Raw genomic sequence first — 56,955 nt, 5'->3', positions numbered from 1 at the left:
AGCGGGACCTCGGAGGTGCCGACCAGGTAGAAGTCGTCCTTCTCCAGGTGGTACACGTTCTCCGCGGCCTGGCCGAGGAAGCCGGTGCCCTCCATGGCGCGCGGGCGGACCAGCGCAGGCGTCAGCATCGGGACGAAGCCGGCCTCGGTGGCCTGCGCGATCGCTGCGTTGACGAGGGCGAGCTCCAGCAGCGCGCCGACACCCGTCAGGTAGTAGAAGCGCGAACCGGAGACCTTGGCGCCACGCTCCATGTCGATGGCGCCGAGCTTCTCGCCGAGCTCCAGGTGGTCCTTGGGCTCGAAGCCCTCGGCCCCGAAGTCACGGATCGTGCCGTGTGTCTCCAGGACGACGAAGTCCTCCTCGCCACCGACCGGCACGTCCTCGTGGACGATGTTGCCGAGCTGGAGCATCAGGCTCTTGGCCTCGGCGTCGGCCTCGTCCTGTGCCGCGTCGGCCGCCTTGACTTCGGCCTTCAGCTGCTCGGCCTTCTTGAGGAGCTCGGCACGCTCCTCGGGCGAAGCCTTGGGGATGAGTTTGCCGAGCGATTTCTGCTCGGAGCGGAGTTCGTCGAAGCGGACGCCGGACGACCTGCGCCGCTCGTCGGCGGAGAGAAGGGCGTCGACGAGCGCGACGTCCTCCCCACGGGCGCGCTGGGAGGCGCGAACACGGTCGGGGTCCTCACGGAGCAGGCGAAGGTCAATCACCCCTCCAGGCTACCGGTGTGCGCTTCTCCAGCTCGAACCGATATTGCCAAGCGTGTCACTTTGCCCGAATTGCCTGAATTGGTAATGCTGGAGCGTATTACGTGGCTGGAGTTGATCTCGATCGTCAATGAAAAGAGTTTACTCCCCTGAATGGGGCAGAAGGTGTCGACCGTCTTGACGTATCTGCCTTGTCCGGCAGGGGAGTTGGGCGTCACTTGTCCACAGGCGTTGACGTCTCTCAAAGTTATCCACAGGCTGTGAGGAAGATCTGTGGACGCCGGAAGAGGCCATTCCGAAAGCCGCGCGAGGGCTCATGGATTGCCCGTTCAAACCCACTTCAGACGCTCGTTCGGGTGGGAATTCGCCGTCCAAAGGAGTTGATCAATGGAATTCAGGTGACACGGGGCAATCCGGGCGACCTGCCGGCCTGTGGATGCATCTGAGTCGACTGGAGTGATATGTCGACCATGTCGCAGCGGAGTGTCGACTTGTCCCCAGGTCGAGAACCACCCCTGTGGATAACTCTGTGGATGATGAAAAGCGGGAGATAGCACGGGCGGTTCGGGCGCACCGACACCCGGGCGCACCGACACCCGGGCGCACCGACACCCGGGCGCACCGACACCCGGGACCGTCGGCCCCGTGACCGACAGTCCCGGACCGCCGTCAGCCCCGGCCGTCCAGATTGCGGGCCAGCCAGTCGGAGGCCTCCGTGAACTCCGCGTCCGACGTCCCCGCCCGCAGCGGCCGTACATCCTGCATCGCCACCCCGGCCCGCGGGTACGAGCCGAGGAACCGTACCTTCGGGCAGATCCGCTTCAGCCCCATCAACGCCTCGCCGACCCGGCGGTCCGCGATGTGCCCCTCGGCGTCCACCGCGAAGCAGTAGTTCCCGATGCCGGCCCCGGTCGGCCGCGACTGGATCAGCATCAGGTTCACCCCGCGCACCGCGAACTCCTGAAGCAGTTCGAGCAGCGCACCGGGGTGGTCCTCGCCCAGCCAGATGACCACCGACGTCTTGTCCGCACCCGTCGGCGCCGCCGGCCGGGCGGGGCGGCCCACCAGGACGAAGCGGGTCTGCGCGTTCACCGCGTCATGGATATCGGTCACCAGCGGTTCGAGACCGTAGGTCGCCGCCGCGAACTCACCGGCGAAGGCGGCGTCGTACCGTCCCTCCTGCACCAGCCGGGCACCGTCGGCGTTGGAGGCCGCCGACTCCCATACGGCGTCCGGGAGATGGGCGGCCATCCAGTTGCGCACCTGCGGCTGTGCGGCCGGGTGCGCGGTGACCGATTTGATGTCGGACAGCTTGGTGCCCGGCCGCACCAGCAGCGCGAAGGTGATGGAGAGCAGCACCTCGCGGTAGATCATCAGCGGTTCGCCGGTGGTCAGCTCGTCGAGCGTCGCGTTGATGCCGCCCTCGACGGAGTTCTCGATCGGTACGAGCGCTGCCGCGGCGGCCCCGCTGCGTACCGCGTCCAGAGCCACCGGTACGGAGACCATCGGGACGAGTTCGCGGGTGGCGGCTTCCGGGAGCGTACGGAGGGCGACCTCGGTGAAAGTGCCTTCAGGGCCGAGATATGCGTAGCGCGTGGCGGACATACCGTCACCCTAATGCGCCCCGGTCTCTCAGGACTCCAGTAGCCGCTGACCCACGTATTCGCCGTCCGCCGCACCGCCCGGCACCGCGAACAGGCCGCTGGCCTCGTGCCGGATGAACGGCGACAGGGCATCGCCGCGGTCCAGTTTGCGCTGTACCGGAACGAACCCCCGCAGCGGATCCGCCTGCCAGCAGATGAACAGCAGTCCGGCGTCCGGAGTGCCGTCCGCCGAGATGCCGTCGTGGTACGAGAAGGGGCGCCGCAGCATGGCCGCGCCGCTGTTCTTTTCGGGGGAGGAAATCCGGGCGTGGGCGTTGTCCGGGATCAGGAGCTTGCCGTCGGGGCCCGCCTTGTCGAGGTCCATCGCGGTGGTCTCGGTGCCACCGCTCAGCGGAGCGCCGTCCTCCTTGCCGCGCCCTATGACCTGCTCCTGTCGCTCCACCGGGAGCTTCTCCCAGTCGTCGAGCAGCATCCTGATCCGCCGGACGACCGCATATGAGCCGCCTGCCAGCCAGTCGTACTTCGTATCGTTCCCGGCCGGTACGAAGATGCGCCGGTCGAAGTTGCTCTCGGCGGGCTTCGGGTTACCGGTGCCGTCTATCTGGCCCATCAGATTGCGGGCGGTCATCGGCTGTGCGGTGGCGCCGGGGGATCGGTTGAAGCCGTTCATCTGCCAGCGGGCCCTGGCGGCCGGGGCGGCCTCCTTCTGCACGGCACGCAGCGCGTGGAAGGCGACGAGTGCGTCGTCGGCGCCGATCTGTACCCAGAGGTCACCGTTGGAGCGCTTGGCGTCGATGTGGTCGGAGGAGAACGGCGGCAGGGGGTCGAGTCCCGGTGGCCGGTGGCCGACCAGACTGGTGCGCTCGAAGAAGGTGCGGCCGAAGCCGAAGGTGACGGTCAGCGAGGACGGTCCGGCATCCAGCGCGATCCCGGTGTCATGGGCGCCGCCGTCCGCCGTGCCGCTGTCGGCGGTTTCGCCGGCCATCAGGCGCCGGGCCACGGCCGACCATCGGCGCATCAGGGCAGCTGCTTCCTTCCGTCCCGCACCGGGCGCCAGATCGAAGGCGACGAGATGGCCGCAGGCCTGAAGCGGAGTGGTGATCCCCGATTGATGTTTCCCGTGAAACATCACCTGGGTGGAGCCGACCGCGGTCAGAGCGGTCGGCTCGTCGGTCCGGGTCGCTGCATAGCCGGTCGCGCCGCCCGCCGCACCCAGTACCAGCCCGGTCGCACCGGCCGCGCCCGCGCTGCCGAGCAGCCGCCTCCGGGAGATGGCGCCGCTGCCACGGGCTTTGTCGTCCCCGCTGCCTGCGGAGGTCTTCCTGTTGCTGTTTCCGCTCACGATCCTGCTCAGCCGATCTTCACGTTCTTGTCGATGGTCGTCTGATCGATGTCCGACGTACGCACGGTCACCGCGACCTTCCAGTTGCCCGCCATCGGGATCTGGACGTTGCTCGCGGTCCAGTGGCCCTCGGTGAGCCGGACAGGGACGACGGGGAGCGGGCCGATGTCCTTGGACCCCAGAGTGAAGGCGAGCTTCAGCTCGGGAACGTCCATGGCCTTGCCGTCGACGCTGTCGATCCAGATGTGGAGTTCATTGGTGCCGGTACGGGCGGGGTCGATGTCCATCCGCACCGTTCCCTTGCCGTTCTTGCCGCCTGTGTCGAAGGGCAGCGTCAGATTGACCGGGCCTTCGGCCGCGGGGGCGGCTGCCGCCGTCGAGGTGCGGGCCGCCTCTTCTTCGGTACGTCCAGGCTCGGTCGAGGTCAGTACGGTCGTCACGGCCAACAGGGCCACGGCGACCCCTGCTTCCGCCAGCACCGAACGGCGGAGCCCGGACCGGTCGGGGTCGGCATCGCGGAGCCGCTTCTTCTCGGCGGTGGCCACGGCGGCCCTCTGCCGGGCGAGCTGGGCCGCCCGCGCGGGGTCCTCGGCCACGGCGTCCGATGTGCCCGGGGCCCGGGACTCCTCGACTTCGACTTCGTCCCTGGCGTCGGCCCGGGGCTCCGCTCCTTCGCCGCCGGCTCCGCTCGTGACCAGCCGTGCGGTCCAGCGACGCGAGATCCAGGCGATCCCGACCAGGAGGGCAACGAGCCCCACCTTCACGAGCAGCAGTTGCCCGTACCTGGTGCCGGTGAGTGCGGACCAGGTGCCGACCTGGCGCCAGGACTGGTAGATCCCGGTTGCGCTGAGCACGAGCACGCTGCCGAACGCGATGCGGGAGAAGCGCCGTACGGCTGCGGCTTCGATGTCCGGTGTCCGGTACAGCGCGACCAGCAGGGCCGCCAGCCCGCCCAGCCAGGCCGCGGCGGCCAGCAAGTGCAGCACGTCGACCGGCATGGCGATGCCCGGCTGGATCCCGGTCGAGGCGTGTTCGGCGAGTGCCCAGGTCCCGGCGATCCCGGCGGCGATCACCGTGCCGCCGATGGCCAGCCCGAAGGTGAGGTCCTTCTTCTCGCGCTCGTCCTCGCGCTTCGCGTATGCCCCGAACAGCACGGCGACGAAGAGTGCGGAGGCGCCGAGAAGCAGCAGCCGGGATACGAGTGCTGCCCCGGGCTTGGTGTCGAGCACGGCCTTCAGACCGTCGAGGTCGAAGGCGTCCGCGAGCTTCCCGGAGCCGGTGTACGGATTGCGCAGGAGCAGCATGGCCAGGGTGGCCGCGGTGAGGGTCATCCAGCCGCGTACGACCAGGCGTTGCAGGGGGCGTGCACCCGCCCCGCGCTGCCAGCAGGCCAGTACGAAGGCGGCGCCGCCGGCCAGCAGGATGAAACCGGCGTACGCGGCGTAGCGCGCGATGCCGTAGAGGGTGCCGACGAGGCCGCCCCCGGACTCGTCCGTCGGGAGGGCGACGGTGGTCTTGGAAGGGGCTCCGACGGAGAAGGTGAAGGCGCCCGAGACGGGGTGGCTGTCCGCGGAGACTGCTTGCCAGGCGACGGTGTACGTACCGTCGGGCAGCCCGGTGTGCAGTGAGACGCCGTACTTCACGGTGGAGCCGCTCTGCAGATCACGTGGTGCGGCGCCGGTGTCGGCGCGCTTGCCGCCCGGGTCCAGGACTCTGATGGAGTCGTCGCCCATGGCGACCTGCTCGGAGAAGGTGAGGGTGACTTCCTTGGGAGCGGTGTCGACCACCGCCCCATCCTGCGGATCGCTCCCGGTGAGCGCGGCATGCGCGGACGCGGGGCCCGCGCCGCCCAGCAGCAGGCCGAACACCATGCCGACAAGGGCGGCGAGGAGTGCGGCCGCGGCGAGTGGCCGGCGTGGCGCGTGAGTGGACGGGGACGGTCCGAAGTACGGGGCGGTGGCTGTCATGGCGAGTCGGTCCCTTACTGCTTTTTCGGGTTGTGGGTGGTCTCCTTCACGGGAAGGTCGACCTTTATCGGGTCGGCCTTCTCGAAATGCAGTTCCACGGGCACCTTCTCGCCCTGCTTGGGCTGCTGCTTGAGCTTCATGAACATGATGTGGTTCCCGCCGCGTTCCAGATCCAGCTCGCCGCCCGCAGGCACCTCGAAGGACGTCACCATGCGCATCGTCTGGTTCTTCGTCTCGTGGATCGTGACATCGTCCGAGATCGGGCTGGTGACCGAGGTGAGCCGGTCGGACGTGCCGCCGCTGTTCTTGACGACGAGGAAACCGGCCGCCATGTCGCTGACGGGCTGCGGCATGAACGCGCCGGTCACCTTCAGCTCGGGCTTGCTGTCCGAGGACGAGCACCCCGTCAGCGTCAGTCCGGTGGTGAGGGCGATGACGCCGGCGAGGGTGGTGCGGCGGTTCACGGAGTCTCCCCCTTGATGATCTCGGGGAGGTCCTTGGCGTAGTCGTCGGGCGAGGTGTCCTCGCCGTACACGAGGTACCCCTGGTCGGTCTTCGGGGAGAACGCGATGACCTGGGAGCCGTGCATCGAGACGACCGTGCCGTCCTTCTCCTTCTTCGGCGCGTCGACGCCGATGCCGATCTGGCGCGCGCCCGCCTGGATGGTCGGGAAGTCGCCGGTGAGGCCGATGAAGGACGGGTCCTGGGCCTTGAGCCAGCTGTCGAGCGAGGACGGGGTGTCCCGCTCGGGGTCGGTGGTCACGAAGACGACCTGGAGCTTGTCCTGGTCGGCCTTGGGGAGGGACTTCTTGGCGATGGCGATGTTGCTCATGACGAGCGGGCAGATGTCTGGGCAGTGGGTGTAGCCGAAGTAGATCAGCGTCGGCTTGCCCTTGGTCTGCTCACGGAGGTCGTACTTCTTGCCGTGGGTGTCGGTGAGGACGAGGTCGGGCTTGGTGAACGGCTGGTCGAGTACCGTCGCGGCCTTGGTCTTGGCCTGGACGGACACATCGGCGACGGGCTTCTTCGCGCCGTCGTCGCTGCTGCCGCAGGCGGACAGGGTGAGCGCGGCCGCGGCGACGAACGCCGCGGCCAGCACCGTTTTCTTACGCATGGAGCACTGATTCCTGGTGGGTCGGTGGGGCTGATGGGGCTGTGGGTCAGGCGGTGCGGCGGCGGCCGGCGAGGACGCCGAAGACCACCCCCGCGGCGCCGATGACGATGCCGACGATGCCGAGGACGCGGGCCGTGGTGTCACTGGAGGACTCGTCCGCCGCGGCCGTCGTCTGCTTGTCCGCTGCCTTCGCGGTGGCGCCGGCGGCTGCGCTGTGCTCGTCGGTGGTCGCCGCGGTCAGCTTGAGGACCGGTGCCGGGCTCTCGGGCTCGGCGGCACCGTCCTTCTGCTCCTCGATCCAGCGGACGACTTCCTTGTTGTCGTACGTCTGGATGGCCTTGAACACCAGCTGGTCGGCGTCCTCGGGAAGCTGGCCGATGGAGAGCGGGAACTGCTGGAAGCCGCCCGGGCGGATGCCGCGCTCGTCCTTGTCGCCCTTGGCCGTCCAGGTGACCTTGGAGACGGCCTCGTTGATCTTCTGGCCGTGCATCTCGAGCGGCTTGGCCAGCTTGCTCTTGGTGACCTCGATGTCCCAGCCGGGCACGGCCTGCGGCATGACGGAGGCCAGCGGATGGTCGGTCGGGAAGTTGACCTCGACCTTGGTCGTCGAGGCGTCGTCGCGCTCGTTGGGAACCTTGAAGTTGACGGTGGCGTAACCGCCCTTGGCGGCTTCGCCCTGGGGCTGCACGCTGACGTGCGCGGAGGCCGTACCGGCGAGGATCAGCACGGTGGACGCGGCGATGCCGCCGACGAAGGCGATGCGGGAAACGTTCATGACAGGAATCTCTCCACGGAAGCACGAAGGAAAGGTGGTCCGACGCGCGGGTGCGCGACGACATCGCGACACCTCTACCTCATGTGCGGCGTGCGTATGCCTACTCGCACGGCACCGGGTGGGTGCGTGAGCCGAGTCGTGCGTGCATCGAGTGGAGGGTGTCGCGTCAGGCTGCGAGTGCGTATACGGGTGGCGGCCCGCGCCTGATCACCATGTGCTGCAAGGGGTCCCCGGTGGCCGGGGCCGGGGCGTCGGCCGCGGTACGGGGGGTGCGCGGCCCGGTTGCCGCGCTCCCGGGAAGTCCGGCGCGCAGGGCGTTCACGAGCGCGAGCGCGGCGCGCAGCGCACGCAACCGGGCTCCGGCCGCGACCTGCTGGGCGCCGTGCGCGGAGAGCCGGGCCAGCCGGAACAGGGCGATCTCGCCGCGTCGCAGCAGCCAGCCGGTGGCAACGGCGGCCAGCAGGTGGCCGAGCAGCATGGGCAGGCTGGGCAGCAGACCGGCGAGGGCGGCCGGGTCCGAGCCGGTTGCGGAGGCCGTGTGCTGGTGTCCGCCGGCCGTCACCGACGCCGGGTCGATGCCCGCGGTGGTGACGATGCGGTGCGCTTCGGCGGCGTTCAACTGTGTGGGGCCCAGGCCGCACACGAGGCTTGCCGCGAACCGGATCAGTGAGTCGTCGCCCGCCGCGGTGTCCGTCGAGGTGGTGTGCGTACCCACGCCGAAGAGGATGTGCAGGGCGATCTGTCCGCCGGCCAGCACGGCGGCGATGGACGGCAGTGAGCGCTCGCGTCCGGCGAGCGGCGCCGTCACCGCGAAGATCCCCAGGAATCCGGCGAGCAGGGTCCACCAGGGGACAGCCGCGCAGGAAGCCAGGGAGTGACCTGCCGCGGACAGCGCGACACAGACCGCGGTGAACACCGCGGCCCTCAGGAGCCGCAGACCGGCTCCGGCGCGTGCGACAGGCATAGACATGGCGGGGTCATCATCGCACCGTGCCCCGGGACTCCGTACGGCAGGTCCGGAAGGTCACTTTCCGTCCGATTGGATGCGGGCCGGGGCCGCTGTGACCGGTTTGGACACCGGTCGGGGCCATCCGGCCGGGTCTGGCATACACGGGTGTATGGAGTGCTGGTATCCGCCGAATGAGCGGTCTCACATCCGGTCTGTGCTTACGAACGGTCCTGCGCGGCAATACGTATCGGTATGTCGAGCCGCAGCCAGGAGGCTGGAGCATGAGCATCTGGTGGTCCCTCCATTTGCGGCGCGAGGCTGCGAGTGTTCCGCTCGCCCGTCGTTTCCTGCTGGGCGCGATGGAGACCGCGGGCGTGGATCCGGAGATCTCCTTCGACCTTTCGGTCGCGCTCAGCGAGGCCTGTGCCAACGCTGTTGAGCACGGCGGTGATCACAGGGCCCAGGGTGAACAGAGCATCGGCCGGGATCCGTGGGACGTATGGGACGAGCCGACGGGGGCGGCCTGTGGGCAGTACCGGGTCACCGCTTATCTGGACAGCGAGAAGTGCCGTATCGAAGTTGTCGATTCGGGGCCCGGTTTCCCCGCCCGGTGCACGCTGCGTACTTCCGCGCAGCAGCACGATCCCCAGCTGTACCCGTCGCTCAGTGCGGAGGACGGCCGGGGTCTCTGTCTGATCGAGCAGCTTGCCGATCACGTCCACTTCGGCAACCGTCCCGGCCGTGGCGCCGTGGTGAGTTTCGACAAGGTCCTGAAATGGCGGAAGGGCGCCCTGCTCATGGTGTCCTGAGCGGGGCGCCCTTCGACGCCTGGAGGTCCGTTGCCGGACGTTCCGGATCAGCCCTTGAGCTGAGCCATCCACGCCTCGACCTCGTCGGCCCGGCGCGGCAGCTTGTCGGAGAGGTTCCGGTTGCCGTCCTCGGTGACGAGGATGTCGTCCTCGATCCGGACGCCGATGCCCCGGTACTCCTCGGGGACGGTCAGGTCGTCGGTCTGGAAGTAGAGACCGGGCTCGACCGTGAGGCATACGCCGGGCTCAAGCGTTCCGTTGACGTACGTCTCGGTCCGCGCGGCGGCGCAGTCGTGGACGTCCATGCCGAGCATGTGGCCGGTGCCGTGCAGCGTCCAGCGGCGCTGGAGGCCCAGCTCCAGGACCTTGTCCACGGACAGGTCGCCCAGCAGGCCCCACTCGACGAGCTTCTCGGCGAGCACGTGCTGCGCGGCGTCGTGGAAGTCGCGGTAGTCGGCACCGGGCTTGACGGCTGCGATGCCCGCTTCCTGGGCCTCGTACACGGCGTCATAGATCTTCCGCTGCAGCGGCGTGAACGTGCCGTTGATCGGAAGGGTGCGCGTCACGTCGGCGGTGTAGAGGTCATTGGTCTCCACACCGGCGTCGAGCAGCAGCAACTCGCCGGAGCGCACCGCGCCGTCGTTGCGCACCCAGTGCAGGGTGGTGGCGTGAGGGCCGGCCGCGCAGATCGAGCCGTAGCCGATGTCATTGCCCTCGATGCGGGCGCGCAGGAAGAAGGTGCCCTCGATGTAGCGCTCGCTCGTCGCCTCGGCCTTGTCGAGAACCTTGACGACATCCTCGAAGCCGCGTGCGGTGGCGTCGCAGGCCTTCTGCAGTTCCGCGATCTCGAAGGCGTCCTTGACCAGTCGGGCCTCGGAGAGGAAGACGCGCAGTTCCTCGTCGCGCTCCGCGGTGACCTTGTCGGTCAGCGCGGCCTCGATGCCGGCGTCGTGGCCGCGGACGTTACGGACCGGGCCGGTGGCCTCGACCAGCGCGGCCGGGAGCTCGCGCACGTCCTTCGCCGGAATGCCAAGCAGCTGCTCGGCCTCGGCGAGGGAGTGACGGCGGCCGACCCACAGTTCGCCCTGACCGTCGAGCCAGAACTCGCCGTTCTCGCGGTTGGAGCGCGGCAGCAGGTGGATGGTTGCCTCGTGCCCGTCCTGGGTCGGCTCCAGTACGAGGACGCCGTCCTGGGTCTGGTCGCCGGTGAGGTACGCGTACTCGGTGGAGGCGCGGAAGGCGTACTCGGTGTCATTGGAGCGGGTCTTCAGCTTGCCTGCGGGGATGACCAGACGCTCACCGGGGAAGCGCGCGGAGAGCGCGGCGCGGCGGGCGGCGGTGTGCTCGGCCTGGGCGATGGGTTCGAGGCCGTGCAGCTCGGTATCGGCCCAACCGGACTTCATGTTCGCGGCGAGTTCATCGGAGACGCCCGGGTACAGGCCGTTCTTCCGCTGCTTGACCGTCTCTTCTTCTTCGGTCTCCGGGTTCTCCGGGGTGAGCTCCTCAGCCACGATTTGTCTCTCCTTGATATGACACTGGACCCCGTCCATCGTACGGGCGTACGGAAGGGGGCACAGGGCCGGAAGACCTGTTACACGGCTTGGCCGGGGCGGGTTGCACAGCGCAGTCGGGGCGGGGTGGCCGGCTCAGTCGAAGCGCGCGGCCAGAATGACCACGTCCTCCGTGCTGTCGCCCTGGTCGAGCCCGTTCGGCAGCACGGTCCGCAGCACATGGTCGGCAACGGACCCGGCGTCGTCACGCAGCGCCTTCGGTACGCACGCAGCCGCCGTGTGGAGCCGTGCGAACGCCCGGTCCATCGAGTCGCCGGTGCGGCGCAGCAGCCCGTCGGTGTAGAGGAGTACGGTCTCGCCGGGCGCGGGAGTGATCTCCACACTGGGCGCTTCCCAGCAGGCGAGCATGCCCAGCGGCGCGGAGACCGAGGTCTCGATGAACTCGGTGCGCCGGTCGCCGATCACGAGTGGCGGGGTGTGGCCGGCGCCGGCCAGCAGGATCTTGCGGCGGGCGGGTTCGCAGTAGGCGAACAGGGCGGTTGCCGAACGGGCGGGTTCGGTCAGCCGCAGCAGCAGTTCCAGATCCGAGAGCACGGCTACCGGATCCTCGCCCTCCATCACCGCATACGCCCGCAGACCGGCACGCAGCCTGCCCATGGCGGCCAGGGCGCTCGGGCCGGAGCCGTTCACCGAGCCCACGGCGAGACCGAGCGCACCTTCCGGCAGCGCCAGCGCGTCGTACCAGTCGCCGCCGCCCTGCGGTGCCGTGCGATGGCGTGCGGCCAGCTGTACGCCGGTGACCCGGGGCAGTCGGCTGGGCAGCAGCTCCTCCGTGACGGTGGCGACATCTGCCCTGGCCCGCTCCAACTCCAGCAGCCTGGCCAGATGCTCGCCGGCGTATCCGGCGTAGAGGCTGATGAGATGGCACTGGCGTTCCAGTGGTTCGGCGGGTTCGTCGTACAGCCAGACGGCGGCACCCAGTCTGCCGGTCGCCTCGGCGGTGAGTGGCAGGGCGTGGCTGGCGGCGTATCCGAGCCGGGCGGCGACCTCGCGGCGGCGGGGATCCAGGCTGGTGTCGCCGAGTAGATCGGGGGTGGTCTGCGCGCCTTCGGCGTCCGGGAGCCCTTCCAGGATCCGGCCGTAGGAGGTGGCGCTGCGCGGCACCGTCTCGATGTGCCCGAGCTCGGCATGGGTGAATCCGAGGCCGATGGTGCTTACGGGGCCGCGGTGGTCGGACGGTTCGAAGACGACCAGACCGCGGCGGGCGCCGACCAGGGCGGCTCCGGCGTCCAGCAGTTCGTGCAGCGCATCGTCGAGCGTGCTGGTTCTGGCCAGTCGCTCGGTGAGTTCGTGCAGCGTGGTGAGGTCGGAGACCCAGCCGGCCAGCCGGTCCTGGATGAACGCTCCGGGGGCGGCCGGTACTTCGGACAGAGAACCGGCAGTGTGCGCTGAAACAGGAATCATGGGATCGATTCCAGCCACTTTCGGCAGGTGCGGGGCGCTCATGGCAGTCGGCTTTCCCGCCGGTGCGTTTCGTCGAATAGCATCGCAAACCCCCATGTCATTCTGCGCCGCTATCAGTGCATCCACGTGTACACGTAGCATCCACATGTACACGCACAAGTAAGGCCATGTCCAGCATTGTCCCTGCGGGATCTGTGGTGTCCAAGTGACTCATAAGTTGGCCAAAAAATGCACCCTATGGCGGCTATTTGCGGTCGACTGGGTGTGCTCGACAGGGGGTGTTCTCGGGGTGAAGTCCCAGAGGGAGCGTCATTTCGGGCATGCTGGGTACGTAATCGATGATGACCAGGGGTAGTTCTGATCGCCCCGGAACCTGGCAGCGGGCCCGGACGTCCTCATCTGTGACGGCCACGCCCCCACCCCCGAGTGGCGGGGTTTGCACCTTGGGACGGCAGGCGCGATACGTGCGCTGTTCCTCGCCATGCTTGTGTCCGGCCCGTCTCGCCCCTGCTCGACCCGGCTCAGCGCATGCTCGGTACCGACGACCCACCCGTACCGCAGATTTGAAGAGCGTGTACGCACAGTGAAGTGATGAACGCGCGTTGTGATGCGCGCGTGGTGTGATGTGGACCCTCGGCGTTCAACGGAAAGGAACGAGCGCTCATGCGCGAGATCCTCGGAAGGCGACGCAGGCTCCGGCTCCGGCGCAGGGTAAGGCCCGCCCAACTGGACGCGGTCCTGACCTGTGCCACCGCATGGCAGTGGCCCGTGCTCCCCGGAGTGGGACTCGAGGCGGCCGGTGGTCGCGGTGACCGTGACCGTGGCTGTGCCTGTCCCGATCCCGAGTGCGCCGTACCCGGTGCACACCCCTTCGATCCCGGTCTCCTGGCGGCGACCACCGACGAGCGCATGGTGCGCTGGTGGTGGGCCAACCGGCCCACCGCCCCGATCGTGCTGGCCACCGGCGGACGCGCCCCGTGCGCGTTGAGCCTGCCGGCCGTGGCGGCCGCCCGGGCGCTGGCCGAGCTGGACCGGATGGGCGTGCGGCTCGGCCCCGTGGTGGCGACGCCGACCCGGTGGTCGCTGCTGGTCGCTCCGTACACCCTCGAACGGCTCGGCGAGCTGCTGCACGCCAAGGACCGGGTGCCCAGCTCGCTGCGTTTCCACGGCGAGGGTGGCTATCTCGTCCTTCCGCCGTCCGAGGTGGGGGCAGGGCAGGTGCGCTGGGAACGGGCTCCTTCCCCAATCTCCCGGCCGCGCCCGGACAGGGGGGAGCCTGTCCCCACATCCGCCACGCCGTGGCTGCCGGATGTGGGGGCAGTACTCGACGCACTGGTGGAGGCGAGCAACAGTGCACCGGACGGCGGAAGTCGGCTCGCCTACTGACGAGTGGTCGGCGGGCGGTTGGCGGGTGCGCCGCGCCCCTGTGGGGGCGGAATCCGCGGTCGGCTCACTCGTTCGGAGGTGAGCCGACCTGAGTCCCAGGTGTAAAAAGGGCGTGCGGCACCGGGGTGTTCATATTCCACCGACATTTCTGATGGGCCGTCAGGAAGTCGGGCGAAGCCGACGGACATCGGCAGATGCCGACAGGTGAGGTCGCGTGATTCTCCGCGTGATCGGTATCACGGGCGTGGCAGCGTTCACAGCTTCGGCCCCGCGCCCGTCTTCCCCCGTCTTCTCCCGGCCACTCCATCAGCCCCGGTCTCATGCTGGTCAATGCAAAGTCTGCCGCTGCAAAGTGCGTCTGCGTAGGGATTTCTGCTGGATCTTCCGGAACTCTCTCGAAGCATTCTTCGAAGATTTATTCGAGTGACTCTGTGAAAGGGTATCCATAAGGGTGTTCCGGCTTCTGTCCGAGGCCGGTCACTCCGGCGGAACCGGCGGCGCGTCGGCGCAGGAGGCTCGGCTGCCGGTGGCGGCCCGTTGTCAATCCGGGCTCTGTCGCGCCGGGTTGACGCCGGTGCACAGGTGCTGGGCTGCCGGGGCCCGACGTGGGGGGGCGAGGGCCGGGTTGCGCCGGCGAGGGGATCGTACGCGGGCTCGTGCGCCGCGTCGCGCGCTGTGCGCCGTACCCGGAAATGAGGATGCCCGATCGCTGGCGACGGGGGATGCACCAGCGACCGGGCTTCTAGAACGGTAACAAGAGATCTGCCGTTCGCAAATTCGATCTCGCGTATTAGGACAGCGATTTACCTGTGGGTACGGCGAGTTGTGACATGCATCACCGAACGGGCCCGGGGGTCGTCACTGTCAGCTGAGCGTCACTTGGCGGTTGGTGAGCCCGCCACGGGCCCGCCGCTCCTCGGCGGTGAGCGGCGCGTCCGAGGCGAGCGCCGCCGTCAGCCGCTCCGCGAGCTCGGCCGCGGGCTTCTCGCACTCCGCGGCCCCCATCGCGCTCGGCAGATCCCAGACCGGGACCATCAGCCCGTGCGCCCGGAAGGAGCCGACCAGCCGCGTCCCCTCGCCCAGCGAGGAGGTGCCTGCGGCGTGCAGCCGGGCGAGCGCGTCGAGGAGCTGCTCCTCGGGGTGTGGCATGACCCAGCGCAGGTGGTTCTTCTCCGGGGTCTCGCACCAGTACGCGGCGTCCACGCCGGAGAGCAGGGTCGTCGGGATCGCCGCCTCGTTCGCGCGCTCCAGGGACGCGGACACCTCGGGCGTGGCGTTCTCCGCGTCCGGAACCCAGAACTCGAAGCCGGAGTGGACAACGGGCTCGAACGTCGCATCGGGGTCGAGTACGTCCTGCAGCCGTGGACCGTCGGCCGGTGCGCGCCGGGCGGCCACGGGCGAACCGGGCTCGGCGGCCAGCGCCCGCTGCAGCGTGTCCGCGAGGTCACGGCCGAGGTCACCGGACGGGGTGTCGTTCTGCAGGGCGAGCAGCACCGAGCCGTCGTCGCGGCGGAGCGCCGGCCACGCCATGGGCAGGACGGTCGCGAGAGTCACGGAGGGTACACCCTCGGGCAGCCCGCCCTTCAGCGTCAGCTCGACCGTTGCCGCGGGTACCAGCTCACGCAGGGCGACCCAGTCGCACTCGCCGGCCAGGCCCTCGAAGGGGCGGTGGACGAGCTCGGTCACCGCCTGGGCGGCGGCGCGGCCGTGACACGCCTTGTAGCGGCGGCCCGAACCGCACGGGCAGGGCTCGCGAGCCCCGACCACAGGGATCTCGCCGTCCTTGAGTTGTTGCTTCCCGGCCTTGGTCTGAGGGCGCTTCTTGGCCATGGTGGGCTTTCTCCCGATTGCGACAGTGCGGTCTGGGCCGCGAGCCTAGCGGCCCGTGTCGCGTCCGGGACACATCCGCCTGCGCGCCCGGCGGTACGGGAGTGCGGAACGCCCGCGCGTACGCCTGTCCGTCGACACGTGTGCCGGTACGGGCGCTTGTGTCGCCGCCGTCACCGCGGAGATCCGTACCCGTGCAGGAACGTCAGCCCATGTCGTCGAAGGCGTCCGCGAAGCCCCGCCCGTCGAGCCCCGACACATCCGGCACACCCTGTACTCCGGACATCCGCCCGTGCCCCTCGCTGACGAGGACCCAGACGGTGACCTCGCCGGACGAGCTGTCGCGTACGCCCCACTCCTCGGCGAGCGCGCTGATGATGTTGAGCCCGCGGCCGCCGCGCGCCGTCACCGACGGTGTGGCCGGAATCGGTCGGGTCGGACCGCCTCCGTCCGTCACTTCGACGGTCAGGCCGCCTGTTCTGTCCACGTGCCATGCGGCGCGGATGTCGCCGTCACCCACATCTGTGTGTCGCCCCAGCGGCCTGCCGTGCCGACAGGCATTGCTGAGTAGTTCGGAAAGGATCAATACAGCATCGTCGACGACCGAATCCGGCACCCCGTAGCTGCGCAATTGCTCGCGCATCCGGTGCCGCGCCTGACCCACGCCCGCAGGGCCATGGGGTACGGCCATGCTCGACGACGTGGGCACTTCCTGTGCCACCACCAACGCCACCCCCGAGACCTCCTTTGCCCCACGCCACGGAGTGGATGCCCTCCCGGACTGGACCGGAAACCGGCCAATCGCCTGCCAGTGACGCACTCGTAACGATCGAATACGGTTCGAATGCGCCGGTGTACTCCGTGTAACTGATGTTAAGAGCGTCCCAGTTGTGACAGAACCTGTTTCGGGCGGTTCGTGATGATTGCCTCGACGCCGAGATCGATGCAGAGCTCGACGTCCTCGGGTTCGTTGACCGTCCAGACGTGCGCGCGATGGCCGGCACGGTGCAGCCGCTCGATGTAGCCGGGGTGACTGCGTACGATCCGCATCCCCGGGCCGGCGATCCGCGCCCCGGCCGGCAGTCGCCCGTCACGCAGGCGCGGCGAGACGAACTGCATCAGATAGACGGTGGGCAGGGTGGGGGACGCGGCCTGGATGCGGTACAGGGAGCGTGCCGAGAAGCTCATGATCCGTACCGGCGAAGGGCCTTCGGTCGGCGGGACGTCGAGTTCGAAGCGCTTCAGCAGATGCAGCAGCCGATCCTCGACCTGGCCCGCCCAGCGGGTGGGGTGCTTGGTTTCGATGGCCAGCTGGAGCGGGCGCCCGGCTGCCCGTGTCTCGGCGACCAGTTCGAGCAGTCGCTCCAGAGTCAGCACGGAGGTGAGTTCCCCCGGTACCGGATCCCAGTCCGGGGATTCCGACTCCTCGCGGTCCTTCCAGGAGCCGAAGTCGAGGGCGGCGAGCTCGGAGAGCTCCAGCGTGGAGACGGCGCCGCGGCCGTTGGAGGTGCGATTCACCCGGCGGTCGTGTACGCAGACGAGGTGGCCGTCGGCGGTGAGCCGTACATCGCACTCCAGCGCGTCGGCGCCGTCCTCGATAGCCTTCCGGTATGCGGCCAGGGTGTGCTCGGGGGCGTCGTCGGACGCACCTCGGTGGGCAATGACCTGGATGGAATGGTGCGTGGATTGCTGCCGTGCGTGGGTCACTGCGTCATGGTGTCACCGAGAAGCGACTGCTGCGTACAGCTCGCGGCACGGGCGTCCGCACCTTGCGACGCGGCTGTGGGTACCTCGTACCGGGGGACCGTTTTGCCGGATGTAAAGATTGGTGTGCGGATGCACAGGTCCTGCTTACAGTGGCCTGACGTGCCTTGGGAAAAGCTGTCCAGGGACACGTACGCAGCGGATCTCTTGCCGAAAATGATGTGGAACCGAGGAGTTAAAGAGCTGTGAGCACAGAGAACGAGGGCAACGAGGGCACTGCGGCCGAGGCCGTTCCGTCCGTTCCGTCCGTACCTCCAGTGCCGGCCGATGCTCCTCAGGGGTCACCTGAGAGCACGCCCGACGCCCCGGCGTCCCCGCAGACGCCGGACGCGGCAGCCGCGCAGCAGTCGCCCCAGGCGCAGCAGCCGTACCCCCCGACGGAGGAACCGGCCACCGCGACCACCCCCATGGCTTCCGTGCCGGGTACGCCTCCCCCCGGGCTCCAGTCGGCCGCCGAAGCCAACTGGCCCCCGCCCCCTCCCGCCGTCCCCGCGTACGTGCACCACGGCGCGGACGGTGGCGGCGCCGGTCCGGTCTGGGGTGCCCCGGCCCAGCTCCACTCCCCGGAGGGCCCGCGCAAGCGAGGTATGGGCGGCCTGGTGGCCGCAGTGGCAGCGGCGGCGCTGATCGCGGGCGGTATCGGCGGCGCCTTCGGCTACTGGGCGGCCGACCGGAACGGCTCGACCACGGTCGCGGCGTCGGCCAACCCGCAGGACCTCAAGCGCGATCCCGGCACGGTCGCGGGCGTGGCGGCCAAGGCGCTGCCGAGCGTGGTCACCATCGATGCGCAGAGTGGTGACGGCGAGGGCGGTACGGGCACCGGCTTCGTGTACGACAAGGAAGGCCACATCCTCACCAACAACCACGTGGTGGCCTCCGCGGCGGACAACGGCCAGCTCACGGTGACGTTTTCCAACGGCAAGAAGTACGGCGCCGAGGTGGTCGGCCGGGCGCAGGGCTACGACGTCGCCGTGCTGAAGCTGAAGAACCCGCCGTCGGGGCTCGCTCCGCTGCCCCTCGGCAACTCGGACCAGGTAGCGGTCGGTGATTCGACGATCGCGATCGGCGCCCCGTTCGGCCTGTCCAACACGGTGACCACGGGCATCATCAGCGCCAAGAACCGCCCGGTCGCCTCCGGTGACGGTTCCGGTGGCAGCAACTCGTACATGAGCGCCCTGCAGACCGACGCCTCGATCAACCCGGGCAACTCCGGCGGCCCGCTGCTCGATGCGCGCGGCGCGGTCATCGGCATCAACTCGGCCATCCAGTCGACCGGCAGCAGTGTCGGTCAGACCCAGGCGGGCTCCATCGGCCTCGGCTTCGCAATCCCGATCAACCAGGCGACGAACGTCGCCCAGCAGCTGATCAAGACCGGCCAGCCGGTCTACCCGGTGATCGGCGCCACGGTTGCGATGGACGAGAGGACCGGCGGCGCGGCCATCTCCGACCAGGGCGCCGGCGGTACGGCAGCCGTGGCGAAGGACGGTCCCGCGGACCGGGCGGGCCTTGAGGCGGGCGATGTCATCACGAAGTTCGACGACACCGTGATCGACAGTGGCCCGACCCTGATCGGCGAGATCTGGACCCACAAGCCCGGCGACCGGGTGACACTGACCTACAAGCGCGACGGCAGGACGGCAACGGCCGAAGTCACCCTGGGGGAGCGCAAGGGCGACAGCTGACCGGCTAGGCTGTCCTCGCGTCAACCTCGGTCCATGGGCCGAGGGCGCGGGGTGGGTTGCCCGAGCGGCCTAAGGGAACGGTCTTGAAAACCGTCGTGGCGCGAGTCACCGTGGGTTCAAATCCCACACCCACCGCCACAGGGCGGACAGCGTGCTGATCTGAAGGGGTGCCCCGGTCCAGGGACACCCCTTCGGCGTAGGGCCTGCCTTGCTCTGAACCGCCGCTGTGCCGCTTCGGATCAGCGCGTGTGGACCGGGCGTGGACCACGGCTATCGGTCCACGCCCGGTCCACACGTTGTTGATCTGCGCTTTTACGGGTTCCTTCGGAATGGTCCGGGCTGTCGCTGACCTCCTCCCCCGCATGAGTGTGGGGGATTCCCTCCCTGGCATCCGTGTGTGCCGTGCGCCGACATCATCCGCCTCGACCGATGGCTGACCGGCACCCCACTTCGCGGCCCGCACCTCCCACCTTGAAGCTCTCACGCTCGCGGCGTGACAGCCCGAATCACGCATTCCCCAGCAGAGTCCTGAAGGGCGGAGCACTGCGAATGATCTCAGTAGCACTGTCCTACTGGGCGCCCAGCAGCCCCAGGACCTTGTTGACCGCATCGGCGACCGGCTGGCCGAGCGCTCCGACCGTCGCGGCGATGGTGGCCACGGCGATCAGGGCGCGGTGCCGCTCCTGCGGAGCGCTCGTATCGGAGGTGATCGCAGACAGGGAGTCGTCGACGACCTGCGCGCTCGCGGGCGCGAGCTCACCGCGCAGCTCCTGGAGCAGCCGCACCAGCTCCCCGATCGCCTCCGGCAGAGCCGGGGACTGGTGTTTGACGATGCCCGTGTTGCCCGTACCGCCGTACATATTGACGTTGTCGCCGTGAATGTTGTTGCCGTAGTGGTGGGAGTTGCCGTTGCTCACTTGCTCACCCCCGTGTTGAACAGGCCGCCGTACATGTTCACGTTGTCACCGAAGTGATAGTTCTTCGGATTGACCAGCACACGCTCCACGCGCACCTGGAACTCGGCCTCCGGGTTCTCGATGGCGTTGACGAGGTACCGGACCAGCTGGCGCAGTTGGTCCGGATTGGGCAGCGTCACCAGCGCGCTGGAGGCGCTGGACGTCTCGACGGCCAGCACGTGCTCGGACGGTGCGGCCAAATCCTTCACGAGCCGCACGACCAGGCCGATCGCGATCGCGATGGCGAGGAGCCACAGCGTGTCGGCGGAGTCGCCCGCGCTCTCGTCGTCGAACGACGAGCTCTCGTCGCTCATCTGGAGCAGGATGAACACCACGAACGTGATGCCGAGCCATTTCAGGAAGCTCATGAAGGCTTCCATGCGCTTGGGTCTGAGTTCGAAGGTGTGGACCCGGGTGATGTTGTGCAGCGGATACGCCGCCTCCCCCACCCACAGCAGCCGTCTGCCGACCTTGAGGTCGACGCCGGTTCCGGTCCGGGGCGGCGGTGGCGCGGGCAGTGGGATTCCCGCGGTCCCGGTGTTCTCCATGAGTTCCCCCGTACGTAGTCGGCTCTGCGCATGCGTGGGGACCATTAAGTACGCGCACCCCCCGCCCGATGAGAGACCAAATGCAGCCAATCTCAGCGCCCTGTCACGTCGTCGGGCGTGATGGCGTTCGATGCGCGGGGCCGTCTCGATTCACGGGGTGGTCCCTGAGCCGTTCACGTGGCCCTGGTGAGGCGGGCCGCCGAGGCGATGGTGGCGCGGGCTTCGCGTTCGGTGAGGCCGGTGCGGACGGCGGCGTGGGTGAGGGCGTCCGCCAGGGCGTCGCCGAAGCCGTGTTCGTAGGCGCGGCAGGCTGCCCAGAAGAGCCGTGTGTTGCGCTGACCCTCGCGTGCTGCCAGGACGAACCGGACCAGTCCCCGGCCCTGGTCGGTCCGGGGCGTGGGGTGGTGAGGGCGCGCGGGGGGTGTGAGCAGGTGGAGGAGTGCGCGGGGGCAGGGGGCCGGCGGGAGGTCGGCGGTGCCCGGGGCGAGCCGGTAGGTGCCATGGGCGGTGACCGAGCCCGGGCCCACCAGGTAGCCGCCGGCACCGCGGATGTCGATTCCGGGGGCGAGTCGGCTCGCGGAGTTCGGTACGCAAACGCCGGGCGGGCCGGTCAGCCAGATGTGGCGGCCGCCGCTGGGGGTGAGGACCGTGACGGTCGGAGGGATGGTGAACAGGTGGTGAAGTGCCAGCTGTTGGAGGGAGACGGCGGATTCGTTGCGACCGGTGGCGTCGATGTCCAGGTCGATGCCGATGAGGCGGTGCGGGGGCCGGCCACAGGCGATGCCGTAGCCGGTGGCCCAGGGGGCGGCGGCGAAGAGGGCGCGTACGGCGGCGGGGTCGGTGGTGGCGTCGTGGACGCCGTGTCCGGGAAGACCGCAGGCGCCCCGGCAGGTGACCGGCCGGTCTTCCTTCCGGTGCGGAGAGGGCAGGGCGGGGAGCTTGCCGGCGGAGAGCGGGATGACGGGGAGCCCGCGCTCGGCTGCGGAGAGTGCGTGGGCGAGGGCCAGGGTGGCGGTCTGCCGGTCGGTGATGGCCATGACTCTATTTTCGTACAGGTGTTCGAAGAAGGGAAGAGGAGTGGGGCCTGGAGGGCCGGGTGCCGGAACGCTTCTTCTCTCGGGGGGTGCGGGATCGGGTGGCCCGGACGGGCGGAAGGGGGCGCAGGAGGGGTGTGAGCTGGGGCTCTGGGGGCGCGAGAGGGTTTATCGGGTGTTCCTCATGCCTGCGGGGGAACCGGATCACATGGGTGGTTCGCCGGGGATTCGGTGGGCAACTCTGGTCTCGCGACGTCGTGACCAACACCGGGGCGGTCGGCCAACTGCCTCGGGACAAGCCGTACTTCCGCTTCCTGGAGGAATTGACATGGCAAGCATCCGTACCGCTCGTGCCCTCGCCGCTGTCGCAGCTCTGCCCCTCGCCGCCGTGCTCTTCGGCGGCGTGGCCCAGGCCGACAACGGCGCGTTCGCGAACGACGGATCGAACGCGGCCGTTGCGACGGTCGTCGGCAGCGGCGTCGGTGGCAACAACTCCGGTAATTCGTCCACGTCACAGCAGCAGGCCGTCGGCTCCGGAGCGTCGAACCGGAGCAACTCCGCGCAGGTGAACGGATCGGCGTTCACCGCGATCCACCAGTGCAACGAGAACGTCGTGGTGAACTTCACCAATCTCTGGTGACCCGGGACCGGCCATGGGCCGGTCGGGGGGTCGGTCACGGCTGGTGGAACAGCGGCCTGTGCGAGGGCGCTTCGGTGTCCTTGTGCAGGCCGCTTCGCGTTGCCCGGCGACCGCGTCGGAGCGTCGGCGACCTTGACAGCGAGTACGGATCTGACGGACAGTCAGAAACCCTGATCCGTACGCCCGTGTCCGGGAGGCAGCCGCCGTGCACCTCGCCCAGACGGAGCGTCAGCAACAGCTGCGCGCCGAACTCCGTACGTACTTCGGCAAGGTGATGCCCGGGAGGGGCGCGAGGACGGGGCCCGGGGTCGACGACCCGGCCGAGCAACGCCGACTGCTGCGCCGGATCGGCGCGGACGGGATGCTCGGACTCGGCTGGCCCGTCGAGTACGGCGGCCGGGGGCGCGGCCCCGACGAGCAGTTCGTCTTCTTCGACGAGGCCTACCGGGCAGGGGCGCCCGTTTCGATGGTCACCCTCAACACCGTCGGGCCGACGCTGATGAAATACGGGACCGAGGAGCAGAAGGCGTACTTCCTGCCCAGGATCCTCAGCGGCGACGTCGTGTTCGCCATCGGCTACAGCGAGCCGGAGGCCGGTACGGACCTCGCCGCGCTGCGCACCAGGGCCGTGCGGGAGGGCGACTCCTGGGTGATCGACGGGCAGAAGATCTTCACCAGCAATGCGCAGAACGCCGACTGGATCTGGCTCGCCTGTCGCACGGACCCGGATGCACCCAAGCACCAGGGCATCTCGATCATTCTGGTCCCGACGGACGCCCCGGGGTTCGCCTGGACGCCGATCGAGACCGTGGGCGGGCTGACCACGACATCCACCTACTACGACGCGATACGGGTGCCCGCCACTCATCTGGTCGGTGCGGAGAACGGCGGCTGGGGGCTGATCACCAACCAGCTGAACCATGAACGGGTGGCTCTCGCCGCCATCGGAATGCAGGCCGAGGATTTCTACGAGGCGGCACTCACCTTCGCTCGCACCCCCGACCCGCTGACGGGCCGGCGTCCGGTGGACGAGCCGTGGGTGCGGACCCGGCTGGCCGAGGCGTACGCCCGGCTGGCGGCGACGCGCCTGCTCAACTGGCGGCTGGTGGGGGATGTCGGGGCGGGTTCGCTGGCCCCGGGCGAGGCGAGCGGCGTGAAGTTCGTGGGAACCGAGAGCGCTGTCGAGGTGTATCGGATCTGCCAGGAAATCACGGGCGAGGCCGGGACGATCCGGGGCGGTTCGCCCGGCTCCTTCGGGGACGGGGAGCTGGAGCGGATGAACAGGGCGGCGCAGATCAACACCTTTGGGGGCGGAGTGAGCGAGGTGCAGCGGGAGATCGTCGCGACGATGCGGCTCGGCATGAAGAGGGGCAAGCGGTGACGGGCGCGCGGGAAGGGCGTGGAGAACAGGACGAGTCGGACCAGTTGTACGGGCGACTCAAGGAGTTCGAGGGGCGTGCCGCCGCGACCGCGGGCGTCGGCAAGGACCTCGTCAACGAGCCGATGATCAGGCACTGGTGCGAGGCGATGGGGGACACCAACCCCGTCTACGCGGGGCCGGAGGCAATCGCCCCGCCGACGATGCTGCAGGCGTGGACGATGGGCGGCCTCTCGGGGCACACCGACCGCTCCCAGGCGTACGAGGACCTGTTCGGCCTGCTCGACGGCGCGGGGTACACCTCGGTGGTCGCGACCGACTGCGAGCAGGAATATCTGCGGCCGCTGCGGCCCGGCGACCGGATCACGTTCGACGCGTTGATCGAGTCGGTCTCGGAGCGGAAGACGACCAAGCTGGGGACGGGCTACTTCGTGACGACGCGGATGGACGTCCGCGCGGAAGGGGAGCCCGCCGGGACACACCGCTTCCGGATCCTCAAGTACACACCGGCAGTGGTGAAGCGCGCGGCGCCCCGCGGCGGCCGGAGCCTGCGCCCGAGGCCGGTGATCAACCGGGACAACGCCGGGTTCTGGCAGGGCGTCGCCGAGCACAGGCTGCTGATCCAGCGGTGCGGCGAGTGCGCGACGCTGCGTTTCCCCTGGCTGCCCGGCTGCAACGGGTGCGGTTGCCAGGAATGGGACACGGTCGAGGCGAGCGGCGAGGGCACCGTCTTCAGTCACGTCGTGATGCATCACCCGCCCTTCCCCGCTTTCAGCACCTCCGCGGAGGGCGGGCCGTACGCGGTGGCGCTGATAGAGCTGGCGGAGGGTGTGCGGATGGTCGGCAATGTGGTCGGCGTGCCGTACGACAAGGTGCGGACGGGAATGCCGGTGCGGCTGGAGTTCCTCCGTACGGACCCGGAGTTGGAGCTTCCGGTCTTCCGGGGAAGCGAGGGCTGACATGGACTTCGCACCCACCGAGGAGCAGACCGCGGCACAGGGACTGGCGGCGCAGATCTTCGGGGATCTGTCGACGCACGAGCGCCTGACCGGAGCCGGCACGGGGACGGACGCCGAGCTGTGGAAGGAGCTCTGCGCGGCCGGACTGACCGCAGCCGTGGAGGAGATCGGGCTGCTGGGCCTGGTGCTCCTGCTGGAGGAGCAGGGCCGGACGACGGCGCAGGTGCCGTTCGCGGCGAGCTGTGTGTACGGGCTGGTCGCCGTCGTCGGCCACGGCACGGATGAACAGCGGGAGCGACTGCTGCCTCCGCTGCGGGACGGCACGGCTGTCGCCACCGGGGCGTTCCCGGCTCGCGGTGGGATACGGGCGGACGGCGACGGGCGGCTGAGCGGCAGCATGCCGCACGTGCCGTGGCTGCGGGACGCGGGCCTCGTCCTCGTCGCGGACTCGGACCGGGGGCTGTGGATCGTACGGACCGCTGATCAGGGTGTGGCGACGGAGCCGGTGGAGACCACGGCGCCGTGGTCGGCGGCGCGCCTCGTCCTGGACGGGGCGCCCGGGGAGCGGCTCGGTGGCGCCGGGGCGTACGAGGCGGTGCTGGCCGCGAGCCGGACTGCGTTCGCCGGGTTGCAGGCCGGGGTGTGCGCCGGTTCGCTGGCCAGGGCCGTCGCCCACACGAACACGCGGGAGCAGTTCGGGCGCCCGCTCTCCACCAAGCAGGCGGTGCTGCTGCGCGCCGCCGACGCCCATATGGACACCGAGGCGATACGCGTCACCGCGTACGAGGCGGCCTGGCGGTATGACACGGGACTGCCGTACGGACCGCAGGCGCTGACCGCCGCCTGGTGGGCCTCGGAGGCCGGAAAACGGGTGGTGCACGCCGGGCAGCATCTGCACGGCGGAACGGGCGCGGACCTCGACCATCCCGTACACCGTCACTTCCTCTGGGGCCGTCAGCTCGACGCCTACCTGGGATGCGGCAGCGAAGTACTGCAGGAACTGGGCCAGTCGCTGGTGAAGGAGGGACCGGAGTGAAGGTCGGTGAGGAGCTGGCGCCGCTGGAGATCGCGGTGACCCGCACCCTGATCGTGGCGGGGGCCATCGCCTCCCGCGACTACCAGGACGTGCACCATGACGCGGAGCTCGCCCGGGAGAAAGGCTCCCCGGACATCTTCATGAACATCCTGACGACCAACGGCCTGGTCGGCAGGTACGTCACCGACCGCTTCGGCCCGTCGGCCGTGCTCCGCAAGGTCGCCATCAGGCTGGGCGCGCCCAACTACCCCGGGGACACCATGGTCCTGAGCGGCACGGTCACCGCCCTCGGGGACGACGGGACGGCCGAGGTGTCGGTCGTCGGAGCCAACGGTCTCGGCAGGCATGTCACCGGCACGGTGACCGTCAGCGTTCCGGAAGGGGCGGCATGAGCGTGCGCAGAGCCGACTCGCTCGGCGGCAGGGCGGCGGTCGTGGGGATCGGGGCGACCGAGTTCTCCAAGGACTCCGGGCGCAGCGAACTCAAACTGGCCGTCGAGGCGGTGCGGGCCGCCCTCGACGACGCCGGGCTGACCCCTGGCGATGTCGACGGCCTGGTCACCTTCACCATGGACACCAGCCCCGAGATCACCGTCGCCCAGGCGGCCGGTATCGGGGAGCTGTCGTTCTTCTCCCGCGTCCACTACGGGGGCGGGGCGGCCTGCGCCACCGTCCAGCAGGCGGCCCTGGCCGTGGCGAGCGGAGTGGCCGACGTCGTGGTCTGCTATCGCGCGTTCAACGAGCGCTCCGGACGCAGGTTCGGTTCCGGGGTGCAGCAGCGGGAGCCCACCGCGGAGGGCGCGGCGCTCGGCTGGAACCTCCCCTTCGGGCTGCTCACGCCGGCCTCCTGGGTCGCCATGGCCGCCCAGCGCTATCTGCACACCTATGGGCTGACGCCGGATGTCTTCGGCCATGTGGCGGTCACCGACCGCCGCCATGCCGCCCGGAACCCTGCGGCGTACTTCTACGGGAAGCCGATCACGCCGGCCGACCATGCCGCATCGCGGTGGATCGTCGAACCCCTGCGGCTGCTCGACTGCTGTCAGGAGACCGACGGCGGCCAGGCGATCGTCGTCACCAGCGCGGAGCGGGCCCGGGATCTGCCGCAACCGCCCGCCGTGATCGTCGCCGCCGCCCAGGGGGCCGGGCGGGCGCAGGAGCAGATGACCAGCTTCTACCGCGACGATCTGACGGGCCTGCCGGAGATGGGGGTGGTCGCCCGGCAGCTCTGGCGGAATTCCGGACTCTCCCCCTCCGACATCGATGTGGGCATCCTCTACGACCACTTCACACCGTTCGTCCTGATGCAGCTGGAGGAGTTCGGCTTCTGCGCACCGGGCGAGGCCGCCGACTTCGTCGCGGCCGACGCGCTGCCACTGAACACGCACGGCGGCCAACTGGGGGAGGCGTATCTGCACGGGATGAACGGCATCGCGGAGGCGGTCCGGCAGATCCGGGGCTCGTCGGTGAACCAGCTGTCCGGGGCGGCCAGGACCCTGGTCACGGCAGGCACCGGCGTGCCCACCTCGGGACTGATCCTGGGTGCGGACGACTGAGTGCGGGTCAGCTGCCCGAGTGGGGTGCCGTCCGGGTGCGGGCAGAGCATCGGGGAGCGACCCTGAGCCCTGACGACGACGACTCCACCTACAGGAGGTGGAGCAGGCCCCACCCCTACACCCTGAGGCGGACGCGGTTTCGGGACCTGGGGCCGATCCCCGGGACGGGGCCCGCTCCTAGCGTGGAGCCATGACCACGCCAGTCTGCACGGGCACCTCCGGGGGAGCTGCCACCACCGGCCACGTCCCGCACGGCCCGTACACCGCGCGCACTCTGTACGCCTCACGGGCTCCGCACGCTCCGTATCCGTCGTTCTCCTCGTTCGTACGGGCACGGGGGCCCGTACTGCTGCGTGCCGCGCGCTCGCTCACCGCGAACCCGAGCGATGCCGAGGATCTGCTGCAGACCGCGCTCACCAAGACATATGTCGCCTGGGAACGGATCGAGGACCACCGGGCGCTCGACGGCTATGTCCGCCGGGCACTGCTGAACACCCGGACCTCGCAGTGGCGCAAGCGCAAGGTCGACGAGTTCGCCTGCGACGAACTGCCCGAGCAGGAGGCATCGCCGACTCCCGACCCCGCCGAGCGCCAGACGCTCCACGACGCGATGTGGCGTGCCGTGCTGAAGCTTCCGGACCGGCAGCGGGCGATGGTGGTCCTGCGGTACTACGAGGACCTGAGCGAGGCCCAGACGGCCGAGGTGCTCGGGGTGTCCATCGGCACGGTGAAGAGCGCGGTGTCGCGGGCGCTCGGCAAGCTCAGGGAGGACCCGGAGCTGGCTCCGGTGCGGTGAACCGGGGCGGCGGCAGCGTGCCGGGCAGGCCTGATTTTGCCGAACGACACCGATTCGTACTCCCGGGACTAGTGACATACCGACTGGTATGTGAGCAGAATCAGCGGAACCCTACTGCCGCGTAGCGCCCACCGGGAGGACGCCGTGCTGAGCACCATGCAGGACGTACCGCTGACTGTCACCCGCATCCTCGAACACGGGATGACCATTCACGGGAAGTCCCAGGTCACGACCTGGACCGGCGAGCCCGAGCCGCAGCGGCGCAGCTTTGCCGAGACAGGCCGGCGGGCCACGCAGCTCGCGAACGCGCTGCGCGACGAGCTCGGTGTCGACGGCGACCAGCGGATAAGCACCCTCATGTGGAACAACGCCGAGCACGTCGAGGCGTATCTCGCGATCCCTTCGATGGGCGCGGTCCTCCACACGCTCAACCTCCGGCTCCCCGCCGAGCAGCTGATCTGGGTCGTCAAGCACGCCGACGACAAGGTCGTCATCGTCAACGGCTCCCTGCTGCCGCTGCTCGCGCCGCTCCTCCCCCATCTGACGTCGATCGAGCATGTGATCGTCACTGGGCCAGGAGACCGTTCCCTCCTCGACGGCGCGGCGCCCCGGGTGCACGAGTACGAGGAGCTGATCGCCGGCCGCCCGACCAGCTACGACTGGCCCGAGCTCGACGAACGCCAGGCCGCCGCCATGTGCTACACCTCCGGCACCACCGGTGACCCCAAGGGCGTCGTCTACTCCCACCGCTCCATCTACCTGCACTCCATGCAGGTCAACATGTCCGAGTCGATGGGCCTGACCGACAAGGACACCACGCTGGTGGTCGTCCCCCAATTCCATGTGAACGCATGGGGTCTGCCGCACGCCACGTTCATGTCCGGCGTCAACATGCTCATGCCGGACCGGTTCCTGCAGCCCGCCCCGCTCGCCGACATGATCGAGCGCGAGAAGCCGACCCATGCCGCCGCCGTCCCCACCATCTGGCAGGGGCTGCTCGCCGAGGTCACCGCCAACCCGCGCGATCTCACCTCCATGGCCCGCGTCACCATCGGCGGCGCCGCATGTCCGCCCTCCCTCATGGAGGCGTACGACAAGCTCGGCGTCCGTGTCTGCCATGCCTGGGGCATGACGGAGACCTCGCCGCTCGGCACCATGGCCAACCCGCCCGCCGGGCTGACCGAGGAGCAGGAGTGGCCCTACCGCCTCACCCAGGGCCGCTTCCCGGCCGGCGTCGAGGCGCGCCTGGTCGGCCCCGGCGGCGAGCATCTGCCGTGGGACAACGAGTCGGCCGGTGAGCTGGAGGTGCGCGGTCCCTGGATCGCCGGTGCCTATTACGGGGGCGCGGACGGCGAGGCCCTGCGCCCCGGGGACAAGTTCAGTGAGGACGGCTGGCTGAAGACCGGTGACGTCGGCGTGATCAGCGAGGACGGCTTCCTCACCCTCACCGACCGGGCCAAGGATGTCATCAAGTCCGGCGGCGAATGGATCTCCAGCGTCGAGCTGGAGAACGCGCTCATGGCGCACCCGGATGTGGCCGAGGCAGCGGTCGTCGCCGTCCCGGACGAGAAGTGGGGCGAGCGTCCGCTCGCGACCGTCGTCCTCAAGGACGGTGCCACCACCGAGTACAAGGTGCTGAGGAACTTCCTCGCCGAGTCCGGCATCGCCAAGTGGCAGCTGCCGGAGCGCTGGACGATCATTCCGGCGGTGCCGAAGACGAGCGTCGGCAAGTTCGACAAGAAGAAGATTCGTGAAGCACATAGGTCGGGTGAGCTGAACGTGACCCTGCTCGACTGACCTCGGCCGAGCCCATGCAGCCCCCCTACGCGCCCCCGCTGGCCCTGTGGTACCGCTGCACCCACGACCGCCGGAGGGGGAGCGGGCAGGCGACTCAGGGCAGTGCAGCTGCCCCTTCCACCTGCTTCCGGGTCGTGTGCTGACTCAGCGTTGACCCGTACAGGTAGCCGGGGGTTACCCCAAATAGGGCATGGGTCGATGCTCTAGTAGACCGTCGCAGCTATTTTTTTGGATAGAGGTGGCGGGGTTTGATGCGTGCGTCGTGGGTGGTGAAGTGCCAGTCCACCTGACGTTGGTCGGTGTTGGTGGCGTTCTGCCAGGCTGAGAGTTCGGTGTTGAGGATGTCGAGGTTGCCGATCCGGCGGTCGAGGCATTGCCGGGTCAGTGCAGAGAGTTCGATCTCGGCGATGTTGAGCCATGACCCGTGTTTGGGTGTGTGGTGGATTTCGAGGCGTTGGGCCAGGGCGAAGGCCTCTTCTGGGTCGAATGCCTCGTAAAGTGAGGCGATGCCGTGGGTGTTGAGGTTGTCCATCACCAGCACCACGGCCTCGGCGTCGGGGTAATCCACGCTCAGCAGCTGCTTGACCTGGCCGGTCCAGTCGATCCGGGTCCGCTGGGGCAGTGCCTGAACCCGACGCCATCCGCGCAGGGGTTCGACCCACACGAAGATTGAGCATGTGCCGCAGCGGATGTACTCGCTGTCCTGGCAGACGTCGTGACCAGGGCGGGCCGGGAGCGGGTCGCGGGCATGATCGAGGAGCTGGTAGGGCTTCTCGTCCATGCACACCACCGGACGTGCCGGGTCATAGGGCCGGGCATAGACGGCCAGCACGTCTTCCATCCGGGCCGCGAACTCCGCGTTCGCTCGTGGTGGGATGGTCCAGCACTTCTTCAGATGAGGACGCAGTTTCGTTTTTTTAAGACCCGCCCGATGGTGGAGTGATCCAGATCGGGGATGTCCTCGACCAGCGCGACGTGCTTCTCCAGCAGCCGCAGCGACCACCGGGCATAACCCTCGGGTGGCTGTGAGCACGCCATCGCGATCAGCCGGGCTTCGACCTCACCGGTCACTGGCGAGGGCACCGGCGGGAGGTCGCGCTTCTTCCGCGCGACTGGCCGCCCTTGGTGTTGGTCGCGAAGCGGGTGAGGCGCAGTCCGTCGAGGTCGGTGAAGTGCAACTGGGCCCCGGGGTGCGGGCGTTCTTTGCGGACGATCAGCCGCATTCCCTTGGGCCAGGTGGTCAGGTCGGGCATGTCGGTGATCTCCGCGACCCAGGCGCCGGGCCGTTCGGTGCCTTCGGCGTCGTAGGCCGGTGTCCAGGCCTTCTTCGGGATCTTCAGTACGGCTTGGTGGAGGGTGTCGGTGATGGTCATTCCGACGGAATACGACAGCCACCGGCCCGGTGTGGAAAGCCAGTCGAGGAAGGCATGGGTGCCGCCGGCGGAGTCGGTACGGATCAGTGTCTGCCGGCCCCGCCACAGATGCCTGGGGAGTTGGGCCAGGGCGAGTCGGGTGGTGGTGATGTGATCGCTTGCGGTGTTGGCGCCCGCGTTCCCGGGCCGCAGCGGGGCGGCCACCGGCTCCCCGGAACCACTCTGGCCGTGGTCGACGAACGCGACGAGCGGGTGATGGCCGAAGGATTTCTTCCAGGTCGGTGTGGCGTCCTGCTTCTCGGAATGCGCGAGGATCAGCACGCCGTCGATGTCCACGATCACGCTGCTGTCGGCGGCCGGACTGCTCGTACCGGCCAACTCCCGGACCCGGGTGCGCACTTCGGATCGCGCGTGCGGATCGCGGTGAGCGTCTTCGGCCCGGACGCGGCGAGAGCGTCGATGAGACGGGAGACCGTCGGGTCGGAAGCCACCGGGCCAAAGACATCCGGCTCGGCCCGCAGCATGGCGACGTCGGCCAGGCAGTCCCCGCCCAAAGCGGTCGTGAGCGCGACATCCAGCAGCGCTTTGCCCGGGTCGTGCACTGCCCGCGGCTTGCGCCACGGCGCCAGCGCCGCCGATATCGCGGTGTCCAGACCGGCCTTGCGGACCGTCTCGAACAGGAGCACCGACCCGGCCTGCGAGACCGTTCCCCTGCCGCCGCCCTCGACGCGGACCCGCGGGTACAACCCGATACGCTTACTCACCTGGAGAGTGCTTCTTCCCGTGCAGCAAACAGGACCCTAGACAAGTCCCATCGTTGCAGGTCAGAGGCACTCTCCGCTTATTTGATCAAGGCATGGACGAGCGTGCTCATGAAAGCGCGAGGCTAGTGAGCCTTTCAGGCGGCTGCTTCCTTCCACGCGACTTCTGGGTGTGTCTCCTGAGCGTGCTGGTGGCGTTGTGCCCAGCGGACGGCGAGTGGTGCTGCCAGGCCCGTCAGGGTGAACAGCGCTCCTACGACGTACCACCCGGGGCGGCCCCAGGTGATGCAGAGTGAGATGAGCAGGGTCGGCCCGAGGGCTTCAGCCAGTCCGGCGCCCAGGCCAAACACTCCGAGGTACTGGCCGGTGGCATGCTGTGGGGCGAGGGCGAAGGACACTTCGAAGCCTGCGGCGGAGTGCCACAGCTCGCCGATCGTGTGGATCACCATCGCGGTCATGAGAAGCGTGGCGGCGGCCCACGCCGGTATCCCCGCAGACAGGGAGATCAGTGAGCAGGAGACGAGGAAGGCCACGCCCGCTCGGCGGTAGGCAGTTCCGCCGGCCGCTGGGGAATCGATGCTGCGGCTGGCTCGTATCTGCAACGCAATGACGATGATGGTGTTGATGAGCATGGTGCCCGAGATGAGCCAGCGCGGGGCGGTGGTGGCCGTGACCAGCCAGAGCGGGATGGCCACCGTGAGCACCTTGAACTGGACGGCCATGATGCCGTCGAGAGCGGCGAGCAGGAGGTAGGGGCGGTCCCGCAGGGCGATCCAGCGGGGGCCGCCGGCGGTGGGGACAGGTTTGACCGGCGGCAGGTAGATCAGGATCGCTGCGGAAGCCGCGAAGGCAACCGCGTTGCCGGTGACCAGGAGTTGGTAGGCGGGGAGGGTGCCCACCTGGACGGCCCAGCCCGCCAGCAGGGCGCCGAGGGAGATGCCTACGTTGGTCACGGCGCGGAGATAGGCGCGGAATTCCTGGGGTCGGTCCCCTCCGTAGTGCCTGATGAGCGGACTGCGTGCGGCTAATCCGGCTGCTTTGGCGCCGGTGGCCGTGCCCACCGCGATGACGAACGGCCAGAAGCTGTCTGCCAGTACGAAGCCGGCAGTGGCCAGCGCTTGGACGACGAGGGTGATCGCGTAGACGCCGCGTGCTCCGTGTTGGTCCGCGAGATGACCGACAGCGATGCCCACGGCCAGCGAGACGACACCGGCGATGCCGAGTCCGAGGCCCACCTGGGTTGCCGGCAGGTGGACTGCCTCGGTGAAGTACAGGACTCCAGCGGTCAGATAGAGGCCGCTGCCGACGGTGTAGACAAAGTTCGAGGCGGCGATGACGCGTTGTGGGCCGGAATCCGGCATCAGTTTGGGCATGACGGGGCTCCGCCTCCTGGGTCGACAGTAAGGACTAACCCAGCTTTCTGCTTATTACTTGCAATAGCAAGAGGGTTGCAATTAGTGAGCTGTACGGCCTGCCCGGCATATCTGTGCGGAGGCGTTGAGGTGCAGGACAAGGGCCGGCCACGCCGGAGAGCAGGGGCGTTCCCGAAGATTGCCGGCCCGCCCGGTCAGGCACGGCACCGATTCGGGATGGCGGTGTCGCCGGACAGGTCGGCGGACACAAGATCACCAGACCGGTCCCGCATTCTGTTCGTCAAGCGTCGGGGCCTGGGGGTTGGATGGCGTGGTGGACAACGACTTCGGCTGGGCCTGGACACCGGCGCATCATGCCGTTGAGCACGAAGATGCCGAGACCCTTGCTCGATTGCTTGCGGATGGAGCCAATCCCAACGAGGTCCTCGAGCGTCAGACGCTGCCGACCCACGCGCTCGACGTCGAGGGCGACGGAGCCTTGCAGACGGGGCAACCGCTGACCGTGCACACCACTGCGATCCTGCTGGCCTTCGGCGCCGATCCGCAGCTGCGCGACCCCCGCGGGGACAGCCCCTTGGACGTCGCGGAACACTATGACCACCAGCCCGCGATGAAGCTGCTTGCAGAACACATCAAGCGGCGTGCTGTCGGTTGCAGATGAGGGCGCTGCTGCGCCCTACTCGCCAAGGTGGCGGTAAAGGGTCGCCCTGGATACCCCCAGAGCCTTAGCTATGGCACTCACGCTTTCGCCCTTTGCCTTACGGGCACGGGCCACAGTGAGCACGTCCGCATTCACCACGGACGGACGGCCGCCGGTACGGCCCTGTGCCTTGGCCGCTTCCAGGCCCGCACGGGTGCGGTCCTTGATGAGGCTATGGGTACCTATGGCAGTCGAAATAATGAGCACACACCAAGAAGGCCCCCGCTCGGCGAGCAAGGCCTTTTTGGCCTGAAGGACCGCTACGCGGCCCACACCACTTCCAACAGGTCCGGATTGAACTTACGCGCACCTCGGCCAGCCGGGCGCACGACCACGGCCCTTACGTGCTTCATGATGACGGCGCGCTGGCGTTCGATCGGCAGTCGCTCAAACTCTTGATCCAGCGTGGCAGCAGAAGCCTTTACCTGTGCCACGGTATGCCTGTTGCGTTCGTACTCCAGCTCGTCTCGTTCCTGCTCCAGTGGTTCCAGCATTGCAATCGCTGTGGCGGCGCTGATTTTTTTGCCGTTCATTGCCGACACCAGGCCCGCGATGTCCTGCTCGACCTCGGCCAAGCGTGCCGCACCGGGCCATTCCGCAGCGTTGACCTTGGTCGCCGTCAACCGCGTCTCAGCATCGTGGACGAGGTTGATGATGTGCTGATCAATCGGTTCACCGGCACGGGAAACCTTCCCGCATCCGCCATCGGAAACCGCCGGGCAGCGGTAAAAGAAGCTGCTTCCCTTGGTCTTCCCCGTCGCGTAAGACGACCGCATGTTTGCAATCATGCGGGTCCCGCACTCCGAACAACGCAGAATCCCGCTCAGGAGATAGCGGTGATTGTTACTCGCCCCAGCGGTGGCGTGCCTGGCCTTGATGTCGTCCAGAACAGCCGTAACGGCCTCCAGGCGTTCCGGCGTCGTGATCGGCTCCCAGACGCCCATCACGGGCTTGCCGTCGCGGCCGAGGTGGATTTCCCCTCGCAGGGTGCGAAAGCCGGCCAGACGGGGGTTTCGCAGAATCGACTTCACGGCGTAACGGCTGATCGGCTTGCCCGTGTTACGGCTCGTCTGAACACCCTTTTCCTGCCACTCGCTCACGATCGTGGACAGCCGCACACCCGCCAAAAGGTCATCGTGCGCCTTGCAGATCAGGGCAGCCTGTTCGGGGTCGACAGTGACCCTGTCGGCCTTCCAGCCGAAGGCAGGGAACCCGCCGCTGTTCTTGCCGTTGTCAGCGAGCTCGCGATGCTTACGGGCCACACGCCGCCCCGTGTCGGCACTCGCCTTGTTGGCGAACGCCACCATCACCCGTGCCATGGTGCGGCCGTCCGACGTGGACAGATCGAGATCGTTGGTCACCGTGCAGAACACAAGGTTCTGCCGATCCTCGAAGATGTCGATGAGCCGTTCCAGGTCGCGCGGCTGACGTGCCAAGCGGTCAAGGTCATAGGCGATCACGCCGTCAAGGATTCCGTCCTGAAGGTCGGCGAGTAGCTGCCCGAACTCCGGCCGGATCACCGTTCGCTTGTAGGCGGAAACATCGTTGTCGATGTAGTCGCGGACGATCTGCCACCCCGGCCGTACCGCAGCCACCTGACCGTAGTCATGGCGCTGCCGCTCCACCCCGAGCTTTTCGCCGTCCTTGTCCAGGCTGATGCGGGCGTACCCGCCGAGCCTTACAACCACGTTCCCGCCCCTCCGACCCCTCGGTCACTCTCTGACCTGCCACGATGGCAGCAGGGGCAGCTTAGAGGAACTTGCGTGGTACGGGGCTGTTCTTGAAAAATGTGATCCGCAAGCAGTACGCGGAAGGCGAGCTGGACATCACCCGGCTCTGACCCGACCCGGTCGGGGAGCACGGCGAGGGCGGTACGGGATCTCCCGTACCGCCCTCGCCGTCATCTCCGGGCGCCCGCCCGGCCGTTCGCGCCCATGTCCGTATTGCGTGTCCGTACGCGTCAGTTCGTGCCGATCTTCGCGAGCAGGTCGACGATGCGCGACTGCACCTCGTCGCTGGTGGAGCGCTCGGCCAGGAAGAGGACGGCCTCGCCCGAGCTGAGCTTCGGCAGTTCCGACCCGGTCATGTCGGCGGAGGTGTAGACGACCAGCGGGGTTCGGTTCAACTGGCCGTTGGCACGTAGCCAGTCGACGATCCCGGCCCGGCGGCGGCGTACCTGCATCAGGTCCATCACCACCAGGTTGGGCCGCATCCGGGTGGCGAGCGCCACCGCCTCGTTGTCGGTGGAGGCCCGCGCGACCTGCATGTTGCGGCGTTCCAACGTCTCCGTCAGCGCCAGCGCGATCTCCTCGTGCTCCTCGATCAACAGCACTCGCGGCGGATGCTGTTCGCTGTCGCGCGGTGCGAGCGCCTTGAGGAGCACGGCCGGGTCGGCACCGTATGCGGCCTCCCGTGAGGCCTGTCCCAGACCGGCCGTCACCAGCACCGGTACCTCGGCCGCCACCGCCGCCTGACGCAGCGACTGCAGCGCCTTGCGGGTGATGGGACCGGTGAGCGGGTCGACGAAGAGCGCGGCGGGGAACGCCGCGATCTGGGCGTCGACCTCCTCGCGCGAGTGCACGATCACCGGCCGGTAGCCGCGGTCGCTCAGTGCCTGCTGGGTAGCGACATCGGGCGCGGGCCAGACGAGCAGCCGACGCGGGTTGTCCAGCGGCTCCGGGGGCAGCTCGTCGTCGACCGGCTGCGGCGACGGACGGTTGGCGACCTCGACCGCGCCACCCGGACCATCCAGCGGCTCCGGCCCCTCGGCGCCCTCGTCGGGTGCCCCTATGGCGTACGCGCGTCCTTCGGCCTCAGGAACGGAGAGCAACTGACCCGAACCCGGGCCCTGGCCTTGCGCGGCGGCGGACTGGGACGGCGCGGACTGCGGGGTGCGCTCGCCCTCCGGCGGGGCGGCGAGCTTACGGCGCCGGCCGGCACCGCCGAGTGTCTGGTTCTGCTGGTGCGCGATGTGCTGGGCGAACGGCACACCCTGCCCGAGCGTCCGCACGCTGAACGCGCGTCCTTGCGTCGAGTCCGACGAGCCGCCGGGCATCGGTGCCTCCGCGGGCAGCTGCTGCCTGCGCGCGTCCGCTACGGGCGCGATGTTCCGCGGACGGCTCTCCGCGATGCCGGTGGCGTCGGCGGTGCCTGCGACGGCTGTGGTGCCGGTGGTGTGCGTGGTGTGGCCGGCCGCGGGCCATTCCGGATCGCCGCCGGACCGGCTGCCGGGGTGATCGACGGGGTGGTTGTCGACCCGGTCATCGGCCTGCTCGACGGGCGTGGCCGGCGCGGCCGGGCCCTGTCCCGAGGAGCCGTTCTCCGCCCGGCCGCCGGACTGCACCGGCTGCTGCCCCGCAGGCTGCCCGGTCGCTGCGGAGTGTGCTTGGGGCGGTGTGTGGTTGTCGTCCGGTGCCAGGCGTACGGCGTCGTGGCGTCCGGGCAGCGAGGCGTCCGCGTCGGCGGCCGTGGGCGGGGTCCGGTCGGCATCAGCGGGCGGGAGTGCGAACGCGGTACGAGGCCCGGTCGGCTCGGCCTGTACGGAACGCTCCTGCATGGCCGCCAATGCCCGTCGCGCCCGCCGCCCGGTCGGCTGAGGCGCCGACGCCGAACCGTCACCGGCCTGCGGGAAGCCTTCGGCGGCAGGAGCGGAAGCGGAAGCGGAAGACGGCAGGGCCAGCTGGTTCTCGCCGCCCTGGTGCGCCCGGTGTCCACCCGCAGGCACCGGCATCGGCGTCTCGGCCGGAACGCCCTGCGGAGGCACGGTCTGCCCACGCTGCGGGCGGCCACCGCCCCCCTGCGCGCCCTCGGCCGCCGTCACCACCGCCCCCTCGGACGGTGCCGAGGCCGCGGGCAGCGCCAACGCCTGCCCCGGCCCCTGCTGCTCGACAGCAGGCTGCTCAGGCCTCTGCCCCTGCGCCTGCTCGGGCAACTGGGACGGCTGAGCCGGAAGTGAATGCTGAGCACCGGTCTCGGCCGGACTCGGCCGCCCACGCCTGCGCCCCGACCCCTCGCTCTGCTGGGCCGGAATGATCTCGTGCGGGCTGTGTGCGCTCTGCACACCCTGCGTCTCCTGCGAGCCCTGCACCGCGGGCTCGCGACGCGCCCGTCGCCGCCCCGTCGGCTCGGCCGCCGCGGTGTCTCCGTCCCCGGACCCGGCCCCCGCCCCGGAGCCGCCCACAGGGCTCTCCAGGAACGCGTCCGTGGACGCCCGCCGCGCCCGCCGCCGCCCGCCGCCCGGCGCGGCCTGGCCGGCCATCGGCTCCGGCCCGGGCTCGGGCTCCGGCTCGGACGCCGGTGGCATCACGGTTCCCGAGCCCGCGCCCAACGGCACTTCGAGCACGTACGCGCTGCCGCTCATCCCCGGCACCTCGTGTGTCTGGAGCACGCCGCCGTGCGCCCGTACGATCCCGCGCACGATCGGCTCATGCACCGGGTCTCCCCCGGCGAACGGCCCGCGCACCTCGATCCGTACGACCTCACCGCGCTGCGCCGCCGCGACGACGACCGTCGAGTCGACGTAGCCACCGCCCGGCGCCACGCGGGCCTTGCCGGTCGAGTCGACCCCGGCGACATCCGCGACCAGATGGGCGAGCGCGGTCACCAGCCGGGCCGCGTCCACCTCGGCCTCGATCGGCGGCGCGTGCACCGCGAACTGGGCGCGCCCGGGACCGATCAGCTCGACGGCCGCGTCGATACCGGCCGTCACGACCGAGTCGAGCAGCACGTTCGCCTTGACCAGCTCCTCCGAGCCGGCGTCCAGGCGCTGGTAGCCGAGCACATTGTCGACGAGCGTCGTCATCCGGGCATAGCCCGCGGCCAGGTGGTGGAGGATCTGGTTGGCCTCCGGCCACAGCTGGCCGGCCGGGTCGGCGGCGAGCGTGGAGAGTTCGCCTCGCAGCTCCTCCAGCGGCCCGCGCAGCGACTCGCCGAGTACGGCGGTGAGCTGGGTGTGCCGGGCGGTGAGTGCCGCCAGCTGTTCGGCCTGCGCTTCCAGTTCGGCCGTGTACCGCTCGGCCCGGTCGGCCAGCTCCGCGCTGTGCCGTTCCGTCAGTCCGGTGACCTCCGCGGTGTGGCCCGCGGTCAGTTCGGCGACCTCGGCCTTGTGCTGCTCGCTGAGCTCCTCGTACGGCCTGCGGTCGGTGAACGTCATGACCGCACCGACCAGCTGGTCCCCGTCCCGGACCGGCGCGGTGGTCAGATCGACCGGCACCTGCGCACCGCTCTTGGACCACAGGACCTGCCCGCGCACCCGGTGCTTGCGGCCGGACCTGAGGGTGTCGGCGAGCGGCGACTCCTCGTACGGGAACGGCTCGCCCTCCGCCCGCGAGTGCAGGATCAGCGGATGCAGCTCCTGGCCACCCAGATCGCTGGCGCGGAAGCCGAGGATCTGCGCGGCGGCGGGGTTGACCAGGACGACCCGGCCGTCCGTGTCCGTGCCGACGACGCCCTCGGCCGCGGCCCGCAGGATCATCTCGGTCTGCCGCTGCGAACGGGCCAGTTCGGCCTCGGTGTCGACGGTGCCCGACAGATCCCGTACGACGAGCATCAGAAGCTCATCACCCGTGTAGCTGCCGCTGTAACTGCTCTGGAAGTCGTTGTACGCGGCCTGCCCGTCCTCCAGGCTGGCGCTGGTGACCTCGACCGGGTACTCGTTGCCGTCGGTCCGCCGTGCGGTCATCCGCGTCGGCTTCGTACGGCCGCGGTCGTCGGCGGACTCGGGCCGGCGCATCGACCCCGGAATCAGCTTGGAGTCGAACTCCGGCAGCAGGTCGAGGAGCCCGCGCCCGACGAGCGCGGTGCCCGGCGTCTCGAACATTTCCAGCGCGATGGTGTTGGCGTTGACGACCGTGCCGTTGCAATTGACGAGCAGCAGCCCGTCAGGGAGTGCATCGAGGATGGCTGCGAGGCGAGCAGTGCCTCGGGATGGCCTGCTGCTCACGACGACGCTTCCTCCCTGATTACCGCACCTTGCCGACAGCGGGCCCCATCTTGCCCCTCGGGCCGCAGGCTGTCACGGAAGGAGTCTAAAGGCAGGGGAGGGGCGTGGGGCGGCGGATGAGGGGGAGCTCTCACCAAGGTTCTGTGCATACGGTGTACGACTCCAGCCCGTCACGTGACGTTCGATAGGCCCTGGACAGGGATGTGGACCCTGCTCATCGGACGTTGGGGAGCACCGGCCGCAGCCCGTTCCAGCGCGAGATCGCGCAGCCGTTGGCCCGGTCGAAGGCCGTGTCGATGCTCCTCCCCCGCCAGGTCCCGGTGACCCGGGCAGTGGCCGGACCCCCGAACTGCTGGGTGCACATCGCGTCCCCGGGCACCGGGGCGAACGGGTCGGCGCCCTCGCCCGCCAGCTCCTCCAGCCGGTCACAGGCCTGCTGCGCCGCCGGGTGGCTGCCGCCCGCCGGTCCGCACTTCAGCTCGAAGACGCCCTCGGCCGCGGGATCCCCCGTGCCCGAGACCGTCACCGTCAACCGGGTACGGGCGTCGTCGGCGTGCAGCAGGGGCAGGGGCAGCGGCAGCGGTAGCGGCAGGGGGACGGTGGCCGCGGTCGCGGCCGGCGCGGCGGCGGACAGCGCGGCGAGAGACGCGACGGCGGTGAGGGCGAGGCGACGCAACATGCGGGCTCCTGTGCTCGTGCACTTCGACGAGAGGGACGGGACGGCGGGTGGAACGAATGGAAGAACGGGAAGGCGGCGCCTCCCTCGTCTCACTAACGCTCCGCACGCCACGGCGTTGCGCAACCGCAGGCGCTTTGCCCTCGTGCCCGACTGCCTAGTACCGTAGGCAGCGATTGGTGACGCAGTACTCAGCTGTGGCATCATCTGCACGCACCACTCGCGCTCGCGCGAGGTGTGCTGGAGGCGTCGCCTAGTCCGGTCTATGGCGCCGCACTGCTAATGCGGTTTGGGTCTTAAAGCCCATCGAGGGTTCAAATCCCTCCGCCTCCGCTTCATCACCGAAGCCCCGTGCCACCGGCACGGGGCTTCGGTCGTATCCGGACCCGGACGCTCCGCCCGCGCCGTCCCGAACGGCCCCGGAAGTACCCGTACGACACCGTCGCGCAGGGTATTTCCGCAGGTCAGGGCTGGTGGAGCTAAAGGATTTCGCGTCACGGCGCAGGTCATGTAATGTTGTTCTCGCAACGCCGACCGGGGAGAAAAAAACCGGGAAGCACAAGCACTCGTAGCTTAACGGATAGAGCATCTGACTACGGATCAGAAGGTTGCAGGTTCGAATCCTGCCGAGTGCACAGCAAGTCGAAGGCCCTCAGGAGAAATCCTGAGGGCCTTCGGCGTTATCCGTACAGCAGCGAAGTACAGCAACCCTGTCAGTCGGCGCGACGGGCGGCCGGGGCGGCACGGCTCGTCGCCGTGTCGCCCCGGCGTCCGGTCAGCGGGTGGCGAGGAGCTCGAGCGTGTCGATGACGCGGTTCGAGAAGCCCCACTCGTTGTCGTACCAGGCGACCACCTTGATGTGGCGGCCGTCGACGCGGGTGAGGGCCGAGTCGAAGATCGACGAGGCGGGGTTGCCCGTGATGTCGGACGACACGAGCGGGTCGTCCGAGTACTCGAGGACGCCGGCGAGCGGCCCCTGTGCCGCGGCGCGGTACGCCGCCAGCACGTCGTCGCGCGTCACGTCGCGGGCGACGGTCGTGTTGAGTTCGACGATCGAGCCCACCGGCACCGGTACGCGGATCGAGTCGCCCGACAGCTTGCCTTCGAGGTTCGGCAGGACCAGGCCGATCGCCTTGGCGGCGCCGGTCGTGGTCGGCACGATGTTGACGCCGGCGGCCCGCGCGCGGCGGGCGTCGCGGTGCGGACCGTCCTGCAGGTTCTGCTCCTGCGTGTAGGCGTGCACCGTCGTCATGAACCCGTGCTCGATACCGGCGAGTTCGTCGAGGACCGCGGCCAGCGGCGCGAGCGCGTTGGTGGTGCAGGAGGCGTTCGAGACGATCGTGTGCACGGCCGGGTCGTAGGCGTCGGTGTTGACCCCGAACGCGAGCGTGACGTCGGCGCCGTCCGACGGCGCGCTGACGAGCACCTTCTTCGCGCCCGCGTCGAGGTGGGCGCGGGCGGCCTTGGCCGAGGTGAAGCGGCCGGTGGCCTCCAGGACGATGTCGACGCCGAGTTCGGCCCACGGCAGCTGCGCCGGTTCGCGCTCGGCCAGCACCTTGATCCGGTGGCCGTCGACGACGAGGACGTCCCCGTCGACGGACACCGGGCGTCCGAGCCGGCCGGCCGTGCTGTCGTAGGCGAGCAGCCGGGCGAGAGTGGCGGGCTCCGTCAGGTCGTTGACGGCGACGATCTCGAGGGCGCTGTCGCGCTCCAGGAGTGCGCGCAGCACATTGCGCCCGATGCGGCCGAATCCGTTGATGGCGATGCGAGTCATGAGTGATGTCCCTTTCCTTCGCCACCAGGCTCGCCCGAGGCGCGCGCCGCTGACAGTGGCGGGATCGCCATGGTTCAAAAGGATCCCGCCATGCGGTGCCGGGCGGGTCACTCGCCTCGGGTGAAGGTGCGCCGGTACTCGCTCGGTGTGGTGCCGAGGATGCGCTGGAAGTGCAGGCGCAGGTTCGCGCCGGTGCCGAGCCCGACGTCGGCGGCGATCTGTTCGACGCTGCGCTGCGAGCGCTCCAGCAGTTCGCGGGCCAGGTCGATGCGGGCGCGCATCACCCACTGCATCGGCGTGTAGCCGGTCTCCTCGACGAAGCGCCGGGAGAACGTGCGGGGCGAGACCTCGGCCTGCCGCGCGAGTGTGTCCAGGGTGAGGGGCTCGCCGAGCCGGTGCAGCGCCCACTCGCGGGTGGCGGTGAACCGCTCGCCGAGTGGCTCGGGGACGCTGCGCGGCACGTACTGGGCCTGGCCGCCGCTGCGGTAGGGGGCGGCGACCAGACGCCGGGCCGCGTGGTTGGACGCGGCCACTCCGAGGTCGCCGCGCAGGATGTGCAGGCACAGGTCGATGCCGGAGGCGGCGCCGGCCGAGGTGAGCACGCTGCCCTCGTCGACGAACAGCACGTTCTCGTCGACCTGGACGAGCGGATGCCTGGCCATGAGCGCCCGCGTGTAGTGCCAGTGCGTCGTGGCACGCCTGCCGTCGAGCAGGCCCGTGGCGGCGAGCGCGAAGGCGCCCGTCGAGATGGCGGCGAGCCGCGCGCCCCGGTCGTGGGCGGCGATCAGTGCGTCGACGACGGCCTGCGGCGGGTCGTCGCGGTCCGGGAACCGGTAGCCGGGGACGAAGACGATGTCGGCCCACGCGAGCGCGTCGAGGCCGTGGGCGACGTAGTACGCGAGACCTTCGCCGCCGGCCACGGGACCGGGTGTCGCCCCGCACACCCGCACCTCGTACGGCATGCTCGCGCGGGTCGTGAAGACCTGCGCGGGAATTCCTACATCGAGCGGCTTCGCGCCTTCGAGTACGAGGACGGCGACGCGATGCAGGCGGGAGGGCACAGGAAGAGGTTACGTGGGGCGTGACTTCGGTACGCCCCCGCGCGGACCGGACGGGACTTTCCGGACACGGCTCAGCCCGTGATGTGGAACGGGGTGTCGGCGCGCTCGTCGCTGTCCAGGCCGCGGACTTCGAACGACTGCTGCTGGTCCGAATCGACGCTGTCCTCCGGGACCGTGACCTCTGCGGCGAAGCCGCCGTCCGGTCCGGCCGTGATGTCGCGGAGGTCGAGTGTGGAGCCGTACGTTCCGTTGAACGTGATGCGCACCTGTTCCCCGGCCGCGAAACCGGAGCCCGTGATCGTGACGGTGGCTCCTATGGCGGCCGAGTCCGGTGCGGCCATGATGCGGGCGGCCGTGGGGGAAGGGGCCGGGGCCGAAGGCGTGGCCGGCAGGCTCTGCACGGGGCGCGGGGTGGGCGAGGTGTGCTGCGGGGCCGGGGGCGCCGTGATGGCGGCGGGTGCCTTCGGGGAGTGGCCGCCCGCCACCGTTGTCGCGATCACGGCGGCGACGATGGTGGCCGAGGCGGTGATGACAGCCGCGATGATCACCGTTCGCTGGCTGCGATCGGTCCTTCCGGCCGGGTCGCCGGTGGTGCGGGTGTCGCCGGAGTCGGACACGTGGATTCTCCAACCAGTCATGTTTGAAAAGCAGTTGATCAGAATACTTGGCGCGGCACTGCGGCGACCTCCGGTTTTTCCGTCCCGGCGCGGGGCTGCCGCGGCCGTCCATTAACGTCGCCTGACGTCGCTCAATGTCTTTCCGGGGGTCGTTCATGGCTGTGGCGTGGCAGTGCACCGGGCTGCGGTGGCCGGACGTGCAGGGGCCGCCCGTGCTGGGCTGGCGGCGGGGCGGGGCCGTACGGGGGAGTGCGCAGGCGTACGGGACGGAGTTCGGGTTCCGGGCCGAGGGGGAGCGGCGGTGCGTCGGGGCGCGCGGGAACGCGTGTCCGGTGGGGGCCGTGGTGTCGGGGCGGAGCACGGGGGCGCGGTGCCCGGAGTGCGCGCGGCTGGACCGGGCGTATTCGGTGGCCGCCGACACGATCGCCGATGACCCGAGGACGTACCGCGTGTATCTCGCCTGGTTCGGGCCGGGGATGGTGAAGGTCGGGATCACCGCCGAGCAGCGGGAGGCGGCGCGGCTGCGCGAGCAGGGGGCCGTGGTGTTCAGCTGGCTGGGGCGGGGGCCGTTGATGGCGTGCCGGCGGACCGAGGAGCTGCTGCGGTCGGCGCTCGGGGTGCCGGACCGGATTCCCTACGCGAGGAAGCGGGCCGTGCGCGGGGCGCTGCCGGGGGTGGCGGAGCGCCGTGCCGAGGTGGCGGAGCTGTACGGGCGGGCCGTGGCGCTGGAGGGGGCCGGGTGGCCGGATTCGCTGGAGCGGCTGCCGTTCGAGGCGGTCGATCATGCCGGGCTGTTCGGGCTCGACGGCGCGTTGGAGGTGGCGTGGGCCGTCACCGAGTTGGTGGCCGGGGGCGCGGTCGCGGGGCGGCTGGTGGCGGCGGCCGGGCCCGATCTGCATCTGGCGACGGCGGCGGACGGGGTCGTGGTGCTGGACACCCGGCTGATGACCGGGTGGGAGCTGGTGGCGGCGGACCCGCGGGCCGGCGTGGGGGTGCCGGTGGCGGACATCGGGGGCGGTGGCGTGCAGGGCGGGCTGTTCTGAGATCGTCGGACCGGTCGGTCCGGACGGTGAGGGACGGACCGTTACGGGCGGTGAGGAACGGTGGGAGGAGCGCGGGATGAGTGGTGACGCCGACGACGTCGTGCGGTTCCGGGAGCGGCTGGGGCTGCCCGGGATCATCGATGTCCATACGCACTTCATGCCGGAGCGGGTGCTCCGCAAGGTCTGGGCGTACTTCGACTCCGCCGGGCCGCTGACCGGGATGGAGTGGCCGATCGAGTACCGGCACGACGAGGACGAACGCCTCGCGCTGCTGCGCTCGTTCGGCGTGCTCCGGTTCACCGCGATGCTCTACCCGCACAAGGCCGGCATGGCGGCCTGGCTGAACGGCTGGGCGGCCGACTTCGCGCGCCGTGTGCCGGACTGTCTGCACACCGCGACGTTCTTCCCGGAGGAGGGCGTGGAGCGGTACGTACGAGAGGCCGTGGAGGCGGGGGCTCGGGTCTTCAAGTCGCACCTTCAGGTCGGCGCGTACGACGCCAACGACCCGCTGCTGGAGCCGGTGTGGGGGCTGCTCGCGGAGGCCGGGGTTCCGGTGGTGATGCACTGCGGTTCCGGGCCGGCGCCCGGCAAGTACACGGGGCCCGAACCGGTCGGCCGACTGCTCGCCCGGCATCCGCGGCTGCGGCTGATCGTGGCGCACATGGGGATGCCGGAGTACACGGAGTTCCTGGCGCTGGCGGAGACGTACCCGGGGGTACGGCTCGATACGACGATGGCGTTCACGGACTTCACGGAGGACTTCACGCCGTTCCCGGTGGCCGAGCGGGGGCGGCTCGCGGCGCTCGGGGAGCGGATTCTGCTGGGGACGGACTTCCCGAACATCCCGTATCCGTACGCGCATCAGCTGCACGCGCTGGAACGGCTGGAGCTGGGGGACGACTGGCTGCGCGCGGTCTGTCACGGGAACGCGAGCGCGTTGTTCAGCGTGGACTGACGGCCCATGAGGGCCGCTTTCTCAGGGAATTCACAGAATCGGGAAAGGGCCCTCTCAGAGGAGCCTCACAGGGTTGAGGCATGACGACGACGACCTCGCCCCAGGGGCGTACCGAACTACTGAGGGCGGACCGCACCCCCATTCGTGTGCTGGTGGTGGACGACGAGGCTCCGCTCGCCGAGCTGCTCTCCATGGCCCTGCGCTACGAGGGCTGGGAGGTGCGCAGCGCCGGGGACGGCGCCGGTGCCGTACGGATGGCGCGCGACTTTCGGCCCGATGCGGTGATCCTCGATGTGATGCTGCCCGACACGGACGGGTTCGCCGTACTCGGCAGACTGCGGCGGGAGCTCTCGGAGGTCCCCGTGCTGTTCCTGACCGCGCGCGACGCGGTGGAGGACCGGATCGCCGGGCTCACGGCGGGCGGCGACGACTACGTCACCAAGCCGTTCAGCCTGGAGGAGGTCGTGGCGCGGCTGCGCGGGCTGATCCGGCGGTCCGGTACGGCGGCCGTACGCAGCGAGTCGACGCTCGTCGTCGGTGATCTGATGCTCGACGAGGACAGCCATGAGGTGAGCCGGGGCGAAACGTCCATCCACCTCACGGCGACCGAGTTCGAGCTGTTGCGCTTCCTGATGCGCAATCCGCGGCGGGTGCTGAGCAAGGCGCAGATCCTGGACCGGGTGTGGAACTACGACTTCGGTGGGCAGGCGAACGTCGTCGAGCTGTACATCTCGTATCTGCGCAAGAAGATCGACGCCGGGCGGTCGCCGATGATCCACACCCGGCGCGGGGCGGGGTACCTCATCAAGCCCGGTGAGTAGGTGCGTGAGCCGGCGGTGGGGCCGTGGACGCTGCGGACCCGGCTCGTGGTCTCGGCGGTGACGCTGATCGCCGCGGTCATCGGCTCGGTCACCACCATCGCCTTCCGCAGTTATATGTACGGCAAGCTCGACGATCAGCCTCCAACCGGGTGGAGGCCGCGTCCCGGACCTCCTCCTGGGTGGAGGAGAACTTCAAGGAGGTCACGGTCGGCAGCGCCACCTTCTACGACCTGACCCAGCCGAAGAGCGGCGAGCAGAGGCTCAGCGCCGCAGCAGCAGATCCGCGACAACCGGGCGGTGGTCCGAGGCGAGCGTCTCGGCCACCGCCGCGTCGCGTACCCGTACGGAATCCTTCGACACCGCCACGTAATCGATCCGCTGCACCGGATCCTGCGCCGGGTACGTCGGCCCGCCGGGCTCGATGTCCGTCAGCTCCTCCCACAGCGGGGCGAGCTCGGGAGCGGCCGGTGCCGCGTTGAAGTCGCGCTCGGCCAGCTCAGCCGCCAGATCGCGCCACTCGCTGCGGGTGCCCCAGTGGACGTCGACCTCCTGGAGCCCGATCACATAGGCGTCCAGTGAGCGGAGCTCGGCGGTCTGCCGGTCGAGATCGAAGACATTGTCCATGCCGGCGCCTGCATGGATGTTGTACGTGGCCACGCGCAGCGGCACCGCGTGCCCCTGCCCGGCGGCCGATGCCGGGGGTGCGACAGCGGTGCCCAACAGGCCCGCTGCGATGAGCACTTCCACCGTACGACGACGCAGTGACATACCACTCCAGTCCTGGTCGGATCAGCGGCGAGCACGGTACCGCGCGGAAATGTGCTGTACAGCGTATGGGGAGTGGCTATACGGTGTACGTCTCTTCTCGTACACCGTATAAGGCATCAGGAGTCCGCATGACGGCGACCGCCGCCGAGCAGAACCGCCTCACGCCACCGAGCCACCCGCAGCGCTGGCTGATCCTCGGCGTCATCTGTCTCGCCCAGCTCACCGTGTTGCTCGACAACACCGTCCTCAACGTCGCGATCCCCTCCCTCACCCGGGAGCTGGACGCCTCCACCGCCGATGTGCAGTGGATGATCAACGCCTATTCGCTGGTCCAGTCGGGTCTGCTGCTCACGGCCGGCAGCTCCGCCGACCGCTACGGCCGCAAGAAGATGCTGGTCGCGGGGCTCGCCCTGTTCGGTATCGGCTCACTGGTGGCCGGACTGGCCCAGTCGTCCACGCAGCTGATCGCCGCCCGCGCGGGCATGGGCATCGGCGGTGCGCTGCTGATGACGACGACCCTGGCCGTCGTCGTGCAGATCTTCGACGACTCCGAGCGGGTCAAGGCGATCGGCATCTGGTCGACCGTCAGCTCGCTGGGCTTCGCCGTCGGACCGCTGATCGGCGGAGTGATGCTCGACCACTTCTGGTGGGGCGCGATCTTCCTGATCAACATCCCCGTCGCGGTCATCGGTCTGGCCGCCGTCGTCCGGCTCGTCCCGGAGTCCAAGAATCCCAGTGGCGAGCGCCCCGACCTGCTCGGCGCGCTGCTCTCCACCATCGGTATGGCATCCGTCGTGTACGCGATCATCTCGGGCCCGGAGCACGGCTGGACGTCGGGCCGGGTGCTGCTGACCGCCTTCATCGGGGTCGCCGTCCTCACCGGGTTCGTGCTGTGGGAGCTGCACATCCCGTACCCGATGCTGGACATGCACTTCTTCCGCAACCAGAAGTTCATCGGGGCGGTCGCGGGCGCGATCCTGGTCGCGTTCGGGATGGGCGGCTCGCTCTTCCTGCTCACCCAGCAGCTTCAGTTCGTCCTTGGCTACGGGCCGCTGGAGGCCGGTCTGCGTACGGCTCCGCTGGCGCTGAGCGTCGTCGCGCTCAACCTCACCGGACTGGGCGCCAGGCTGGTGCCCAAGCTGGGCACGCCCGTCACCATCGCGGCCGGGATGAGCCTGCTGGCCGCGGGGCTCGCCGCGATCGCGCTGCTCGGCGGCGACGGCTACGGCGGCATGCTGCTCGGCCTGGTCGTGATGGGCGCGGGCATCGCGCTCGCCATGCCCGCCATGGCCAACGCGATCATGAGTGCCATTCCGCCGGAGAAGGCGGGCGTGGGTGCGGGGGTCAACGGCACGCTCGCCGAGTTCGGCAACGGTCTGGGGGTCGCCGTGCTCGGCGCGGTGCTCAGCTCCCGGTTCGCAGCGCTCGTGCCGGCGGCCGTCGGGGCCGCCTCGCTGCCCGCCGCGTTGGCCTCGGCCAGCGACGACGGGGAGCGTGCGCGGATCACGGACGCCTTCGCCTCGGGCCTGGAGACCAGCCAGCTGGTCGGAGCCGTGGCGGTGCTGGCCGGCGGCCTGCTGGCCGCGGCGCTCCTGCGCCGGGCGGAGCGGGCAGAATCTGCCCGGGTGGGCTCGGCCGAGGCCGAGGCGGCGGCATAGCATCGAGGCGGGGCGCGTCGGACCGTACGGATCCGCTTCATGCGCACGAGTACGCATCCGGTCCGTCCCGCCGGCAAGACGAGGAGAGTGCGCCATGGTGTCCGCGGCCGACCGTGTGAAGAACCCCGCCAGGACCAGCGTGTGGCTGGACCGGAGGACACCGTCGCGCACCCGTAAATCGGACCAGCCGGCCGGTCTCGACCGGGACAGGATCACTGCGGCTTCTGTCCGGCTGCTGGACGCCGAGGGCCTCGCCAAGTTCTCCATGCGCCGGCTCGCCGCCGAGCTGGACGTCACCGCGATGTCCCTCTACTGGTACGTGGACACCAAGGACGATCTGCTGGAGCTGGCCCTCGACTCGGTCTACAGCGAGATCGCGCCCCCTCGCGAGGACGCGCACTGGCACGACCGGCTGCGCGAACTTGCCACATCCTACCGGGAATTGCTGGTCCGGCATGTCTGGGTGTCGCCGCTCGCCGGTCACTTCCTCAACATGGGCCCCCACTCGATGCTGTTCTCGCACGCCATGCAGGACGTGGTCCGGGCGACGGGGCTGCCGCTGCACCAGCAGACGGGGGCGCTCTCCGCGGTCTTCCAGTTCGTGTACGGATTCGGCACCATCGAGGCCCACTTCGTGCAGCGCAGCGCGGAGACGGGGCTCAGCCAGGACGAGTTCTTCCAGCAGGCGCTGGGCGCCGTCCGGAGCCAGCCGCAGCTCAGCCGGATCGTCGAGTGCTCGCAGGACCTGATGGACGCCCGCGGCGGCGACACGGTCGAGGAGATGCGCGACCGGGACTTCACCTTCGCCCTGGACCTGTTGATCGCGGGCATCGAGGCGATGCGGGACCGCTGAGACCTCGTTCGTCCCTCAGTACCCGCGCCCCACATCCACGGCCGCCCCCGGCATCCGCCCCTGCGCCATCGCCTCCCGGCACGCGGCGAAGTCGATGACGATGTCCTCGTCCGCCGTGATGCCCGCGGAGTGCGAGGTGATCAGCGTACGGGGCAGCTGCCGGCACCGGTCGCCGGGCGGGGCAGGCTAATTCGGGCGGTACGTCGAGCACCGAGCACCGAGCACCGAGCACCGCGCGCCCCACCGCACCGGCGTCGTCGACGCCGCAGGTCAGCGGGGAGCCCTGGGGGCGGCCGTCGGACCGGGTGGTCAGCAGGATCGCCCGGTGCCTGGGTACGAAAGCCGGCAACTCGTCGAGTTCCACGGTGGTGTTCGTCGCGATGTCGGGTGCCGTGTCCGCAGACTACGACGGCAGGGACTCGCCCTGCACGGCCTGGATGTCGAGCTCCACCCGCAGCGTCGTACCGATCGCCGAGATGCCCGCCTGCACCACCTGGTTGTAGTTCATGGCGAAGTCCTCGCGGCGCAGCTCCGCCGTTGCGCTGAACGCAGCACGCACCCCGCCCCACGGGTCCGGACCCGTCCCGAGGTAGCTCAGGTTCAGGTCGACCGGCCGCACGACGCCGTGCAGCGACAGTTCGCCGTGGACGAGCCAGCGGTCGGGTCCTGCCGGGGTCAGTCCGTTGGAGCGGTACGTGATCTCCGGGAACCGGTCCGAGTCCAGGAAGTCCGGCGAGCGCAGGTGCTTGTCGCGCATGCCGTTGCCGGTGTCGATGCTGGCCGCGCTGATGACGGCGTCGACCCGGGACCGCGCGACGTCCTCCGCGATCTCGATCCGGCCGCCGAACTCGGTGAACCGGCCGCGCACGCTGGAGATCCCCAGGTGCTGCGCGACCGCGGCCACCGAGGAGTGCGCCGGGTCCAGCGACCAGGCGCCCGGCGGCGGCAGCTCCACACCGCCCTGGCGGGCCAGCACCACCGTGCCGGCCTCGACCCGTCCGCTCGCGGTGACGAGGGCGGTGGAGGCGGCGGGGGCGTATCCGACCGCCGTGACGATCACTGTGTACGCGCCGGCCTGCAGCGGAGTGTCGGTCCGCACCGCCCCGTCCTCGTCGGCAGCCGCCCGCAGCACCTGCGCGCCGGTCATGTCGGTGACCGTCACGACCGCGTGCTGGACCGCCCAGCCGTCCCGCGTCCGTACCTGTGCGCGAAGTCCCATCCCGTTTTCTCTCCTTGCTCAATGACTCAATGAGTCGGGCCCCGGGGCAGGGGACGGCAGGCCGTCCCCTGCCTGCCGTCCCCGCCACCGGGGCCCATTTCCACCGGCCGGTACAGCGTCTCCGCTCGAAGCGCCGACCCGCCAGGGGGCTGTCGTTACTCGCCGGGGTGGGCGAGCTCGATGTCGTGGCCGTCGACCCCGCGACCGGCCACGGTCAGCGCGCCGGCCACCGGCGGGTAGCCGGTCGCGATGACCGAGTACTCACCCGCGTCCAGGTCGGTGAAGGCGTACGCCCCGTCGTCCCCGGTCGTCGAGGTGGCGACCACATTGCCCGCCGCGTCGACCAGTGTGACCCGGGCGTCCGGCAGCGGCCGCCGGCCGGCACCGGCCCGCACGACGCCCTGCACCAGCGCACCGGACTGCAGTGCGGCCTCGATCCGGGTGACGCCCTGGCCGCCGATCTCCACCGGCAGCGCCAGCGGACGGAACCCTGCGGCGTTCACCGCGACGGTCACCGAACCGGGGACCAGCTCACCGAAGGTGAACTCGCCCGTCTCACCGGAGTTGCCGGTGGCCAGCACATTGCCGCGCACATCGGTCACGATGACCATGGCGCCCTCGACCGGCAAAGCGGTCTCGGCGGTCCGCACGATCCCGGCCAGGCCGCTCGTACCGGAGAGCAGGATGTCGTACGCGAGCGGCTCGTCACCGACGACCACGGTGGACGCCTGCGGCTGGAAGCCGTCGGCGGACGCGATCAGGACGTAGCTGCCGGAGCCCGGCGCGTCCAGACCGTAGCTGCCGTCGGCCTGGGCGACGGAGCGCCCCAGTTGCCGGCCGGCCAGCGAGATCAGCGTGACGGCGGCCCGTGCGACGGGTGCGCCCTCGGCGCCGCGCACCACACCGTGCACGGCCGTGCCCTGCAGGGTGGCGACCGGGGCTTCCAGGGTGTCGGCCGAGGAGACCGGGGCGGCCTGGGCCGTTGCCTGGGGTACCGGTGTGGCAGCGGTGGCCGGAGCCTCGACCGCCTCCGCGGCGGGAGCCGTGGCCGTGGCCGCGGCGTCGCTCGCGGAGTTCGTCTTCAGCGCGACCTCCTTGATGAAGATGGTGATCAGGAAGGCGATCAGCGCGGCCGGAGCGGCGTACAGGAAGACATCGCCGACACCGTGCCCGTAGGCGCTCTCCACGACCGTACGGACCGGTGCGGGCAGTTTGTCCAGGTCGGGGATGCCCCCGCCGCCGGTGCCACCGTGGCCCATGGCCGCGCCCTTGGGGCCGAGCTCGGCGAGGCCGTCCTGGACGTAGTGGGTGACGCGGTTCGCCATGACGGCGCCCAGCGCCGAGACGCCGATCGCACCACCGAGCGAACGGAAGAAGGTGACGACGGAGCTGGCCGAGCCGAGGTCGGACGGCGCGACCTGGTTCTGTGTGGCGAGCACCAGGTTCTGCATCATCATGCCGATGCCGAGACCCATGACGACCATGAAGACCGCGATGTGCCAGTACTCCGTGTCGTACCGGATGGTGCCCAGCAGCCCGAGCCCGGCGGTGACCAGGAAGCCGCCGGTGACCAGCCATGCCTTCCAGCGGCCGGTCCTGGAGATGATCTGGCCCGAGACCGTGGAGGAGACGAACAGACCCGCGATCATCGGGATCGTCATGACGCCGGACATCGTCGGCGACTTGCCGCGCGCCAGCTGGAAGTACTGGCTGAAGAAGACGGTGCCCGCGAACATCGCGATACCGACGAACAGCGAGGCCAGCGAGGCCAGCGTGATGGTGCGGTTGCGGAAGAGGCGCAGCGGGATGATCGGCTCGCTGGCCCTGGACTCGACGGCGATGAAGAGCCCGGTGAGCGCGGCGGAGCCGATGAGCATCGCGGCGGTCTGCCAGGAGAGCCAGTCGTACTTGTCGCCCGCGAAAGTCACCCAGAGGAGCAGCAGCGACACGGCGGCGCTGACGAAGAACGCACCCCACCAGTCGACCTTGACCTCACGCTTCACGACCGGGAGCTTCAGTGTCTTCTGAAGCACGATCAGCGCGATGACGGCGAACGGCACACCGACGTAGAAGCACCAGCGCCAGCCCATCCAGCTGGTGTCGGTGATGACACCGCCGAGCAGCGGACCACCGACGGTGGCGACGGCGTACACCGCACCGATGTATCCGCTGTAGCGACCGCGCTCACGCGGGGCGATCATCGCCGCCATCACGATCTGCGCGAGAGCGGAGAGACCGCCGACGCCGATGCCCTGGATGACACGGCAGGCGATCAGCATGCCGCTGCTGGTCGACATACCGGCGACGACCGAGCCCGCGACGTAGATGATGAGGGCTATCTGAACCAGCAACTTCTTGCTGAACAGGTCGGAGAGCTTGCCCCACAGGGGGGTGGTGGCGGTCATCGACAGCAGCGAGGCCGTGACGACCCAGGTGTAGGCGCTCTGGCCGCCGCCGAGGTCGGAGATGATCTCCGGAAGGGCGTTGGAGACGACCGTCGACGACAGGATCGCGACAAACATGCCGAGCATCAGCCCGGCCAGTGCTTCCATGATCTGCCGGTGTGTCATCGGCGCACCGGACGAGGCATCGGATGATCCCCCGTGCTTGGCGTGGCCGCCCCGCACACCGGTTGGTGTGGTCGTAGCCATTGAGGTCCTTGTCTTTGCTTCTGTTACACAGATGTACGGGTGTGCGAGTCGTTGTCGCTGTCGGCATGCCGGAAGCGGCAGCCGTCGATGTGCTTTCCGGGAGCGCACCCTCCGGGGCCGCGACAGGCAAAACTGTCGCGCAGTCTGGCCAACAGCGTGTTGAGCTGTCCGACGTCGTCGTCGGACCAGTCGGAGAGGTTGTGGATGAACATTTCGGTGGTCCGGCGGTTCAGATCGCGGAGCACGTCGTGTCCGGCGGGGGTCAGCCGCAGGATGCGGGACCGCTTGTCCGCCGGGTCCGAGGACCGTTCTATCCAGCCGCGCTCTGCCACATGGGCGACATGACGGCTGGTCACCGACATGTCGACGGCCATCAGCTCGGCCAGTCTGCTGATCCGCATTTCGCCGTGTTCACGGAGAAGTGCCAGTACGGCCGCCGAGCCGCCAGGGCATTCGGGGGGCAGCATGCGGGCGAGACCCCGCTTGACGGCCCCGATGGCGCTGAGCTGCCGGGCCAGTTCTTCGTACTGACTTCGTACGGCCACGGGCCCCCCAGACATCTCACCGGTTCATCTTGTTGCTTAGGGCAACCATATGAGCCGTTGGTTGCTGTAGGCAAACGAAACGGGACTTGCAGAAGTAAAGGAAAGCAAAAGGCTGTGTAGGGCTTGGGCCAAACGCCCAGCGTGTGCGAGAGGGGTCGGGGCGGGTGTGTCTCGTGCCACACCGGAGGTGCGGACGATGGCCCCGAAACGGCAGTAGGCCCCGAGCGTTACTCGGGGCCCGGCCGTCGCCCCGCAGGGGCATAAGGTGCCGCCGGACCGCTAGGGTCCTGACCCATGTCACACAACCGTTCCTTGGCGCCCGGCGCGAGGTGCTGTGCGTCTGGCGGGCCATTTCGAACGGTCTTGGATGACCTGGTTCTCCGCTTTCGCATCCCGGTGGCGGCACGCGTCACGCGCGTGATCCAGTCCGTGGCGGGCAGAGTCCCTGGTGCGAGAGGGGTCGAGCGTTGGCCGCAGGATCCTCTCCCACGTGACGACGCTACAGTTCCACAGGCTTCATATCGCAGTATCCGACGAGCACTTCACCCGATCGAGTGGGAATGCATTCATGCGTAATCAGCCGCCGGTAAATGGCAACCCCCAGGGCCCCGAGGGCAATTACGACCCCGCGGGCAGCACCCAGATGTTCCGCGCCTTCGTCGACGAAGGCGAGCCGCAGCGTCGGCAGCAGCCGGCCGCCTCGTCCGGACCGAAAACAGGGGTGATCGTCACCGTCGCCGCGGTGATCGTCGTCCTCGCAGCGGTCGCCTGGCTCGCGCTCGGCTGACCGGCGCACCGGCTCCTCCGTACCTCCTGCCTCCACCCGTCACTTCAATACGGCGGTGACGTCCCGGGTCTCGACATGCATACCCAGGGGTACCCGCCAGGCGTCCACACAGACGGTGTACGTCTTCGTCCGCGCCGCTCCCGCGTCGATCGGCGCGGGCAGCGGCGCGGTCGACTCGATGGTCGCCCAGTCGATCCCCAGTCCGCCGATGATGTGCGTGGCGAAGGTGGCGGTCCCCGAGCCTGCCGGTGATCCTCCGGTGTTGCGGAACTCCACGGTGACCTTCTCGCACCAGCGCTCGTCCGCTGCCGCCAGCTCGGGGGCACCCACCACCAGCACGGCAGGCCCCGCGGGTGCGGTGGAACCGGGCGCCGACGGGGTTGCGGGGCCCGTGGAGCCGCCTTCAGGGCCGCCCGAGTCAGCGGAGCCGGTCGTACCGCCTGTACCGTCGCCCGCGCTGCCGGTGCCGCTGCCCGCGCCGCCTGCGCCGGGGCCGGTTGTGCCGGGCGGCCGGTCGGCCGCGCCATTCGCAGTGCTCGTACCCCCGGAGCCGCCGCCCGCGGCGGAGGCGGCCGGCGAGGGCCCGCCGCCGTCGGCCCGGTCTCCGGCACTCCCACCGCCCTTGCCGCCCCTGTCCAGCGGCACCAGCGTCACCTTCCCCGACGGCGCCACCGCTCCCGACGGCGCTCTCTCGGGGCCCGCGCCTGCCGCGCCGACCGCCACGTAGCCGTCGTCCGCCGTCCCGCCGCCGCAGGCGGCCAGCGCGCCGCCCAGACACAGCACGGCCGCCGAGGCGGCGATCACGGTGCCCCGGCGGCCGGTCGAGTCGCGTATCTGACGTCGCATCGCGCCAGTGTGGCTGACGGTCCGTCAAATCGGAACCCTCGTGCCACGGTACGGCGGTTCGCGGCGGTCAGTCGGCGATGAGCCCTTCCCTGAGCTGGGCGAGCGTACGGGTCAGCAGGCGTGAGACGTGCATCTGTGAGATGCCGACCTCCTCGCCGATCTGGGACTGCGTCATGTTGGCGAAGAACCGCAGCATGATGATCTGGCGTTCGCGCGGCGGGAGCTTGGCCAGCAATGGCTTGAGCGATTCGCGGTACTCGACGCCCTCCAGCGCCGAGTCCTCGTATCCGAGCCGGTCCGCGAGGGAGCCCTCGCCGCCGTCGTCCTCGGGCGAGGGCGAGTCCAGCGAGGAGGCGGTGTACGCGTTGCCGACGGCCAGTCCGTCGACCACGTCCTCCTCGGAGACGCCGAGCGCCTTGGCCAGCTCGGGCACGGTCGGCGAGCGGTCGAGCTTCTGGGCGAGCTCGTCGCTGGTCTTGGTCAGCGCGAGCCGCAGCTCCTGGAGGCGGCGCGGGACACGAACCGACCACGAGGTGTCGCGGAAGAAGCGCTTGATCTCCCCGACGACGGTCGGCATCGCGAACGTCGGGAATTCCACGCCCCGTTCGCAGTCGAACCGGTCGATCGCCTTGATCAGGCCGATCGTGCCGACCTGGACGATGTCCTCCATCGGCTCGTTGCGGCTCCGGAACCGCGCCGCGGCGTAACGCACCAGCGGGAGGTTGAGCTCGATGAGTGTGTCCCGTACGTAGGCACGCTCCGGGCTGTCCGTTCCATCGGGGCCCGGCGCGGGCCCCAGCGCGGCGAGCCGCAGGAACAGGGAGCGGGACAGAGTGCGGGTGTCGATGGCTTCCGACGAGCTGGTGAGCACAACGGGTGCGGGTGCGCTCTTCGTGAGCGTGAGCACCTTCGAGCTGCCCTGTTCTGCGGACATGCCAC

General features: G+C 69.6%; 50 protein-coding genes, 3 tRNA genes and 4 pseudogenes (1 of these 57 only partly in view). 22 read left to right on the top strand and 35 right to left on the bottom strand.

The features are described from left to right. The 8 genes from serS to OG953_RS21205 form a co-directional block, all read right to left on the bottom strand. Positions 1–704, bottom strand: the 5' portion of a protein-coding gene (gene serS / locus OG953_RS21240) for a serine--tRNA ligase (RefSeq protein ID WP_405686147.1). It extends 574 nt beyond the left edge of the window; 704 of the gene's 1,278 nt are visible here — the first part of the coding sequence; it begins with the start codon at positions 702–704; its stop codon lies off the left edge, out of view. A 666-nt stretch (positions 705–1,370) separates the two neighbouring features. After that, a complete protein-coding gene (gene pheA, locus OG953_RS21235; RefSeq protein ID WP_405686146.1) occupies positions 1,371–2,306 on the bottom strand; it encodes a prephenate dehydratase in 936 nt (311 codons plus the stop codon). Positions 2,307–2,333: 27 nt separating this feature from the next. Further along, positions 2,334–3,647, bottom strand: a complete 1,314-nt coding sequence (efeB, locus tag OG953_RS21230; RefSeq protein ID WP_405686144.1) for an iron uptake transporter deferrochelatase/peroxidase subunit — start codon at positions 3,645–3,647, stop codon at positions 2,334–2,336. Positions 3,648–3,655: 8 nt separating this feature from the next. After that, positions 3,656–5,614 (bottom strand): copper resistance CopC/CopD family protein, encoded by a 1,959-nt coding sequence (locus tag OG953_RS21225; protein ID WP_405686142.1) that lies wholly within the window; start codon positions 5,612–5,614, stop codon positions 3,656–3,658. A 14-nt stretch (positions 5,615–5,628) separates the two neighbouring features. Further along, positions 5,629–6,078 (bottom strand): copper chaperone PCu(A)C, encoded by a 450-nt coding sequence (locus OG953_RS21220; RefSeq protein WP_405686140.1) that lies wholly within the window; start codon positions 6,076–6,078, stop codon positions 5,629–5,631. Continuing rightward, positions 6,075–6,728, bottom strand: coding sequence for an SCO family protein (locus OG953_RS21215; protein WP_405686138.1), 654 nt, complete (start codon positions 6,726–6,728; stop codon positions 6,075–6,077). The genes OG953_RS21220 and OG953_RS21215 overlap by 4 nt, the downstream gene beginning before the upstream one ends. A gap of 46 nt (positions 6,729–6,774) precedes the next feature. Beyond that, the gene (locus OG953_RS21210) at positions 6,775–7,503 is read right to left on the bottom strand and encodes a YcnI family protein (protein ID WP_405686136.1); all 729 of its coding nucleotides are present in this window, start codon (positions 7,501–7,503) and stop codon (positions 6,775–6,777) included. 166 nt (positions 7,504–7,669) lie between these two features. Beyond that, entirely contained in the window at positions 7,670–8,473 is an 804-nt protein-coding gene (locus OG953_RS21205; RefSeq protein WP_405686134.1) for a hypothetical protein, read from the bottom strand. A 260-nt stretch (positions 8,474–8,733) separates the two neighbouring features. Between OG953_RS21205 and OG953_RS21200 the strand changes: the two genes are divergently transcribed. After that, on the top strand, positions 8,734–9,261 hold the full coding sequence (locus OG953_RS21200) for an ATP-binding protein (protein ID WP_405686132.1): 528 nt from the start codon (positions 8,734–8,736) through the stop codon (positions 9,259–9,261). 47 nt (positions 9,262–9,308) lie between these two features. On the opposite strand, the gene OG953_RS21195 is transcribed toward OG953_RS21200, so the two are convergent. After that, the gene (locus OG953_RS21195; protein WP_405686130.1) at positions 9,309–10,772 is read right to left on the bottom strand and encodes an aminopeptidase P family protein; all 1,464 of its coding nucleotides are present in this window, start codon (positions 10,770–10,772) and stop codon (positions 9,309–9,311) included. 135 nt (positions 10,773–10,907) lie between these two features. Beyond that, positions 10,908–12,278, bottom strand: a complete 1,371-nt coding sequence (locus OG953_RS21190; RefSeq protein ID WP_405686128.1) for a PP2C family protein-serine/threonine phosphatase — start codon at positions 12,276–12,278, stop codon at positions 10,908–10,910. 621 nt (positions 12,279–12,899) lie between these two features. On the opposite strand from OG953_RS21190, the gene OG953_RS21185 reads away from it, so the two are divergent. Further along, positions 12,900–13,622, top strand: coding sequence for a bifunctional DNA primase/polymerase (locus OG953_RS21185; protein ID WP_405686126.1), 723 nt, complete (start codon positions 12,900–12,902; stop codon positions 13,620–13,622). Positions 13,623–14,486: 864 nt separating this feature from the next. On the opposite strand, the gene OG953_RS21180 is transcribed toward OG953_RS21185, so the two are convergent. The 3 genes from OG953_RS21180 to OG953_RS21170 form a co-directional block, all read right to left on the bottom strand. After that, on the bottom strand, positions 14,487–15,452 hold the full coding sequence (locus tag OG953_RS21180; protein WP_405686125.1) for a DUF5926 family protein: 966 nt from the start codon (positions 15,450–15,452) through the stop codon (positions 14,487–14,489). A gap of 202 nt (positions 15,453–15,654) precedes the next feature. Next, a complete protein-coding gene (locus OG953_RS21175; protein ID WP_405686124.1) occupies positions 15,655–16,269 on the bottom strand; it encodes an ATP-binding protein in 615 nt (204 codons plus the stop codon). A 53-nt stretch (positions 16,270–16,322) separates the two neighbouring features. Continuing rightward, positions 16,323–17,156 carry a glycerophosphodiester phosphodiesterase gene (locus OG953_RS21170; protein WP_405686122.1) on the bottom strand — a complete coding sequence of 278 codons (834 nt, stop codon included), beginning with the start codon at positions 17,154–17,156 and terminating at the stop codon, positions 16,323–16,325. A gap of 242 nt (positions 17,157–17,398) precedes the next feature. Between OG953_RS21170 and OG953_RS21165 the strand changes: the two genes are divergently transcribed. Together OG953_RS21165 and OG953_RS21160 are read left to right on the top strand one after the other, a co-directional pair. Further along, entirely contained in the window at positions 17,399–18,895 is a 1,497-nt protein-coding gene (locus OG953_RS21165) for a S1C family serine protease (protein ID WP_405686121.1), read from the top strand. A 50-nt stretch (positions 18,896–18,945) separates the two neighbouring features. Further along, a tRNA-Ser gene (locus tag OG953_RS21160) sits at positions 18,946–19,033 on the top strand. Between the two features lie 431 nt (positions 19,034–19,464). On the opposite strand, the gene OG953_RS21155 is transcribed toward OG953_RS21160, so the two are convergent. The 3 genes from OG953_RS21155 to OG953_RS21145 all read right to left on the bottom strand — a co-directional run bounded on the left by OG953_RS21155 (position 19,465) and on the right by OG953_RS21145 (position 21,436). Continuing rightward, positions 19,465–19,812, bottom strand: a complete 348-nt coding sequence (locus OG953_RS21155) for a hypothetical protein (RefSeq protein ID WP_405686119.1) — start codon at positions 19,810–19,812, stop codon at positions 19,465–19,467. Next, entirely contained in the window at positions 19,809–20,399 is a 591-nt protein-coding gene (locus OG953_RS21150) for a DUF6232 family protein (RefSeq protein WP_405686118.1), read from the bottom strand. Before OG953_RS21150 ends, OG953_RS21155 begins: the two co-directional genes overlap by 4 nt. 173 nt (positions 20,400–20,572) lie before the next feature. Next, positions 20,573–21,436 (bottom strand): bifunctional DNA primase/polymerase, encoded by an 864-nt coding sequence (locus OG953_RS21145; RefSeq protein WP_405686117.1) that lies wholly within the window; start codon positions 21,434–21,436, stop codon positions 20,573–20,575. 325 nt (positions 21,437–21,761) lie between these two features. On the opposite strand from OG953_RS21145, the gene OG953_RS21140 reads away from it, so the two are divergent. The 8 genes from OG953_RS21140 to OG953_RS21105 all read left to right on the top strand — a co-directional run bounded on the left by OG953_RS21140 (position 21,762) and on the right by OG953_RS21105 (position 29,594). Then, positions 21,762–22,073, top strand: coding sequence for a hypothetical protein (locus tag OG953_RS21140; RefSeq protein ID WP_405686115.1), 312 nt, complete (start codon positions 21,762–21,764; stop codon positions 22,071–22,073). A gap of 205 nt (positions 22,074–22,278) precedes the next feature. Next, positions 22,279–23,454 carry an acyl-CoA dehydrogenase family protein gene (locus OG953_RS21135; protein WP_405686114.1) on the top strand — a complete coding sequence of 392 codons (1,176 nt, stop codon included), beginning with the start codon at positions 22,279–22,281 and terminating at the stop codon, positions 23,452–23,454. After that, positions 23,451–24,410: a bifunctional MaoC family dehydratase N-terminal/OB-fold nucleic acid binding domain-containing protein gene (locus tag OG953_RS21130; protein WP_405686112.1), complete on the top strand. Its 960-nt coding sequence runs from the start codon at positions 23,451–23,453 to the stop codon at positions 24,408–24,410. Before OG953_RS21135 ends, OG953_RS21130 begins: the two co-directional genes overlap by 4 nt. A 1-nt stretch (position 24,411) precedes the next feature. Further along, the gene (locus tag OG953_RS21125; protein WP_405686111.1) at positions 24,412–25,446 is read left to right on the top strand and encodes an acyl-CoA dehydrogenase family protein; all 1,035 of its coding nucleotides are present in this window, start codon (positions 24,412–24,414) and stop codon (positions 25,444–25,446) included. Continuing rightward, on the top strand, positions 25,443–25,838 hold the full coding sequence (locus tag OG953_RS21120; protein WP_405686109.1) for a MaoC family dehydratase: 396 nt from the start codon (positions 25,443–25,445) through the stop codon (positions 25,836–25,838). The genes OG953_RS21125 and OG953_RS21120 overlap by 4 nt, the downstream gene beginning before the upstream one ends. After that, complete coding sequence (locus OG953_RS21115; RefSeq protein ID WP_405686107.1) at positions 25,835–27,001, top strand: lipid-transfer protein; 1,167 nt, start codon at positions 25,835–25,837, stop codon at positions 26,999–27,001. Before OG953_RS21120 ends, OG953_RS21115 begins: the two co-directional genes overlap by 4 nt. Before the next feature lie 190 nt (positions 27,002–27,191). After that, positions 27,192–27,797, top strand: coding sequence for a SigE family RNA polymerase sigma factor (locus OG953_RS21110; protein ID WP_405686106.1), 606 nt, complete (start codon positions 27,192–27,194; stop codon positions 27,795–27,797). A 144-nt stretch (positions 27,798–27,941) separates the two neighbouring features. Beyond that, complete coding sequence (locus OG953_RS21105) at positions 27,942–29,594, top strand: long-chain fatty acid--CoA ligase (RefSeq protein WP_405691961.1); 1,653 nt, start codon at positions 27,942–27,944, stop codon at positions 29,592–29,594. A gap of 220 nt (positions 29,595–29,814) precedes the next feature. Here the strand turns inward: OG953_RS21105 and OG953_RS21100 are convergent, their stop codons facing one another. The 4 genes and pseudogenes from OG953_RS21100 to OG953_RS21085 all read right to left on the bottom strand — a co-directional run bounded on the left by OG953_RS21100 (position 29,815) and on the right by OG953_RS21085 (position 33,101). Next, positions 29,815–30,471 (bottom strand): IS630 family transposase, encoded by a 657-nt coding sequence (locus OG953_RS21100; RefSeq protein ID WP_405691960.1) that lies wholly within the window; start codon positions 30,469–30,471, stop codon positions 29,815–29,817. 14 nt (positions 30,472–30,485) lie between these two features. Continuing rightward, the gene (locus OG953_RS21095) at positions 30,486–30,677 is read right to left on the bottom strand and encodes a helix-turn-helix domain-containing protein (protein ID WP_405692465.1); all 192 of its coding nucleotides are present in this window, start codon (positions 30,675–30,677) and stop codon (positions 30,486–30,488) included. Positions 30,678–30,712: 35 nt separating this feature from the next. Beyond that, positions 30,713–31,731 (bottom strand): annotated as a pseudogene (locus OG953_RS21090) (IS1380 family transposase); the annotation flags it as partial. Between the two features lie 134 nt (positions 31,732–31,865). Beyond that, on the bottom strand, positions 31,866–33,101 hold the full coding sequence (locus OG953_RS21085; RefSeq protein WP_405686104.1) for an MFS transporter: 1,236 nt from the start codon (positions 33,099–33,101) through the stop codon (positions 31,866–31,868). 310 nt (positions 33,102–33,411) lie between these two features. Here OG953_RS21085 and OG953_RS21080 point away from each other — a divergent pair, with 310 nt between their 5' ends. Next, positions 33,412–33,762: an ankyrin repeat domain-containing protein gene (locus OG953_RS21080; protein ID WP_405686102.1), complete on the top strand. Its 351-nt coding sequence runs from the start codon at positions 33,412–33,414 to the stop codon at positions 33,760–33,762. A gap of 15 nt (positions 33,763–33,777) precedes the next feature. Here the strand turns inward: OG953_RS21080 and OG953_RS21075 are convergent, their stop codons facing one another. The 4 genes from OG953_RS21075 to OG953_RS21060 all read right to left on the bottom strand — a co-directional run bounded on the left by OG953_RS21075 (position 33,778) and on the right by OG953_RS21060 (position 40,421). After that, positions 33,778–33,900, bottom strand: coding sequence for a helix-turn-helix domain-containing protein (locus tag OG953_RS21075; protein WP_405691958.1), 123 nt, complete (start codon positions 33,898–33,900; stop codon positions 33,778–33,780). A 161-nt stretch (positions 33,901–34,061) separates the two neighbouring features. Continuing rightward, on the bottom strand, positions 34,062–35,489 hold the full coding sequence (locus tag OG953_RS21070) for a recombinase family protein (protein ID WP_405686100.1): 1,428 nt from the start codon (positions 35,487–35,489) through the stop codon (positions 34,062–34,064). Between the two features lie 272 nt (positions 35,490–35,761). After that, positions 35,762–39,742, bottom strand: coding sequence for a PAS domain-containing protein (locus tag OG953_RS21065; protein ID WP_405686098.1), 3,981 nt, complete (start codon positions 39,740–39,742; stop codon positions 35,762–35,764). A 214-nt stretch (positions 39,743–39,956) separates the two neighbouring features. Then, positions 39,957–40,421, bottom strand: coding sequence for an SSI family serine proteinase inhibitor (locus OG953_RS21060; protein ID WP_405686096.1), 465 nt, complete (start codon positions 40,419–40,421; stop codon positions 39,957–39,959). A gap of 239 nt (positions 40,422–40,660) precedes the next feature. Between OG953_RS21060 and OG953_RS21055 the strand changes: the two genes are divergently transcribed. Both OG953_RS21055 and OG953_RS21050 read left to right on the top strand, forming a co-directional pair. After that, positions 40,661–40,751, top strand: a tRNA-Ser gene (locus OG953_RS21055). Positions 40,752–40,980: 229 nt separating this feature from the next. Then, a tRNA-Arg gene (locus OG953_RS21050) sits at positions 40,981–41,053 on the top strand. A gap of 140 nt (positions 41,054–41,193) precedes the next feature. Here OG953_RS21050 and gap read toward each other — a convergent pair. From gap to OG953_RS21035, 3 genes are all read right to left on the bottom strand, one after another. Next, positions 41,194–42,192, bottom strand: coding sequence for a type I glyceraldehyde-3-phosphate dehydrogenase (gene gap, locus OG953_RS21045; RefSeq protein ID WP_405686094.1), 999 nt, complete (start codon positions 42,190–42,192; stop codon positions 41,194–41,196). A gap of 107 nt (positions 42,193–42,299) precedes the next feature. Further along, positions 42,300–43,253, bottom strand: a complete 954-nt coding sequence (locus tag OG953_RS21040; RefSeq protein WP_405686093.1) for a GlxA family transcriptional regulator — start codon at positions 43,251–43,253, stop codon at positions 42,300–42,302. A gap of 71 nt (positions 43,254–43,324) precedes the next feature. Beyond that, entirely contained in the window at positions 43,325–43,870 is a 546-nt protein-coding gene (locus tag OG953_RS21035; protein ID WP_405686091.1) for a hypothetical protein, read from the bottom strand. A 155-nt stretch (positions 43,871–44,025) separates the two neighbouring features. Between OG953_RS21035 and OG953_RS21030 the strand changes: the two genes are divergently transcribed. The 4 genes and pseudogenes from OG953_RS21030 to OG953_RS21015 form a co-directional block, all read left to right on the top strand. Beyond that, on the top strand, positions 44,026–44,913 hold the full coding sequence (locus OG953_RS21030) for a DUF2797 domain-containing protein (protein ID WP_405686089.1): 888 nt from the start codon (positions 44,026–44,028) through the stop codon (positions 44,911–44,913). 76 nt (positions 44,914–44,989) lie between these two features. Next, positions 44,990–45,868, top strand: a complete 879-nt coding sequence (locus tag OG953_RS21025; protein WP_405686087.1) for an amidohydrolase family protein — start codon at positions 44,990–44,992, stop codon at positions 45,866–45,868. 80 nt (positions 45,869–45,948) lie between these two features. Continuing rightward, a complete protein-coding gene (locus OG953_RS21020) occupies positions 45,949–46,689 on the top strand; it encodes a response regulator transcription factor (protein WP_405686085.1) in 741 nt (246 codons plus the stop codon). Beyond that, positions 46,690–46,866, top strand: a pseudogene (locus OG953_RS21015) (two-component sensor histidine kinase); the annotation flags it as partial. An 84-nt stretch (positions 46,867–46,950) separates the two neighbouring features. Here the strand turns inward: OG953_RS21015 and OG953_RS21010 are convergent. Continuing rightward, positions 46,951–47,457, bottom strand: a complete 507-nt coding sequence (locus OG953_RS21010; protein WP_405686083.1) for an endonuclease/exonuclease/phosphatase family protein — start codon at positions 47,455–47,457, stop codon at positions 46,951–46,953. Positions 47,458–47,585: 128 nt separating this feature from the next. Between OG953_RS21010 and OG953_RS21005 the strand changes: the two genes are divergently transcribed. Together OG953_RS21005 and OG953_RS21000 are read left to right on the top strand one after the other, a co-directional pair. After that, the gene (locus OG953_RS21005) at positions 47,586–49,115 is read left to right on the top strand and encodes an MFS transporter (RefSeq protein ID WP_405686082.1); all 1,530 of its coding nucleotides are present in this window, start codon (positions 47,586–47,588) and stop codon (positions 49,113–49,115) included. A gap of 94 nt (positions 49,116–49,209) precedes the next feature. Then, positions 49,210–49,968: a TetR/AcrR family transcriptional regulator gene (locus tag OG953_RS21000; RefSeq protein ID WP_405686080.1), complete on the top strand. Its 759-nt coding sequence runs from the start codon at positions 49,210–49,212 to the stop codon at positions 49,966–49,968. Between the two features lie 15 nt (positions 49,969–49,983). On the opposite strand, the pseudogene OG953_RS20995 reads toward OG953_RS21000, so the two are convergent. The 5 genes and pseudogenes from OG953_RS20995 to OG953_RS20975 form a co-directional block, all read right to left on the bottom strand. Next, positions 49,984–50,188 (bottom strand): annotated as a pseudogene (locus OG953_RS20995) (D-2-hydroxyacid dehydrogenase); the annotation flags it as partial. A gap of 21 nt (positions 50,189–50,209) precedes the next feature. Continuing rightward, a pseudogene (locus tag OG953_RS20990) lies at positions 50,210–50,350 on the bottom strand (PPOX class F420-dependent oxidoreductase); the annotation flags it as partial. Positions 50,351–50,371: 21 nt separating this feature from the next. Continuing rightward, the gene (locus OG953_RS20985; protein WP_405686078.1) at positions 50,372–51,187 is read right to left on the bottom strand and encodes a YceI family protein; all 816 of its coding nucleotides are present in this window, start codon (positions 51,185–51,187) and stop codon (positions 50,372–50,374) included. Between the two features lie 155 nt (positions 51,188–51,342). Beyond that, positions 51,343–53,838 (bottom strand): MFS transporter, encoded by a 2,496-nt coding sequence (locus tag OG953_RS20980; protein ID WP_405686077.1) that lies wholly within the window; start codon positions 53,836–53,838, stop codon positions 51,343–51,345. A gap of 23 nt (positions 53,839–53,861) precedes the next feature. After that, entirely contained in the window at positions 53,862–54,383 is a 522-nt protein-coding gene (locus tag OG953_RS20975) for a MarR family winged helix-turn-helix transcriptional regulator (protein WP_405686075.1), read from the bottom strand. 568 nt (positions 54,384–54,951) lie between these two features. On the opposite strand from OG953_RS20975, the gene OG953_RS20970 reads away from it, so the two are divergent. Further along, positions 54,952–55,170: a hypothetical protein gene (locus tag OG953_RS20970; protein WP_405686073.1), complete on the top strand. Its 219-nt coding sequence runs from the start codon at positions 54,952–54,954 to the stop codon at positions 55,168–55,170. A gap of 39 nt (positions 55,171–55,209) precedes the next feature. Here the strand turns inward: OG953_RS20970 and OG953_RS20965 are convergent, their stop codons facing one another. Continuing rightward, positions 55,210–56,016, bottom strand: a complete 807-nt coding sequence (locus OG953_RS20965; protein WP_405686071.1) for a hypothetical protein — start codon at positions 56,014–56,016, stop codon at positions 55,210–55,212. 67 nt (positions 56,017–56,083) lie between these two features. Further along, positions 56,084–56,950 carry an RNA polymerase sigma factor SigF gene (locus OG953_RS20960; protein ID WP_093900059.1) on the bottom strand — a complete coding sequence of 289 codons (867 nt, stop codon included), beginning with the start codon at positions 56,948–56,950 and terminating at the stop codon, positions 56,084–56,086. Positions 56,951–56,955 lie beyond the last annotated feature (5 nt).

Origin of the sequence: Streptomyces sp. NBC_00057, from assembly GCF_045041165.1 — a bacterium.
Taxonomy (GTDB): Bacteria; Actinomycetota; Actinomycetes; order Streptomycetales; family Streptomycetaceae; genus Streptomyces.
The sequence above is the reverse complement of the archived record's forward strand: the minus strand, read 5'-3'. Positions and strand labels throughout refer to the sequence as shown.

Bases quoted from the DNA above. Each gene is read 5' to 3' on its own strand.
- OG953_RS21085 (WP_405686104.1), bottom strand. From the start codon at position 33,101: ATGCCCAAACTGATGCCGGATTCCGGCCCACAACGCGTCATCGCCGCC.
- OG953_RS20985 (WP_405686078.1), bottom strand. From the start codon at position 51,187: ATGGGACTTCGCGCACAGGTACGGACGCGGGACGGCTGGGCGGTCCAG.
- OG953_RS20980 (WP_405686077.1), bottom strand. From the start codon at position 53,838: ATGGCTACGACCACACCAACCGGTGTGCGGGGCGGCCACGCCAAGCAC.
- OG953_RS21010 (WP_405686083.1), bottom strand. From the start codon at position 47,457: ATGTCACTGCGTCGTCGTACGGTGGAAGTGCTCATCGCAGCGGGCCTG.
- OG953_RS20970 (WP_405686073.1), top strand. From the start codon at position 54,952: ATGCGTAATCAGCCGCCGGTAAATGGCAACCCCCAGGGCCCCGAGGGC.
- OG953_RS21215 (WP_405686138.1), bottom strand. From the start codon at position 6,728: ATGCGTAAGAAAACGGTGCTGGCCGCGGCGTTCGTCGCCGCGGCCGCG.
- OG953_RS21060 (WP_405686096.1), bottom strand. From the start codon at position 40,421: ATGTTGCGTCGCCTCGCCCTCACCGCCGTCGCGTCTCTCGCCGCGCTG.
- OG953_RS21005 (WP_405686082.1), top strand. From the start codon at position 47,586: ATGACGGCGACCGCCGCCGAGCAGAACCGCCTCACGCCACCGAGCCAC.
- OG953_RS21180 (WP_405686125.1), bottom strand. From the start codon at position 15,452: ATGGCCAAGAAGCGCCCTCAGACCAAGGCCGGGAAGCAACAACTCAAG.
- OG953_RS21020 (WP_405686085.1), top strand. From the start codon at position 45,949: ATGACGACGACGACCTCGCCCCAGGGGCGTACCGAACTACTGAGGGCG.
- OG953_RS21190 (WP_405686128.1), bottom strand. From the start codon at position 12,278: ATGAGCGCCCCGCACCTGCCGAAAGTGGCTGGAATCGATCCCATGATT.
- OG953_RS21140 (WP_405686115.1), top strand. From the start codon at position 21,762: ATGGCAAGCATCCGTACCGCTCGTGCCCTCGCCGCTGTCGCAGCTCTG.
- OG953_RS21200 (WP_405686132.1), top strand. From the start codon at position 8,734: ATGAGCATCTGGTGGTCCCTCCATTTGCGGCGCGAGGCTGCGAGTGTT.
- OG953_RS21150 (WP_405686118.1), bottom strand. From the start codon at position 20,399: ATGGAGAACACCGGGACCGCGGGAATCCCACTGCCCGCGCCACCGCCG.
- OG953_RS21145 (WP_405686117.1), bottom strand. From the start codon at position 21,436: ATGGCCATCACCGACCGGCAGACCGCCACCCTGGCCCTCGCCCACGCA.
- OG953_RS21205 (WP_405686134.1), bottom strand. From the start codon at position 8,473: ATGTCTATGCCTGTCGCACGCGCCGGAGCCGGTCTGCGGCTCCTGAGG.
- pheA (WP_405686146.1), bottom strand. From the start codon at position 2,306: ATGTCCGCCACGCGCTACGCATATCTCGGCCCTGAAGGCACTTTCACC.
- OG953_RS21000 (WP_405686080.1), top strand. From the start codon at position 49,210: ATGGTGTCCGCGGCCGACCGTGTGAAGAACCCCGCCAGGACCAGCGTG.
- OG953_RS21225 (WP_405686142.1), bottom strand. From the start codon at position 5,614: ATGACAGCCACCGCCCCGTACTTCGGACCGTCCCCGTCCACTCACGCG.
- OG953_RS21110 (WP_405686106.1), top strand. From the start codon at position 27,192: ATGACCACGCCAGTCTGCACGGGCACCTCCGGGGGAGCTGCCACCACC.
- OG953_RS21185 (WP_405686126.1), top strand. From the start codon at position 12,900: ATGCGCGAGATCCTCGGAAGGCGACGCAGGCTCCGGCTCCGGCGCAGG.
- gap (WP_405686094.1), bottom strand. From the start codon at position 42,192: ATGACTCGCATCGCCATCAACGGATTCGGCCGCATCGGGCGCAATGTG.
- OG953_RS21125 (WP_405686111.1), top strand. From the start codon at position 24,412: ATGGACTTCGCACCCACCGAGGAGCAGACCGCGGCACAGGGACTGGCG.
- OG953_RS21030 (WP_405686089.1), top strand. From the start codon at position 44,026: ATGGCTGTGGCGTGGCAGTGCACCGGGCTGCGGTGGCCGGACGTGCAG.
- OG953_RS20965 (WP_405686071.1), bottom strand. From the start codon at position 56,016: ATGCGACGTCAGATACGCGACTCGACCGGCCGCCGGGGCACCGTGATC.
- OG953_RS20960 (WP_093900059.1), bottom strand. From the start codon at position 56,950: ATGTCCGCAGAACAGGGCAGCTCGAAGGTGCTCACGCTCACGAAGAGC.
- OG953_RS21025 (WP_405686087.1), top strand. From the start codon at position 44,990: ATGAGTGGTGACGCCGACGACGTCGTGCGGTTCCGGGAGCGGCTGGGG.
- OG953_RS21210 (WP_405686136.1), bottom strand. From the start codon at position 7,503: ATGAACGTTTCCCGCATCGCCTTCGTCGGCGGCATCGCCGCGTCCACC.
- OG953_RS21115 (WP_405686107.1), top strand. From the start codon at position 25,835: ATGAGCGTGCGCAGAGCCGACTCGCTCGGCGGCAGGGCGGCGGTCGTG.